The 57,671-nt window shown below is 38.8% G+C and carries 30 protein-coding genes (2 of these 30 running past the window's edge); all 30 read right to left on the reverse strand.

The features are described 5' to 3' along the window. Positions 1–808, reverse strand: the beginning of a protein-coding gene (locus BM201_RS11435; RefSeq protein WP_092542877.1) for a malectin domain-containing carbohydrate-binding protein. 2,702 nt of this gene lie to the left of the window's left edge; the window shows 808 of its 3,510 coding nt (coding positions 1–808); it begins with the start codon at positions 806–808; its stop codon lies off the left edge, out of view. 74 nt (positions 809–882) lie between these two features. Further along, entirely contained in the window at positions 883–2,832 is a 1,950-nt protein-coding gene (locus BM201_RS18240; protein ID WP_245758625.1) for an exo-alpha-sialidase, read from the reverse strand. A gap of 21 nt (positions 2,833–2,853) precedes the next feature. Continuing rightward, a complete protein-coding gene (locus BM201_RS11445) occupies positions 2,854–5,598 on the reverse strand; it encodes a glycoside hydrolase family 78 protein (RefSeq protein WP_092542879.1) in 2,745 nt (914 codons plus the stop codon). A gap of 12 nt (positions 5,599–5,610) precedes the next feature. Beyond that, entirely contained in the window at positions 5,611–7,185 is a 1,575-nt protein-coding gene (locus BM201_RS11450) for an MGH1-like glycoside hydrolase domain-containing protein (protein ID WP_092542741.1), read from the reverse strand. Between the two features lie 6 nt (positions 7,186–7,191). Next, the gene (locus tag BM201_RS11455; protein ID WP_092542743.1) at positions 7,192–9,648 is read right to left on the reverse strand and encodes a glycoside hydrolase family 95 protein; all 2,457 of its coding nucleotides are present in this window, start codon (positions 9,646–9,648) and stop codon (positions 7,192–7,194) included. After that, positions 9,641–11,080, reverse strand: a complete 1,440-nt coding sequence (locus BM201_RS11460; protein ID WP_092542745.1) for an alpha/beta hydrolase family protein — start codon at positions 11,078–11,080, stop codon at positions 9,641–9,643. Before BM201_RS11460 ends, BM201_RS11455 begins: the two co-directional genes overlap by 8 nt. Beyond that, the gene (locus BM201_RS11465) at positions 11,080–13,872 is read right to left on the reverse strand and encodes an alpha-L-rhamnosidase (RefSeq protein ID WP_092542747.1); all 2,793 of its coding nucleotides are present in this window, start codon (positions 13,870–13,872) and stop codon (positions 11,080–11,082) included. The genes BM201_RS11460 and BM201_RS11465 overlap by 1 nt, the downstream gene beginning before the upstream one ends. Then, a complete protein-coding gene (locus tag BM201_RS11470; RefSeq protein WP_092542749.1) occupies positions 13,873–15,741 on the reverse strand; it encodes an exo-alpha-sialidase in 1,869 nt (622 codons plus the stop codon). It abuts the gene before it with no gap. Between the two features lie 32 nt (positions 15,742–15,773). After that, complete coding sequence (locus BM201_RS11475) at positions 15,774–16,766, reverse strand: glycoside hydrolase family 43 protein (protein ID WP_092542751.1); 993 nt, start codon at positions 16,764–16,766, stop codon at positions 15,774–15,776. Further along, entirely contained in the window at positions 16,766–18,343 is a 1,578-nt protein-coding gene (locus BM201_RS11480; RefSeq protein ID WP_092542753.1) for a glycoside hydrolase family 28 protein, read from the reverse strand. Before BM201_RS11480 ends, BM201_RS11475 begins: the two co-directional genes overlap by 1 nt. Positions 18,344–18,346: 3 nt before the next feature. After that, complete coding sequence (locus BM201_RS11485) at positions 18,347–19,780, reverse strand: glycoside hydrolase family 140 protein (protein ID WP_092542755.1); 1,434 nt, start codon at positions 19,778–19,780, stop codon at positions 18,347–18,349. Between the two features lie 3 nt (positions 19,781–19,783). Beyond that, positions 19,784–22,897 carry a DUF6298 domain-containing protein gene (locus BM201_RS11490; RefSeq protein WP_092542757.1) on the reverse strand — a complete coding sequence of 1,038 codons (3,114 nt, stop codon included), beginning with the start codon at positions 22,895–22,897 and terminating at the stop codon, positions 19,784–19,786. 70 nt (positions 22,898–22,967) lie between these two features. Then, positions 22,968–24,674: a pectate lyase family protein gene (locus BM201_RS11495; RefSeq protein WP_092542759.1), complete on the reverse strand. Its 1,707-nt coding sequence runs from the start codon at positions 24,672–24,674 to the stop codon at positions 22,968–22,970. Between the two features lie 139 nt (positions 24,675–24,813). Then, positions 24,814–26,922, reverse strand: coding sequence for a DUF3826 domain-containing protein (locus BM201_RS11500; protein WP_092542761.1), 2,109 nt, complete (start codon positions 26,920–26,922; stop codon positions 24,814–24,816). A 5-nt stretch (positions 26,923–26,927) separates the two neighbouring features. Beyond that, positions 26,928–28,646, reverse strand: coding sequence for a pectate lyase family protein (locus tag BM201_RS18120; protein WP_092542763.1), 1,719 nt, complete (start codon positions 28,644–28,646; stop codon positions 26,928–26,930). Between the two features lie 92 nt (positions 28,647–28,738). After that, the gene (locus BM201_RS11510) at positions 28,739–30,706 is read right to left on the reverse strand and encodes a RagB/SusD family nutrient uptake outer membrane protein (protein WP_217643056.1); all 1,968 of its coding nucleotides are present in this window, start codon (positions 30,704–30,706) and stop codon (positions 28,739–28,741) included. Positions 30,707–30,724: 18 nt separating this feature from the next. Next, a complete protein-coding gene (locus BM201_RS11515) occupies positions 30,725–33,931 on the reverse strand; it encodes a SusC/RagA family TonB-linked outer membrane protein (protein WP_092542767.1) in 3,207 nt (1,068 codons plus the stop codon). 306 nt (positions 33,932–34,237) lie between these two features. Then, positions 34,238–36,259: an aceric acid hydrolase gene (locus BM201_RS11520; protein ID WP_092542769.1), complete on the reverse strand. Its 2,022-nt coding sequence runs from the start codon at positions 36,257–36,259 to the stop codon at positions 34,238–34,240. Positions 36,260–36,268: 9 nt separating this feature from the next. Continuing rightward, a complete protein-coding gene (locus BM201_RS11525) occupies positions 36,269–38,731 on the reverse strand; it encodes a pectate lyase family protein (RefSeq protein ID WP_092542771.1) in 2,463 nt (820 codons plus the stop codon). 10 nt (positions 38,732–38,741) lie between these two features. Further along, entirely contained in the window at positions 38,742–41,072 is a 2,331-nt protein-coding gene (locus BM201_RS11530; RefSeq protein WP_092542773.1) for a DUF5703 domain-containing protein, read from the reverse strand. 9 nt (positions 41,073–41,081) lie between these two features. After that, the gene (locus BM201_RS11535; protein WP_092542881.1) at positions 41,082–42,500 is read right to left on the reverse strand and encodes a sialate O-acetylesterase; all 1,419 of its coding nucleotides are present in this window, start codon (positions 42,498–42,500) and stop codon (positions 41,082–41,084) included. Positions 42,501–42,568: 68 nt separating this feature from the next. After that, the gene (locus BM201_RS11540; RefSeq protein ID WP_092542775.1) at positions 42,569–43,864 is read right to left on the reverse strand and encodes a bile acid:sodium symporter family protein; all 1,296 of its coding nucleotides are present in this window, start codon (positions 43,862–43,864) and stop codon (positions 42,569–42,571) included. A 1-nt stretch (position 43,865) separates the two neighbouring features. Beyond that, entirely contained in the window at positions 43,866–44,528 is a 663-nt protein-coding gene (locus BM201_RS11545) for an aspartate/glutamate racemase family protein (RefSeq protein WP_092542777.1), read from the reverse strand. Positions 44,529–44,542: 14 nt separating this feature from the next. Then, entirely contained in the window at positions 44,543–45,931 is a 1,389-nt protein-coding gene (locus tag BM201_RS11550) for a four-carbon acid sugar kinase family protein (RefSeq protein ID WP_092542779.1), read from the reverse strand. Continuing rightward, complete coding sequence (locus BM201_RS11555; protein ID WP_092542781.1) at positions 45,931–47,175, reverse strand: ribulose-bisphosphate carboxylase large subunit family protein; 1,245 nt, start codon at positions 47,173–47,175, stop codon at positions 45,931–45,933. The genes BM201_RS11550 and BM201_RS11555 overlap by 1 nt, the downstream gene beginning before the upstream one ends. Before the next feature lie 72 nt (positions 47,176–47,247). Next, positions 47,248–50,649 carry a glycosyl hydrolase gene (locus BM201_RS11560; protein ID WP_092542783.1) on the reverse strand — a complete coding sequence of 1,134 codons (3,402 nt, stop codon included), beginning with the start codon at positions 50,647–50,649 and terminating at the stop codon, positions 47,248–47,250. Next, positions 50,649–53,909 carry a glycoside hydrolase family 2 TIM barrel-domain containing protein gene (locus tag BM201_RS11565; protein ID WP_245758626.1) on the reverse strand — a complete coding sequence of 1,087 codons (3,261 nt, stop codon included), beginning with the start codon at positions 53,907–53,909 and terminating at the stop codon, positions 50,649–50,651. The genes BM201_RS11560 and BM201_RS11565 overlap by 1 nt, the downstream gene beginning before the upstream one ends. Positions 53,910–53,922: 13 nt before the next feature. Continuing rightward, positions 53,923–55,056: a glycoside hydrolase family protein gene (locus tag BM201_RS11570; RefSeq protein WP_092542787.1), complete on the reverse strand. Its 1,134-nt coding sequence runs from the start codon at positions 55,054–55,056 to the stop codon at positions 53,923–53,925. A gap of 87 nt (positions 55,057–55,143) precedes the next feature. Continuing rightward, positions 55,144–56,412 (reverse strand): glucuronyl esterase domain-containing protein, encoded by a 1,269-nt coding sequence (locus BM201_RS11575; RefSeq protein WP_092542789.1) that lies wholly within the window; start codon positions 56,410–56,412, stop codon positions 55,144–55,146. Further along, positions 56,399–57,671 carry the 3' portion of an alpha-L-rhamnosidase-related protein gene (locus tag BM201_RS11580; protein WP_092542791.1) on the reverse strand. 926 nt of this gene lie beyond the right edge of the window, so only the last 1,273 of its 2,199 coding nucleotides appear in the window; its start codon lies beyond the right edge, outside the window — the gene reads right to left on this strand; its stop codon occupies positions 56,399–56,401. Before BM201_RS11580 ends, BM201_RS11575 begins: the two co-directional genes overlap by 14 nt.

The following is a 57,671-nucleotide window of genomic DNA, read 5'->3' on the forward strand; positions in this document are numbered from 1 at the left end:
AACTTTCAGGATTTGCTCCGTTTAAATCGACATTTTCAGCAACTGTAGCGACAATTGCACCATTTTCATCCTGAAGCTGATTTTCAATGGTAATGCTGGCAACATCAGTATTGCTGTAATTTTTTACTTCGGTTTCAATATAGAGCTGAGCGCTTGATTCAGAAATATTCTTATCATTCCAGATATGAACACCGAAAGGTTCAATTTTAATATCGTTGGTAACAATTAATGAAACCGGCCTAAAAATTCCCATAGGCTGTGATCCTTCAGAAAAACCCCATTCCCCTGAACATCCACCGCAAACCCAGGGTAAATCCGCAATAAAAGGGGGGTGTTCAGCTTTAACCGTGATACTATTTTCCCCTTTAAAGTTTAAGGCATCTGTAATATCTAAGGTGAAGGTTGTTCGGCCACCCTTATGGCTACCCACTTTTTTACCGTTGACCCACACCGTCGCATAAGAACCAACCCCTTCAAAAAATAAAAAATGACGTTTACCTTCAAGCTTAGGATCTAATTGTAATTCTTTACGATACCAGGCATTGCCATGCAGGTTCCCGTGTTTCATTCGGCGATACCCATAATACTGATCCCAGTTATGAGGCACATCTACTTTCTCCCAGGAAGTATCATCAAACTTTACATTTTGAATATTAGTTGTATCTTTTAATATTTCAGAGTCTTCTCGAATAGTTCTCCAGTTCTCCTTTAAAGAAATTACCCATCTCGGATGATCAACTATTTCCTGCTGATCTTCATCGATAGTGTTATTTGTGCTTCGGTCTTCCCCAGATTTACAGGAAAGCATCAAAAACGAAATAAAAAATACTATGAAGCGATTTTTAATCATAAATTATTAATATTCAACAAATTGAAATGGCTTTATTCCTGCTCCTTCTCCTGGAAAATCCCCTTTAAGTATTTCACGTTAGCGCCATAATTGGCTTTAACGTCATGAACCATGGATGTATCCCGTGAACGTTCCACAATAAGCCAACCTTTCCAGTAAATATTATCAAGCGTTTCCTTGATCTTCGGAATATCAATTTTGTCATTATTTTCCAGCCATTCCCCATCGGTAGTCGAAGCATGGATCTGCGCGATATTATCGCGCCCCAGCGTTCTTAGTTCCTCGGAAATATCCCAGCCGTTTTCCACCGCTTTCGAAAAGTTGAAGGAGATCTTAATATTCTGGTTTCCTATCTCTTCCAACAATTCTCTTTCTTCTGAAGCTCGTAGGCTAGTCTCAATAGCGATCACACCATCAATTTCGTTTACCTGCTCTGCTGCCCAGCGTAAGCGTTTAATAATCTCAGGTCGCAATTCCGGGTACTTGTTCAGGTCATTGGTTACTCCAAGGGGCAGGTAGGCAACTGGAACATTCATGTTTTTCATGGTTTCCACGCAATCTCCTACCATTTGCTTCACGGTAGGTCTTTCAGCAAAGGACTGGGCATAAAATCCAGACATAGCAATTGCGGCAATTTCTACCCCGGTAGAATCAGATTTATTCAAGAATTTTTCTCGCTCTTCAGGATTTCCCAATTTGCTCTCAAACGTATCCCGATCACCCAGGCTACCCATATCCAGCTCAATTCCATCAGCACCAATTTCCTGTGCCAGTTCAAAAGCGCTTAATTTTTGTCTTTTCATGATCATCCAGTCTGAAACTCCAATTTTGTAACGTTCCTTAACAGGACCTGGCCATTCCCCGTTTTCAATAGGAAAAGTTACCAGCTTTTCAGGATCAATTTTCACATATTTGATACGTTGCCTTCTCCAGGTATACACCGCATGAAGCATTCCATCTGACCCCTGAATGATCGCCGGATAGGAATACTGACTTATTTTAGAATCTTCCAATACCAAAGCCGCTTCCCAATTGATACCATCTTCAGAAATAGCAAGATTTAATGGTGACCGTTTGTCCTTGTAATTATCACCCGCAGGAAGTACGTGATTGTAGATTAAAGCGTGCTTTCCATTATCCATAGTTACCGCATCGGTCCCGGAATTGTTATTTGGAATAGAAAGTAATTCCATTTCAGACCAGGTTTCTCCATTATCTTCAGACCACGTAGAAAATAGCGCCCTGTTTTTTGTACGACCAACGGCCTGTAATCTTCCATCTTCGTGAACCAGAACGCTGGGCTGTATCGCCTGAATCTCTTCTGGACCATTCGGAATCGTATCTGTAGTATTCCAGGTTTTACCGAAGTCTGAAGTAGATTCCATTTTCAGATTCCAGCCGTTTCCTTCCACACTAGATGGAAGTATTAATTTGTCATTTTTCGCTAAAACCGGCTTGTTTTTGATCGGCCCTAAATATCCTTCCGGAAGTTCTTCAGCTTCAGACCATGTTTCTCCACCATCTGATGACCTCTTTATCATTCCCCACCAGGAAGATGGGTGTGGTCCTACTTTATAAAACAACAATAGATCACCATCTGGTACCTGATATAAAACAGGATTCCAACTTGGATACCTCAGCGTATCATTAATCACTCCATTAGCAACCTCAACACCTTCTGTCCAGCCATTTTCGGTACGCTTGCTTACCCATATTCCAACGTCTGGATTACGCTCGTGAGTACCACCAAACCAGGCAGCGATAAGATCCCCCGATGTAGTTTCTTCAATAGTTGCAGCGTGTGCTGATGGATAAGGCGCTGTTTTATAGATGTATTCTTCGGAAACTATTCCTTCTTTCCAGGTTTTATCTTCCAAAGCTATTTCTTCATTCTTAGCCATATCGTTCTTCCTATCCTGATCCTGGCAGGAGCCTGAAAGAATTGCTACTATTAAGACCATCAATAATTGGTAAGTTCTCATATCTTTTTTACTGAAATTCTTTTAGTTAATATTGATCGTATATTCGCCTGATAGTAATTCGAAAATGACGTGTTCTTCTTGTACCGAAACATTTTCAGCCAAACTTTCAAGTTGGTTGTTATTGAGCTTTACATTGGAAATTTTTGAAACCGGAACTTTAATTTTTGCGGAAGTATTCGGTGGAATGGTAATTTCCCAATTCAGTTTCTTTCCATTCTTTTCCCAGTGACTTTTTATTTCACCGTAACTGGAATCATAAGATGCATTTACGTAATCCAACCCTGCATCAAAATGAGGTTCCATTAAAATCTTTTTAAAACCAGGGTTTTCGGGATCAGATTTTATTCCCGCCATATCTTCATAATACCAGATCATGAGATCCCCTAAGAGCATCACATGGTTTTGAGAATTCATTTCTGGATCGGCCGTGTTACCATTCCATAGTTCCCAGATGGTGGTTGCACCATTTTCTGCCATATATCCCCAACTTGGATAGGTGTTATTACTCGCTAATGTAAATGCGAGGTCTGGTCTACCAAATTCGGTTAGCGTGCGCATTAAAAACTGTGTTCCCACTACTCCAGTACTTATATGACTGTCTTTATTCACTTCGATTTCACGAGTCATATTTTCGAAAACCTGCTGCTCATGTTCTTCAGGAACCATCCCAAAAGCTAATGGAAGCACATTTGCGGTTACCGTATTATTTGCATACACCAGTTTTGATTGATCAAGGTACTTTTCATTGAAAGCGGTTTTCACTCTTTCTGATAGATCCTGGTAATAAGCAATATCCTGTTCTTCAGCATCAATTAGTCCAGCAAATTTTTCCATTAGATTCAGCAGATAATAGTAAAATGCACTGGAGAGAACATCCCCATCGGTAAGTAATTCTGGATCCTGCGCGCGAATGATCTCCAGTGATTCCGGTGGTACGCACCAGTCACCATATTTATCTTTGGTCATCAAATCATCCTTCAGATAATTAGCCTCCATATACTTAACCCATCTTTTTATGTACGGATAATGCTTTCGGATTCCGGAAACATCTCCATACTGCCGGTAAAGCATATCAGCAACAGTGATGTAGGTTCCCTGCCAGGTCACACCATCACCGTAATATCTCCAAAATGCCGGAGCAACATCTGGAATTCCGCCATCTAAGGTTTGTGAATACTTAATATCATCCAGCCATTTTGAATAAAGCGTCTGGTGGTCAAAAAGGAAACTTTCCCCGTATGCTCCAGTAGTACGATCACCTAACCAGGGCTGACGTTCATTTCGTTGCGGACAGTCGATGGGCATTCCCTTATAATTTCCACGGATTCCCCAAAAGGCATTTTCATAAACCTGATTCATGATTGGGTCAGAAGACTCAAATTCTCCCACCGTTTTCATATCATCATAAACTACCTTCCCTATAAAATCCTTAATTTCAGGCTTGGAATTCAATCCGGTAATTTTCACAAAACGGAAACCGTGATAGACAAATTTCGGTTCCCAGGTTTCAGTTCCATCTCCTTTCAGAATATAATGATCGGTTACCCTGGCATCCCGAAGGTTTGCTGTATACAATGTTCCGTCTTCTTTAAGAGATTCAGCAAATTTCATCTTTATCGTATCGCCTCTCTTGCCATTTACTTTAATTTGAAGCCAGCCTACCATATTTTGCCCCATATCCAGGATATAACCATCATCCTTTTTATTTACAGAAGTAGGCATAACGGTATCCTTAACCTTCATATTCGGTGTCATCTGGCCTTCGTAAAATCCGCCAGGTTCCTGAACCCACATTAGATTCATCCAGTCTGAATCATCAAACTCAACCGTGTTCCAACCAGGAATTTCCATACGCGCGTCATAAGTTTCCCCATCATACTCGTTATTGGCTCTGATAGGACCGTTCGCGGTAAACTTCCAGCTTTCGTCGGTTTTAATGGTTTCAGAAGAACCATCTTCATACTCTACGACCAGTTGCATAGCCATCTTCGGAAAACCGAAATTCTTGATTTTATAAGGCTTATATTCCTGCCGCATCGCAAAGTACCGACCGTTACCCAGAATAGTTCCTATGACATTTTTCCCCTCAGAGAGCTCTTCGGTCACATCAAAAACATTGTATTTCACATTTTTGGTATAATCAGTAGGAACTGGAGCCAATACCTGGTCTCCAATTTGATTGCCGTTGATGTATAGCTCATAAAGCCCCATTCCCATCAGGTATATTTTGGCCTCTTTGATCGGTTTTTCAAGCTCAAGATTCTTCCTCACATATCTTGCGGATAGTCTTGAAAACTGACTTACGCTTTCGCCAGGAAAAAGCTGATTGTAACCAATCCATCGAGTAGATTTCCATTCAGCATAGGTAAGGATTCCCATGCTCCAGAAGTTCGTTTCGCTCCAGTCTGACTCTCCTTTATTTGTCCAGATTTTCACTTTCCAGAAGGCTTTGTCCTTGCTGTCCAGCTCTTTGCCATTATATGTGATATTGATGGATTGATCACTTTTAACCTTTCCAGAATCCCAGAGATCAGCTTCATTATTTTGCAGTTTTTCCCTGCTGGAAGCCACCATGATGTGATAAGCTTCCTGTATTACCTGTGATTTATCGGTCTCAATTTTCCAGCTCAGTCGTGGTTGCACCACATCTATCCCTAAAGGGTTTTCGAGCATTTCACATTCCAGTTCCTGAAGATTTATTCCGCTTTGCGGAAAAACAAATCCTGAACTTAAAATGATTGCCATTAGTGTAAAAATACTTTTCATCCTCTCTTTCATTTATTCTGAAACTATTCGTTTTAGACTGTCCGCAGAAGCAATTTCATTTCCATTTCTGAAAATCTTAAATCCTTTTCCTTTGTTGTATCGCTCGCCGTTCTTATCCCATAAAATGGTAAGAATATCACCGTGATACAGCACATTATCTAGGCAGAAATACTCCCACTGGTCTTGTGGAATCAGCGGATTCACCTCAATTTTATCATCTGCACGGGGACGCAAACCAACCAACCCGGTAATGAGTAAGTCGTTAAAGGTGGAATGATTATAGTACCGACTTCTTTCCCGGTCTCCCATGAGCCAGTAACCCGTAGATTCATCGAGGTATTCACCAATATAAGGCCTACCGCGATAATATTGAGATTCCACATACAGATCCATTAATTGGTAATAATCCTCTTTCTGAACGATATCCTGATTGTAATTATTCATGAAATTTGCCAGCGCGGTCATCGTCTGAGAAGTGGCGAAGGGCCAGACCGCTCCATCCCATTCGCAGGTGCCGGTACCATGCGTTCTAAATCGCGGACTTCTTTGCTCTGCCGTGGTCAATCCAAAAGGCGCTAAAAATCCTTCTTCATTCTTGACCTGTTTCCAGGCTTCGTTGTATTCTGCATTCTCATCAGGAAGATTAAAATACCATGGTATATACCCAATGGCTTCCCGAACATTCGCGCAGGTATCATTTTCAGTAAAAGTTTCAAAAAATTGATCTTTTGGATTCCACAATTTTTCCTCTACCAGCTGTTTCAACGTATCTGCTTTTTTCTCGAAGCGTTGTGCGAGTTCTTCATCTCCTTTCATACGAGCCATTTCCGCAAGTGCCTTTGCATTTCCGTACATATAACTGTTAATGGTTGGACGAGTGTTCTTAACGTGTCGGCCACCACTTAAGGACTCCTCCATGCCATCTTTAACATCATATTGCCAGAAAAGCCCGTCATCCCTTCTCCGATCTCCTTCCCAGGCTTCATATTCTTCTACCAGATCTGGAAACATATCCAACAAATAATCCTCATTCTGGTCTACCAGAAATTTATCGTAAAGACTCGCTGCAGTCCAACTGCTGAAGGACCGCAATTTTTCCATGTTTTCACCATCATTTCCACGAAACCATACATGCACGTTCTCGTCAATATAATCCCGGTTATGCAACCATCTGAATTCATGAATGTGATGACTCAACGCACAGCTAATCAAATTCCATTTATCAGCATAAGACCTTTCCACCAGGAATTCTGTAATTGCGTAACCTTCAGGGGTTTCTTTAATATGCTTCCTGGCCGTCCACCAGCGGTAATAGAACATTTCCTCAAAGCTCTTCTGAGAAGTTTCAAAAAGCGGAATATTTTCCTGCATCCAATTCAAGGAACTGTCGTTTGGTATGGCCTGGACGATATTCTCGCCTTCCATAGTGTTGAACTTATCAACATAATCCTTGAAATTTTCAGGTTTTAGAATAAATGCTTTTGAAGCTTTTGTTTTTACATCATCATTTTCATCTTGAGAATCGCAGGAAACCTGTGAAGTTAAAATGATAGTTAGTAGAAATATTTTCAGATAATTCAAATTCATAAAATTTTATTTTGCTGAAAATGTATAAGTCTTACCTTTTTCAGTTTTAATATCGTATTCGTAATATTTTGGCAAATCAGGCTGCGTTGTTTTGGATTTATCTTTTACGATTGGCTTCTGAATTGGATTAATTCTGAAAAAAGGATTTGGATTTTCTCCTTTTGCCGTTTTCAGATTTTTAAAATCCAGTTTTGAAGCCGTACGAAGCCGAAGATTTCCGCCAAGATTAGATTTTACCGTTAATTGCTGAATTTCGTTGTTTTCCCATTCCAGGAGGTTTATGGTGAAGCCTCCTCTTGCGCGAATTCCCTGAATGGATCCCTGTTCCCAGGCGTCTGGTAAAGCCGGTAAAATATGGATTGCTCCTTCATGACTTTGCATTAGCATTTCAGCAATTCCTGCGGTTACACCAAAATTTCCGTCAATTTGAAAAGGCGGATGTGCATCCAGCATATTTGGATAACTTCCACCACCATCGCTTCCCACCAGGCTAAGCTGATCATTCAGTAATTTATAAGCATGATTTCCATCGAGTAATCGCGCCCACAAATTCACTTTCCAGCCCATAGACCAACCGGTAGATTTGTCTCCGCGATGCTCCAGCACCACTTTGGTAGATTCAAATAATTCAGGATTTCTGAACGGTGAAATCTGGTTACTGGGAAATAAACCGTATAAATGTGAAATATGACGGTGGTCATCTTCAGGATCGTCCCAATCTTTTAACCATTCCTGTAATTGTCCGTAGCGGCCAATCTGCATTGGTGCTAGTTTCTCCTTTGCACCATTCAATTTCTGAACAAATTCTACATCTTGATTTAGGATTTCAGCAGCTTCTGCAGTATGCGTAAAAAGATCGAACATTAATTGCTGATCCATGGTAGCCCCGGCGGTAATAGAGGCATTTCCTTCACCGCCTCCATGTGAATTTTCAGGAGAATTGGAAGGTATCACTACCATATATCCAAATTCGGGATGCGGAATCATAAAATCTAAAAAGAATTCCGCAGAACCTTTCATGATGGGATAGATCTCCCGCAGGTAATCCTTATCGCCGGAATAATTGTATCGTTCCCAAAGATCCTGCATTAACCAGGCACCGCCGCTCGGCCACATGCCTGAGTGGGCATTATCGATTGGCCCGGTAATTCGCCAGATATCGGTATTATGATGCAACACCCATCCATCAGCGTCATACATAATCCTGGCAGTTTTTTTACCGGTCTCGCTTACCTCTTTAGCCAGCTGAATGAATGGCTCGTGCATTTCCGGTAAGTTGGTCAGCTCGGCTGGCCAGTAATTCATTTCAGCATTGATATTCATGGTATACTTGCTTTCCCATGGTGGGAAAAGCATATCATTCCAGATTCCCTGAAGATTTGCAGGCTGACCACCCGGTTGAGAACTGGAAATAAGCAAATACCTTCCAAACTGGAAATACAATTCTACCAATTGCGGATCATCCTGCTCTGAAAAATTCTTGATTCGCTGATTTGTAGGCTGATCAAGCGCATCTGTTTTTCCCAAATCCAGGGAAACCCTATTAAAAAATTTCTGATAATAGTCAGCATGATCTTTTTTGATCGTTTCAAAATCTCTTTTTCGCGCTGCGTCTAATAAGCTGATCGTTTTACTCCGAACATCTTCAGAAAGATCCTTATAATTCTTAAAATTGGTCGCGATAGAAATATAAATAGTTACTTCGTCTGCTTCTTTAATCGAGATACTTCCATTTTCAGAAACAGCAGAACCACTGTTAGTGGACACTGCTACACGACCTTCAAAATCCACCCCGCCACGCAATCCTTCATGGTTACTGGAAGTTCCGTCAAGCATTATAATATCATCCCTGCTCACCGGATCGGTTTTGTCATACGGGCTATTCATTAAAATATTGGCAGTGATCTTCCCGGGTTGATCTGCGGAAAGTTTTACCGCAACCACATCATCTTTAAATGCGGATATAATTTCTCTTTTGTAAGTTACATCATCAACCTTGTAAGAAACCGAAGCTAACGCACTTTGAATATCTAAATCGCGGTAATAGTTGGTGTAATCCTGGTGACCGGGAAATGAAATGTAGACATTACCAAAAGTTTGATACGGCATCCCATTATTGGTTTGAGATCGAATATCACTCGTTGCCAGGTCCTGAGCTGCTTTATACTTGCCATCAAAAATGAGTTTTCGAACTTTTGGCAAAGCCATAAGGGCTTTATCATGAGCAATACTATTAGGTTGTCCTGCCCAGATGGTTTCCTCATTCAATTGCAAACGTTCTAAAGAAGGGTTTCCAAAAATCATAGCCCCTATGCGTCCATTCCCAATAGGTAAGGCTTCATTCCAATTTTCAGCTGGTTCATCGTACCAGAGTTTTAAATCATTTTCAGTCTGTCCCTGAATAGATATTCCTGAAGACGTCAAAATCATCAAAAAACTGATTGTTTTTAAAACTTTATTCATGTTTCCTTTTTTCGAAATTTTGCCCAAACAGCGCATATAACTCAGTGATATCTTTAATCGCATTCTTCGGAAAATTTTCTGCATTTGAACCGTAAGCTTTCATTTGATTTTCAGTTTCCACGCTGATTTCTTCAAAAATTTTTCCATTCTTCATGATTTTGGATAGATCCAAATCTAAATGTTCAGCCATAAATTGATACATCGCTTTTCGCTTGGATTCCTTGTAATCATGACCTTCCTCCGGGAAATGAACATTCTTAACCTTCTCTTTAGCTTGATAAAAGGAGTATATATTCTTGATAAAGGGAAATTCCAGTTCCGGAACATTTTGCGTCCAATCCAGCCCATCTGAAATAATAAGTTGAGGTCTTGGAACTGCCATTGCTGAAATTTCTGCGTTATTAGTTCCGTTGCCGCAAAGATGAATAGGCTGACCGCTTTCACAGGAGCAACCTCCAGAAAAATAGGACGATATCATTACTACCGGCACCGAAACCTTAATGCGATCGTCAATAGCCGTAAGAAACAACGTATGTGAACCTCCACCGGAACCACCGGTAATTCCAACGCGACTAGAATCAGTTTGCGGAAGCTTCAGAAGATAGTCCAGTAATTTTTTACCATTTAAAACCTGAACGGTTTGCGCTATACTCGTTTTATGATATTCCGAAGGAAACTGTAGTGCAGATTCACCCCAGGAAAAAAGATCATAACTTACCACGATTGCGCCCATTTTAGCGAGATTTGCGCATCGTATTTGTTCACTTTCCCGATAGCGTCCATCTCCAAAATGGCCATTTGGTGTTAGAATTACAGCATTTTTTTTACCAGGTCTTAAAGGCTTATAAATTGAACCTGTAGTATAAACGCCAGGAACAACCTCTAATGCAATATTTTCAACAGTGTAACTTTTATACTTTCTTTTCTTTGTCAGAATAATTTTTGGATTGCTCAAATCTGATGCTTTCTCTATTTGTAAAGCATCTATGATACAAGATTTAAGGATAGACTTTCTATCTTCCCATTCCATTTTATTGGAGTAAAGACTGTTCAAATAGTTCAATCGATTTTTACCTACGTGTAATGTCCGCCTAGTATAATCGAATTTTCGAATACTATAAACCGAATCTGACTCCTTCCAATATACTAAATCAAACGGAGCAAGAATCGCAGTTAGTGAAGCTTCAAGATTACCTTGCTGAATACGCCAACTCGCATAGTCCAACATTTTGTCATCTAAAAGATTTCGATCATCTTTTATCCGTATTTTATACAATTCTTCTATTTTTTCAATCGTTTTCGATATTGGTTCATTAAAATTATTATCAGAATTTTGAGACCATGAAAAGGAACCTACAAGAAGTACTAATGAAAGGATAAGTATCTTCCAGATCAAAACAATAATATTCTTATTTTTGGTGTAATAACTCATTAATTTTTAATTACGATTTGATAATCTCCTGAACCTAATCTAAATTCGATTTTATCGTTTCTGAACATATAATCTTTCAAATTTTCGCCATTCACCAAGACTTCAGATTTTATGGATGCTGGTAGTTTTAATGTGGCTGAAGCATTCGCAGGAATCGTATAGTTATAGCTGGTCATATTTTCACCCTTTTTCCATTCAGCAACAATTTCTCCATAAAGCGATTGGTAAGTGGCATTTACAAATTCCATATTTCCCACCAATTGCGGCTCTAAATAAAAATGTTTAAAACCTGGGTTTTCTGGATCGGGAACCATACCTGCCAAGCTTTTATAAAACCATTCTTCGATTTGTCCCATCATAAAATGATTGAGGGAATTCCCGTTTCGTGGATCCCATTGCTCGGTAAGCGTAGTTAATCCAAATTTTATCTGAAATCCATAGCCGGGAGTGTCGTAATGATTTTGCAATTTAAACATGGTCTCATTTTCATGATTTTCAGCCAAGGTTTGATATAAATATCGATTACCCACATCTCCCGTAGTAAGTCTATAGTTATTCGACTGAATGGTATCCATCAGGCTCTTCAAAACTTTTTCTTTATTCTCAGGCTGGACAATTCCCATATAAACAGGCACCGCATTGCTAAACTGACTTCCAGTTGCGTAGCTACCCTTATCAGCATTATAAAATTCGGCATTAAAAGCTGTTCTGATCTCCCGGGTAAGCGCTGTATATTTTTCAGCATCTGCCGATTTACCAAGCATATTGGCGGCTTTAGCCAATAATTTTGATCCGTAGAAATAATGACTGGTTGCTGAAAGTGCAATGGGGCTGTTCTTGGAATATCCTGCCGCATGTTCCCCATAATCATACCAGTCGCCAAGGCCATGATCTACTAGATGATTTTCTGCAGTTGAAGAAAGATAATCTACATATCTCTTCATCACCGGGTAATATTTTTCGATTAGCGAAGCATCGCCGTAATATTCGTAATACATCCAGGGAAGCATTACACCGGCAAGCCCCCATTCCGGGGAATCGGTGAAATCACCACCGAATACGATATATTCTGGAGCGATATTCGGAATTAACCCGTTTTCCCTTTGCGCGTCGGCAATATCGTGCATCACCTTCGGAATAAATCCTTCCAGCTGATAATTGTAAAATAAACCAGGTCCATTTAAATGAGTTTCTTCGAGCCAGCCTAATTTTTCACGATGTGGACAATCTGTAAACACGCTATGAAAATTACTTTTTATGGCGGCATCGATAAGTTGATGCGTCTGGTTGAAAATTTCATTTGAACTTTCGAAAGTCCCGGCAGGTTTGGAAGAATTTGTTAGAAAAAGTGACTTTACTTCCAGGACCGTAGGTACATTCTGAATTTCTTGAGACTTATAATTCGTTCCTTCAATTTGAATATACTGGTAACCGTAATAACTAAAATAGGGACGCCAGGATTCCACTCCTTCCCCTTTGAAGGTATATTCGTAATAGTAGGGTTTACCGGAACCTCCCTGGGAAACAGTGCCGTTTTCTTTCAACTTTTCACCAACCCAGATCCTTATTTTCTGCCCTTTTTTACCCCGAGCTTTGATGCTTGGAAACCCGGAAAGATTCTGTCCCATATCCAACACAAAAGTGGTATCTGCTATCTTGTATGAAGACTCTACATCGAAGCTATTAGAAACCTTAACAGCAGGTGCTTGTTGTGGTGTGAGTTTACCTTTCGGTGCATTCTGAATAACTACATCCTGCCAGCCAGATTGATCAAAACCAGACTCATTCCATCCTTCCTGTTCCAGCCTTGCGTCGTAATCTTCACCACCGAAAATGGTATTAAAAGTGATCGGGCTTTTAGCATATTTCCAGCTTTTATCGGTAACGATCGTTTCTTCTGAACCGTCCTCGTAAGTGAGCTTCATTTGGAGAAACAAAGTTGGGGGACCAAAACTGACAAAAAACTTGGAATACCGCTCTCCAATAACATTATACATCCCGTTACCAAGCATAACGCCAATGGCATTTCCTTCATCAGAAATTTGTTTGGTAACATCGTAAATATTGTAATAAACCGTCTTATCATAATCAGTCCAAAGTGGAGCAAATTCACTATTGCCAATAGTTTCCCCATTTAGAGAGAGTTTATAATGTCCCAATCCCGACACATATATCTTGGCAGATTTGATATTTTTCTTTGATTCGAATTCCTTCCGAAGCATGATACTTCGATAGGCCAGAGAATCTACAGCGCCTACAATAGAATCACGTTTTGACTTCTTAAATGTAGGCGTATGCATATTACGACCTTCCGGAAGATGGCTGTTTGCCCTTGTAATGGCGCCAATCCATTGTGCTTGAAGATCCTTTTCTTCCGGAGAGGTATAGAAATAGGCAATATCGCTTTCAGCGGAAGTTGAATTACTGCTCCATACTTCAACTTTCCAATAATAATCCTTAGCATTTTTTAATGGCGTACCAGCATAATCAATATGCTGACTCTCTTCGGAACTAATCTTTCCACTATCCCAAACCTGATCATCAAAATTCCTGTTTTCAAAAACCTGAATTCGACAGGCTGTTTGTTTTACATCGAAATCTGAAGATTTCAATTGCCAGCCAAAACGAATATCTTCAGGAGAAACCCCAACTGGATGAGATTGCATTGCAACTTCAGGATTGACTACGCTTAGGGAAGCTGTGGGTTTTTGTTCATTATTTTCCGGCTTACTTCCACAAGCGGTAAGTAATGCTACAAAAACTAGTACTATATAGGAAAATTTCCCTTTCATCTATTCCGAAAATTCTTTGGTTTGGAGCCCATTAATGTAAAACACAGCTTCTGGAATTTGTTTTCCAGCATTTTTAAGGTCTATATAATTATCTGCCGGAGTATCTGGCGTTGGAAAATGCCTTTGTTCTCCAGTTCTGAACATTACGCGTTCAAAAGATTGCACTGGTGCATAAAAAACATTCTGCGTTCTTTGCTCACCGTTCACCTTTACGATATACCATCTTTTCGAAGGTTCCAGTTTAACCTCAATTTCATATTCCTCATCGGGTTCGTAATCGAGTATATGCCTGAATCTTGCTCCCGCTTTCGCGATGAATTCTCCGTTTTCATCAAAAATTAACCGAACTGCAGGCAAACCTTTTGAATTCTGAAATTCGATCTGTAGCATTCCGTGATCATTCTGGCCAGGTTTTACAGTGAAATTAGCTATAAGGTTCTCCGTTTCAGGAATGATCCGTTCTGCTTTTGCATAATCAAAAGCATCTTTATCATTTAATGCCAGCCATTTTTTACCGTCTTTGCTTTCAATACCTACAGAAGCCCATTGCAAATCATAATAATTCCACATTTTCAGCTCTTCACCGTCTGGCATATCATTGAAATTATCAGAGGCATGTGCTTCAGCCGTTGCGGTCACGGGAACCGGAACTTTAGCTACCCAAATATCCTCTTTGTTCACACTATATGTTAACCAAAGATTTCCATTAGGTGGAGTTCCATTCCCTTCAAGAATTCCTCGAACATATTGTGGTCCATAAGATTTGTAATTTCCTCCATATCTCATGGAACTTATTTCTCCATGAACTAGAAAAAGATCATCAAAATTCAACCCATCGCTGCTGGTCGAAATGCCCAAAGGCCATCTATATTCTGAAGGATTATATACTGTTGCGTATTTCCCGTCTGAAGTTTTCTGACCCCAGATCTTTGCATTACTATTCACAAAACCCGGTGCTCGCATTGGGTGATATTCCCAACTTTTACCGCCGTCCAAGCTCATCGAAGTAAGCGCGTGCTTCCACCAGCCAACTACCCTACCATCATCCAAATGATAATAACTGAATGCCTTAAATTGATCTTTAAGCGGAATAAGTGGATCGTCACGATCCTGTTCTTCCACCCATTGCTGCATCATTAAAGGTTTGGACAACAATTCTTCACAGGCTTTAACAAAGGCCTTGTCCTTACTTTCCTTAAAAAATGGATATTCAGATAAGGATTGATCCCAGGTTTTGTTATACCTGATAAAATAAATGGGCCCGTAACTTCCATCCTTTTTTATTTCACGAACCACGCGGCCAATTCCCTTTCCATCATTAGGATCATCTCTTTCATGGAGCGCAATCCCATAATAGGCCAGCGTGAGAAATTTTTCATTCGATGCAGTATAAAACCCCATACGCTGGTGCATTACGGCGCTAACGTCTTTTGCTTCCCCCTCAACACCTTCTTTGGTCCAGCCATCAGGTATCTTATATTCCGGAAAAATAACTTCAGGTTTGCTCCAGTTCTTACCATCTTCAGAAGTGATGAGCAAAGTGGTGCTTGGTGGCACATGCTCGCTAATCGAATCATTTAAATACTGAACGAAGAACGTTTTATTCCAGTAAGCCATATTTGGCGCATGATTATAGGTCCATCCCTTACCATCTGCAGTTTCAGGATGTTCCCTGGAAGCTCTCATAATTTGCGTGGCATGGGTTCCCACCGCAGGTCTTAACTGCCCGTGATGATAATCTATATTAGATAAGGTTGTTCCAACATATTTTGCGGTATCCACATCCTGAGAAGAAACGATAAAGGAGGTAGATAAACTGAAGATCAGGACTGCAGTTATCTTATAGATGTTCACTGGATTGATGCGCATGTAAAAGAAAATATTAAAAGCTAATTGAAAATTTAATTTAGATTTTCGCTTTTAGTGATAAGACCTTCAAGAACCTCTTTTGAAATTCTTGTTATGGTACCGTGTTTATGACCTTCCGGCAACTCGATTTTTTCACTTATATCTGTGAAATTTTGAAAATTTTCGGTTTCCACAGCACTAAAAGTTTTCTCACCATAATTATCGTAATAAATTATGTACTTGCCATCCTGTTGTATCACGGTGGGACCTTCGGTAAGAAAACCAGTAAAAGGTTTGGAAATATCCAAGTAAGGTCCAAGCGGATCTGATCCAAACGCTACCTTCAAATTCCTGTTTGGCCTGGTATTATCTTTCAGCACCAAAACATAATCACCTTCTCCTCTCTTTACGATCACACAGTCTATCATGCTAAAACCGGCATTCATCAATAATTGGGTATCTGTAAATTCCTGAAAATCTTTGGTTGTAGTAAAATACATCCTATGGTTGTTCTTCTCCTCTTCCTGCTCTTTTTCGTACCGAAAAGGTATGGTTGAAGCCCAAAGAATGATAAACCTGTTCTGGTTTTCATCATAAAATAATTCGGGCGCCCAAACATTTACCACTTCTGGTTCATGTTCCATGGCCGGTATCATTTTCGGTTGGCTCCAGTTAATAAAATCAGTCGTACTGGAGTAACCAAACCCGTTACCGCCTCGCCAATCTGTAGTCCAAACCATATGATAAGTGCTGTCCCTTCCATTTACTACAGAAGGGTCTCGCATGATCTTACTTTCTCCCACCACAGGCTTCAAATATGGCCCGCCGAGATCTTTCCATTTATAACCGTCTTCACTGTATGCCAAATACAAACCTTCATCTGCCGGTTCTCGAAAAGTGGTGAAAAGATATACTGAATCTGATTTATTTTTCTGAATGACTTCAGAATTACCCTGAGTTTCTGCATTTGTATTATCAGTCTTTTTATCGTGATTTTTACAGGAAAAGGCAAAGATCAACAACAATATTAAAAATCCTCTGTTCATCAGTTCTTCTTTTGAATGATCGAATTTTCAGCAACTCCCTTTTGTAAATTCAGCCCCTTTTTAACATTGGGCATGGTATTATTCTGAAGATAGATGTTTTCGGTTTTTTCTCCTGAAATAGATAAGAAAAGATCAAAAGACATGAACATGGCCGTGTTATTCAGAACAAAGTTCTTGATGTTTTCTAGTTTAACTACAGCCATATTTTCCAGCGGACTTTCAGTTTCCACATTATCAAGGATGATATCTTCAGAATTAAGAATTTCAAAAGAAGGACCCATCTTGGTCGTTACCGAAACATCATGAAATTCCACGTTTTTAGCTACAGAAATATAAAAGCCTTCTTCCGCCTGAAAATCGATATCGGAAAAAGTAATATTTTCTACTGGCATTTCTTCGATTCCGGCAATTCGCCCAGCATTTTTAATATTCTTACCTGTAATTCCTGAAAAATGAATATTTCTGAATGTAGGGGTGCGTTCGCTAACTGGTTCGATGGTTTCGTTATGATCATAGAACATGTTCATCATGATGGCCTGTTCCTGAATATTATTCATCACAATATTAGAAACCCGAATATCTTCAACAACTCCACCACGACCACGCGCAGTTTTTAGCCTGATTCCACGATCGGTACCGTCGAAAACACAATTAGAGATCGTGATCTTTTTAATACCACCGCTCATTTCACTTCCAATCACCACTCCTCCATGACCACTTAACATCGTACAGTTGGTAATAGTTACATTTTCGGTTGGGGTAGCCCATTTTCTACCATCTGCATCCCTACCAGACTTTATGGTAATACAGTCATCTCCCACACTGATGTGGCTATCTGAAATATGCACGTTCTTACAGGAGGTTGGGTTGATCCCATCGGTATTCGGTGATTCTGGGTTGAAAATGGTCACACCGGTTATTCTAATATTATTACAGAAAGCAGGATTTACAGTCCAAAAAGGACTATTTTGAATCGTAACGCCTTCAATTAGGATATTTTCTGAACGATAGGCCTGGAACAATGGAGGTCTGAAGAATTCCCAGCTCATGGTTCTCTGGTAATAATCGGAAGTTTCCAGTCCTTTGTTCTGCTCCACCCACATTTTCTGAAATTTTGTTCTTGGTGGTTTTTCTTCCGCAGTTTCAATTCGGTACAGTTCTAGCCACCATTTTCTACCCTGGCCATCGATCGTTCCCCTTCCGGTAATAGCAATGTTCTCAACTTCATAAGCATAAATGAGTGGTGAGAAATTTTTCATGACAGTACCTTCCCAGCGCATTTCCACGAAAGGCAAATAATCATTAAAATCATCTGAAAAACGCAGTATGGCTCCGGCATCAAGATGCAAGGTTATGTTACTTTTCAAACGAATCGCACCGGTAAGATATTCCCCGGCAGGGAAATAAACCGTTCCACCGCCTTTTGCCGAGGCTTCATCTATAGCCGACTGAATTACATCTGTAATGACAGAATCCTGTACGCTTTTCCGCTTTTCAGCAATATTGATCCAATCTGCCTGCGCAAACGTGACAAATGGCAGAAATACTAAAACCAGAAATTGATATTTTTTACTCATCTTTTAAGCTTTCTCTTCTAAGACTAATACCCAGTCGTTTCCATTTTCCTTTTCACCTTCAGGATCAAAAATATAAACTCCTTCCTTCGCTTCAGGAAGGCTTTGAATCACCGTTTTTTCACCATTTCTAGGATCAAACCAATAGGCTTCAAATTCCTTGAAAGGTAATTTTTCAGAATTTATTTCAATATTTTGACCATTATAGGTGTAAACCATGGCATATCCATTACCGCTTGTGGCCGATAAAAAATCGTATCGCTCGCCGCTATTTATAACCAGTGTAGAATCTGGTTTTCTGTCGAAATAGGAATAATCGAGCATTAGTTCTTTAAGGTGCGTCATTTGTTTCGCACCAGGATCATTCAAAGCTTCAGTCCATAATTTCTTATTTCCATAAGCCCCCGTTTTATCCTGAGGACGATGCATCTGCATCACAGCGCTATGGCCATATGTAAACCCGGCTGCACCAGCAAAAACTGACCAATACGCATAGCGTCTGATCTCGTGGGCCTTCCAAAAAGGTTGAAGCGTATCGTGAAGTCCGTAAGGAATTCCCTCGTAAGAAGGCTCACCATCTAAAGTTGGCTTAACAGGTTTTAAACTATAATCTGTTTTTACATAGCGCCAGTTATCTTCTCCGTAATTTCTTTCGGTGTCATCCTGATCGTAAGTTCGGTGACCAGACTGGAACATATTAAAATCTAACCAGCTGGCATTATGAAACCAATCTGAAGAGTCATGTCTTCCTCGCGGATGAAATGTAATAAGTTTATCTGGATTATATTGATCCAGACTTTCCCCAAGGGCATTCCAAACATTGTTGTATTCATTTCCAAAAGTATCTCCACCGTTCAACCAGATCACATTTTTGCTATCCTTATATCTTTCAGCCAGAAACTTTCCATAAGCTCTTGCCTGTTCTTCCGTCACATTTTTGATATTCCCTCCCCAAACCGGAACCAACGCCATATAGATATCATGTTCTTCCGCAGTTTTTACAGCATAATCTATATGATCCCAAAAATCATACTGCAAGGAATCGGAGACCTCAATACCTTCGGTTACTAAAGGCTCAGCAACGTTCAAATTCACCAATGCACTATCCTGATGAACGTTTACCGCTTCAAGTGTGTGAAGTACCATGGCCTGAATTACATTGAATTTCTTTTTCTTTCTATCTTCTATATACTGTTTGATATCATCACGGTCTAACTTATTGAACATTAGCCATCCCGTATCACCCAGCCAAAAAAATGGATCTCCATTTTCTTTCTGAAAATAATGCTGATTTTCTGAAAGAGATAAGCCCATTAGCGCAGTATCCATCTCAACTTCTGAAGTTTCCTGTTCTTTGTTCTCCTGCTCATTCTTGCAGGCAGAAAATGCAATCAACAAAAATGCGATTGTTAGATATTTAAAGAATATTAGTTTGATCATAAATTAAATCTTGACTATAAAAAATAAACGTTCGTTATTACCAGGCTCAATCTCTATTTTTGAACCAGCTTTTATTATTTCTTTTTTTGCGGATTTTCCAGTTTCCGGATCGATTGTATACACCTGAAATCTTCCTTTAAAATTTTTAAGATCTACGGAAAACATTCTGTTCTCATTTAAATAAATTAAATACGCTCGATCATTATTCTGAAGAGTCCAGAAATCACTTTTATAATTTTCATTATTCGAAAAAGTCATTTCGGGAATTTCGTCATAAAATTTTTCCAGATCAACCTTTGGTATAGCGGGAAGCGAAGCAGTTGCCATTAATTGCGCCCATCCAAATCTTGGAGCACTATTAGTATTATAAAGGACTGCTTTTTCCGGAAACCTTTCTCGATATTCGCGTATCGCTCTGTAAACTGATCTATCGGACTCCTTGCCATTTTCCATTTTTCTGGAATGCTGCCTGGGCGCAAGATTTTTGCCACCTTTTGGAGCATAAGCCTCTCCGTTTTGCCTATAATACCAATATTTAATATCGATAACATCAATTACTGATGCCCTCTCTTCATTATTAAGAATAGCATCCTGTACATCTTTAGTTGCGCTAAGCCCAATAAAAGCTTTATTATCATTTTTACTTTCCCAATCTTTTATAACATCTACCCAAAACTCAGTAAAATGAACAGGACCGGTATATTCGGCACTGGTAAATTGAATGGTGCTACTCTTTTCTTTGAAGTTTTCTAATGATTTTTCAATATAAGATTTATGCAAGGATTTTCTGTTTTCGTTGGTCACATCATAAAACTGCCGAGCCATAAAAATTCTTTTGTCTCCTGCATAAGGAGGTGGTTCGGGAAAACCTGTTTCATTAATATTATTCGCAGATCGCCATGGTGAGCTAGACCAATGTGCTCCAGCTTCCAGAATATTATGCTGAAAGTATTGCTGGTGAAATAACATCTGTCCTTGCTTCTCTGCAAGTTGAGCATAGCGCTTTAATCTTGACCAATACCATTTATTATATTTTGTAAGGTCATATTTGCTAAGGTGGTCCCAGGCAGTACCTTTTCCGCTCCGGGCAAAAGGTTGTTCGTAAAATGGTGGCCAAGTATCTGTATCATATCTACGGACCCGCTGATGATCGTCCATTCGTCTTTCATACCATAAACCATAATTGTGATCTATGGCGACAATATTATTATTTTTTAACCAAGAAACGGTCTCCTCTAAATTATCGGTTAGACCAACTCCTCTTCTTCCGGGTACAAATCTGGTGACATGCGGAGTAGATTTACGAATGTCATCGTCTCTTAAGCTTCCCCGCCACCACATAACAGACATGTGCTTTCCTGCAAGCAGTTTCCCATCAAATGTGATAATCCCATTTTCTATAACAATTTTTTTATCGTCTTTTTCAACAGTTTCTGCCTTAGATAATTTTATATTTTGAAACTTCTTCGCATTATCATTATTGTAGCGGAACGGTTTTCTTTTATCTACATTTTCAATCCACTGCTTTAAGCCTGTTAGTTCACTTTCAGCTTCCTGAGTAAGCTGTTCAGCAGCTTCTATGGTTGGACTTGATGAAGGTTCTGTTCCTATTTCAAGAATATCTGCATTAATCTCTGAAGATTCCAATCTTTGATTGAGCTGTGCATAAAAAAGACTTCTGGGTTTAATGTGACTATTAACTTCTTTCCAATACCCATTCCCATCAAATTGCCCCCATACACCAAATGCCCAATTTTGGGCGATTGGAGGATTTGGAACTTGCATCATAGATGCTGAACTTTCCCAAATAACTGAATTTGCAGAAGTCCAACCAGAACCTCTAGCTAACTGTCCTTGATTGCCTAAACTCAATGCTTCACCATCTATATTTACTACATCGAAAAGTACACCGGTGGCCCAGCTACCAATCGTTCCAGAGAAACTATAAGGTAAATATGCTTCACATTGGACGAAAGCATTAGGACCAGTAGTACCATAACCGCCAACTGCAAAATCATGATATCCGAATTCTGAATAACACCTTTGAAAAAGTGTAAGCTGCCCTTCAGTATAAAATGTATGCCTTCTAAACGCGGCTATTTCAGAAACCGGATGTTTAGATATACAATCTTCTACTGTAACTAAACTAGCTGTTTTTAGGACATGAACCGCACCTCCAGCCATATTTTCAAAATTTAATCTTCTAATCCAAACATTTCTGGCATTTTCTATAGAAACACCGAGCCATCGATGCTGTTCATCTCTTGCATTACCTTCTTCAAATTGAGATTGAATCTTCAAGTTTTCAATACCTACATTTTCTATTCTGCCTGGCCACTCATATTTTAGAATTTGAATACTGTCTTTCTTAGGATTCATTCTCATGGTAAGAGGGGCACTTAAGTGATATTTATCAGAATTAATACCTGTAATTTCTCGATCCCAACTAATCTTCCAATCTTCAGGCTTCCATCCTATCCAACCTGTCTCAGCTCCAAAATTTTTCATTCCCAGAGTATCAATAAAATCCTGACTCATGTTTAGTTGAACAAAAATTTGATCACCAGAATTTAAATTATTAGGAACAATTTTTATTTCATCAGTTCCTAATGGAATAACATCTGAAGATAATTTAATTGTATCAGTTACTTTAAAATCCTTTTCACCAAAAATCCGGATCATTGCTTCCCTTTTCACACCTGTTCCTAGCAGAACGGTACCATTTTTTGAATTTCCTGATCCACGAAGTACTATTCCAGATGATCTTAAATACACTGTTCCATTTATATGAAATGTACCTTCTTTAAGGACCACTGCTCCTCGAAATCCATTTTTATCTGGCTTCAGGTTAGAGACATAATCTACAGCTTGTTGAATAGTTTGGGTTGCATCACTATCCATAGAAGAAATAATGACCTTCGCCGGTACATTAGGAATGCTTTCAGAAGACATTTGATAACCAGAATAAGAAAAATCAGGAATATTATTACCAGATTTATCAGCTAAATAGGTGATCTGGCCATTTTCATCCTTACTTAAATCTGGATAATCCTGCTGTCCTTGGACTTCAAGGATACCAATGAGTAATAAAAATAGGACAACTAAGCTTTTATGCATTATCATCAATATTCTATTTTAAAATTTTTAATAGATATCACTAGAAGTATAATATTAATTAAGTTGATGGCTATTTCTTGTATTTATTCAATCCACCTTTTAATTCTGAAAGTGTATCTACATTATTCTCAAACTTAGTCCAATCTACTTTTTTAGTCGGATCAATACCATTGATATATTTTTCAATATTAGTATATCCATCACCATTCATATCATTAATAGCATCTGATGAATCCTTTGGATCCAATCCATATTTTTCTTCCCATGTATCTGGCATACCATCACTATCAGAATCTAAATAAGGATTTCCTTTATAATCTGGATATCCGCCTACTTGTTCTGGACGGGTAATAATTCCTTTTTTGTAGGAATCTGCGGGAAGTCTTCTATTGATAAACTCTGTGCCTATTTTCGTTTCTAATCCATCTGGAACATTAATTTCACCAGTTCTAACCATTTTAATTACTCGTTTATCTACAGCATCTCTTCTTGGAAGTGTAGCACCTGCATTATTAAGTACAAAATCATAAGCCTCTTTAGCTGCCATCTTTTGCACATTATTCATAGCAAACATTTTATCTTGTTTTATATATTCAAAACGATCTTTTTTCTCAGCTTCTGAGATATCTTCCAGTTGTACGCCACCATTCCAATTATCTTTAGTAACTTCTGTATTTCCCTCGATTATATTCCCAGAAACAAATGCTCTTCCATAGGTTTTGGGATCTAGATACCCAGACTCTGGCTTTAATATTCGATAACTAATCGGTTCATTTTTCGGGGTTATTGGTCCAGGTTTGAAATAATTATTAATGATATTGAATCGAGAGCGATAATCCCCCCCATCAATTGATCTATTCCACCAATTAAAGAGTACATTGTTTATAAAATTAAAACTACCGTACATTCCAACTGAAGGATTCCTTGAAATGTTGTTCGCCCAAAGGTTACGAATAAAAGTACTATTTAAACCGCCAATTGTACTACCAAAGGCATGATTATAGGTATCTAGCCCTTCTGAAGAAATACTGTTCTGAATCGTTAAATTTGAAGTTGGTAATTTCTCCCGATCGGAATTTTTATTTGCTTTGAACATATTACGATAAAGAGACATATTTTCATCGAGTCCCCAGCTAGCAGAAACATGATCTATTATAATATTACCCATTGGTGAACCACCAAGCGCATCATCTCTACGAGTTACATCTGTTGCTCCTCTACGGAATCTCATATGTCTAATAATCACATCATGGGTATCTATTTTGAAACTTTCTCCAGCAACACAAACACCATCACCTGGTGCAGTTTGTCCTGCAATAGTTACGTAAGGAGCACGAATACTTATTGGCTTCTCTAATTTGATGATTCCGGCTACGTTAAATACAATAGTTCTGGCACCACCTGCTTCACAAGCTTCCCTTAACGAACCAGGACCGCTATCGTTTAAATTTTTCACCACAAATACTTTACCTCCTCTACCTCCAGGAGTATACATACCTCCTCCCTGAGCACCTGGAAATGCCGGAATATCAGCCTTGATGAAATCATCGGGATGAGATCCCGAAGGAATATAAGGCCGTCCTTCCTTTGCCTCAGCTCTAACGATATCGTAAATTTCGCTATCCCACAATTCCTGCAAACGTTCCTCTTCAATCGACATCCAGGCATCAGTCTTAGCCTGCATTTCCTCTGGAATTTCTGGATATTGAGCCAACGAAACGAATGATGAAAGACAAAACCAAAAAATTATTGTTAAGTAGATAGATTTAGAAAGCATGCATTTTATTTAAATTCTTAATGCAATATAGTTTTCACATGTAAGTAATGTATCCTGCACTTACTCGTATAATAAAAAAATCCCAAAAACATTTTATAAATATCTTTGGGACCGAATTAATGAGAATGCTTCGATAGCATCAACTAATAGTATCAACATTATTACCCAAATTGCGGTAATCAATTTTTTCATTCGGGTCAGTTCCGTTTAGAAATTCTTCCAGATTAGTATACCCATCTTCATCGGTATCTTCTGCACCATCTTTCGGATCTTTAGGATCTAATCCATTCTCAATTTCCCAATCATCTGGCATTCCATCGCCATCAGAATCTATTGGAACCTCATCTGGATTGAAAGATAAATTAGGATAGCCCCCTACTTCAGAAATATTCTTGATAATTCCAGTGGACGTAGTTGGTTTCCCTGTACGTACCATATCAATAACCCTTGCATCTACAGGATCCCTTTTAGGCAAAGTGGCTCCAGATTTCTTTAATACTACTTCATAAGCATTTTCTGCAGAATGATGTGGAGCAACAGGCCATCCAACGAAAGGTGTGTTTACGCGAGCCATATCCTTAAGATGTTCAACGTTTTCCATATCAAGATTTTGACCACGAACACCCCTCCAATTATTTTCGGTCAAGATATTATTATCATGCATTACATTACCATCAATAAACCATTTTCCAGGCCGGTCTGGAGATTCTGGATACCAACCACCATCTGCCCAGGCACTACCCGGTGAATACATATGTCTCTCCTCAATACGTGCAAAAGTTGACTTAATGTCTTCGTTAGTAGCAGGTCCTGGCTTAAAATAATTATTGATTAGGTTAATCATAGAAGTTTCATCACCTCCATCAATAGATCGATGCCCCCAATTAAAAATTACATTATATCTGAAATCAAAATTACCTGACATTCCTATAGATGGATTCCTTGCTGTATTACTAGCAAACAGATTATGATGAAATGTAGAAGGATTTCCTCCCCAGGTTCCTCCAAATGCGTGGCCTTTAGCATCTAAAGCTTCACTAGAAATTGTCCATTGAATGGTTATATTTTCTGAAGGGTCTTTTATTCGGGATTCACCATCTAAAGATGATCTCATGTGTCTGTATATGGAGATATTCTCATCCATCCCCCAGCTGGTAGAACAATGATCTATAATAATATGATGATCTGGATTACCGCCTATATTATCATCTCCTTGACCTCCAGAGGAAACACCACGTCGTACCCTAAGGTGCCGAAGTATAACATTATGCGTATTTATATTCACTGTCCCTGCTATACATATACCGTCACCAGGTGCTGTTTGTCCAGCCACCGTTAAATTTGGGTGATCTATATTTAAATCTTCATCTATTTTTATAGTTCCTGCTACTCGAAAAACAACTGTGCGCGGTTCATCATCTTCAAGTGCTTCTCTAAGACTACCAGGCCCACTATCATTAAGATTAGTTACAGCGATAACTTTACCTCCTCTACCTCCAGAGGTAAACATACCACCTCCCCATGCCCCAGGGAATGCCGGTATAACTTCTTCAGGTAGACGTGGAGGGTGCGGTGGTTCTCTTAATGCTAGTTTTTTCTTTTCTTCTTCTATTCTCTTTTGCCATTCTTCCCCTGCTTTTGCCAGATCATATCCTCTAGAAGATAAATAATTATTTATTTTACCTTTGTACTTCCCAAACCACCAGTGCTTTTTATGAGAAGAACCAGCATCCATCGCTTTTTCCCTGGCTTCCTTTAAATTTGTAAGAATAAAATCTTTTTCTTCTTTTTTAAGATTAGGTAACATTTCCTGAAATGCCAGGTAAGTTTTCGGAACGACTCCATAAGTCATTCCATCTTTTACGGCTTCTATTTGTTCAGTACTTAATTCTCTAGATAATCTTTTTAGAAAAGTATTGTGTAGCTTTAAAATCTCTTTATCAGCATCACTCCGGATTTCCTCAACCTTCTTTTCGTATTTTTCTGGAAACTCTTTCTTAGGAAATTCAGCCCTTACTTCCTCTACTTTTTCATCTCTTTTCTCATGAATTCGGCTTAAAGATCGATATTGTTCAGCTATCATATTTCTAACTAATACACTTTTCTCATCGTTCCCGATTTCTATACCATCAACAATTTTCTGTGCACGTTCGTTAGTAACTTTAACGTACTCTGGATCAAAATTTTCCTGACAAAATCCAATCGAAGAACTAAATATGACCAATATTATTAAAAATACATTTTTCATCTTAATTATTTTTTAAACTTATTAAGGCCATTTTCTAACTTTGCAAGCGTATCATAATTATTCCCTAGTTGAGTCCAATCTATAGATCGGTTGGGATCAATTCCATTGATATACATTTCAATATTAGTATATCCATCACCATTAAGATCTTTCTTAGCATCAGAATAATCCTTTGGATCTAATCCAACTGCAACCTCATAAGCATCTGGCATGCCATCTTTATCTGAATCTAAATACTTTTTACCCTCGTATTCTGGAAAACCTCCAACCTGAGAAATATCAGTTATAATACCATTTTTGTATGAATCGGCTGGTAATCTTCGATGCTCAAATTGATAAAAAGAATCTGGATCTAAACCTTTTTCATAAATGGCCTCTCCGGTTCTTACTGTTTTAATTACCCGTTCGTCTACAGGGTCACGTTTGGGAAGAGTTGCCCCCACATTTTTAAGGACATATCCATAAGCATCTAAAGTGTTCATAATTGTCAAATAAGGCATGGGCATTGGCTCATCTACCTTTATTGCAGGAAACAAGGTTTTGGCTTGTTCATAATCTAAAAGTTGACCATCTTTACCTTCCATTTGAACACCTCCATTCCAGTTATCTTTAGTTACTTTAGGAAACCCCTCAACTATGTTCCCATTTACATAAGCTCGCCCAAACAAAAGTGTATCTAAATCACTCAATCCTCCTTCTGGTTTCAGGATACGGTGAGCTACCGGTTGATCTTTCGGGGTTACTGGACCAGGTTGATAATAATTATTTATAATATTGTACTTGGCCTTATAGTCGCCACCATCAGTAGTTCTATGGCTCCAGTTAAAAACGATATTATTTACGAAATTAAAAATACCGTTCCATCCAATTGAAGGATTTCTTCCTGCATTGCTGGCCCATAAATTTCTCATAAAAGAACAGTTTTCACCACCTAATGTGCTACCTAAAGAATGATTATAGGTATCTAGATCCTCAGAAAAAATACTATTTTGTATAGTAACATTTACAGTACCTAATTTTTCCTGATCATAGTCGCCACCTGGGCTATACATGTGCCGGTAAATAGACATATTCTCATCTAAGCCCCAGCTGGCAGAAACATGATCTATCATTATATTTCCTACAGGATTACCTCCAATAGCATCATCTCTTCTACCAACAAATGTTTCTCCTCTACGAAAACGCATATGTCTTATGATTACATCGTGAGTATCGATCCAAACGGTTTCTCCAGCTATTACTACTCCATCGCCAGGTGCGGTTTGCCCAGCTATTGTAATATAAGGTGCACGTACTATCAATGGAGTTTCTAATTTTATGATCCCTGCTACATTAAATACTATTGTACGAGCTCCTCCTTTTTCACACGCCCAACGAAAGGAACCAGGTCCGCTATCTTTTAGATTTGTTACCGTATAAATTTCGCCTCCTCGACCTCCATACGTAAACATTCCTCCACCTTCAGCTCCCGGGAAAGATGGAATTTTTGCTTGAGGTATATCGCTAGGCCTAAAAGCCCAGGGAACATAAGGTTTTCCCTCCATAACTTCCTTCTGAACAATTTTAAAAGCTTCCTTCCAAACTTCGTCAGAGTGATTATATGCTTCAGTTTTAATTTCTTTTTCTTTTGCTCTATCTTCTTCAGTTAGACTTGGGTATTGCGCATTTACAGTACTAATGATTCCAAATAAAAATAGGGCTTTGAGCAAATTTTTTCTAATCATCAAATAATAATTTTAAATTCAAAATTTTCGGAAATAGAAAAGAAACTTATCCCTACTAGAGATAAGTTTCTTTATTTAATTAATATTAAAGGCTATTCAAGTGGATCAAAGGTTCCGCCCCATCCAATAGTTTGTTCTAAATATGGATTTGTTTCAATCAAATCCTGATAAATTCCTAAGAAATAGTACTCATTATACCAGGAAAAAGTCCAGTTATTATCTGTTGGGTCTAAATTATCCCTAACCTGAATTCGGAAATAATTATCTCTCCACCATTCAACGTATTCTTCCTCTGAGCTAATACCTTCTGGAAACGTTTCTGGCATCCGGTCTACTACTGGTGCAACTCCTTCTTCATTTGGCTCAAAAGGATCTTCTGTGCCAATGTAATCATCACCATCCTCGCTTTGAGCTATAAAATAAAAACCGGTTCTTCTTGTACCATCTATTGGTTCTATTCCTAACCTGGTACAAGTTCCAAAATCGTCATTAAATAACATCCAACGTTTTAAGGTATAGTATCTTTTTTGTCTTTCGTAAGCTAATTCAACTTGTCTTTCTTTTACAACAGCACCAAATAACTCATCTCTAGAATTAACGTCTGCTAAACCAAAACTACCATCAAGGTTTTCTAAACCAGCACGCTCTCGAATTTCAATTATCCCTTGCTTGCCTTCATCCAAATTATTTGCACCAATCGCAGCTTCAGCCAGATTCAACACAACTTCTGCAAACCTAATCTCTATATAATCATTGCCTGCCTCCCTGAAAAAATCAGTATTCGAAGCGTTAGGATCCGTCATTTTTTTCACATAGAAACCACTAGCATTTGCAGCATCATCAGTATCTTCATTTGGAGTTTCAATATTTTCTTCACTAAACCAAGTATAATTCCATGACCTATAATCTTGTCTTTCTTCATATGGAAATCTATCTCCTGGAATCACAAAAGTGGCATAAAAACGAGGATCTCGATTTTTATAAAAGCTCTGTAGGTCATAATCATAGGTATCTGATTCACCAATAGGCCTTCCATCTCTCATAGGGAAAGCGTCCACAGTCTGTTTAGTAGGTTTTGCTTGATAAAAAGACTCCTGATCACTCGGGCGACTTATAGTTTCCCAACCACTATTTAACTGTCGATCATTTGTTAGTGTATTAAAGCTCCATACCCAAACAGCTTCTGGATTTCCAACTTCCTGACTCCAAATATCGCCCCATTCACCCTGATACAGACCGAATCCATTTTCTTCTAAAATATTACGAGCTTCTAAGTTGGCATCATAAGCAGCCTGCCATCTTTGTTGATCGTCATCTCTATTAAATTGAGGACTTGCCCACAACAAGGCAGCTCTACCTTTTAAAGCTGCTGCTGTTCCGCTAGTTACGCGTCCCCAATCTGCAGCATCACTCCATCTTCCCGGTAATAAATCTTTTGCCATATCTAGATCTGCCATAGCCTGAGCCAATGTTTCCTGGGCTGATGATCTAGGCGTTTGTCCCGCGGGATCAACAATTGGATTTTGTGCTTCTAACTCGATAGGAACACCGCCATACCAGCTTGCCAAATCAAAATACTGATATCCACGCCAAAAATACATCTGACCTTTAAGGTAATTCTTCATTTCTTCCTCTATACCATCATATTGATCAACATTATTAATAAATAGATTAATTTGACGAATTCTTGTGTAAGTAGAGTTATTTATATTAGTTTGCATTCTTCGACCAATATAATCCCAGGCATGGCTTTCATTTGGCGAAATACTCGCCCATTCCTGATTCCATCTTGTTTGGCCATAATATTCATCACTAGTTTGTAGTAAATCATCATTATGCGAATGATACCACCACTGTGGAACATTGCCATCCCCTGGAAGGAATAGTCCATACACATAATCTATATATGCTGTAGCTCTCATCTCATCCTGAAATACCTGCTCATTAACTCCTGTCCAGTCTTGTTTCTCTTCAAGGAACTCATCGCTACAGGAAACCGAAAGGAATACCAACGCGAGTAAAACTAACTTGTTTGTGTTTTTTATATTTATCGTCATCATTGCTTTCTTTTTTAATTATTACGGTCTAATATTAAGTCCTAAAGAAAAAGTTCGTAAAACTGGATAACCATACCACGAACCATTAGCGCCTTTGTAGGAATATGGGTTGTAGAAATTGATAGGATTAAGGGCAGTAAGTCTAACACTTAATGCTGATAAATTTAAACTCTGTGCAGCATCTTTAGACAATGAATAACCAATATTTAGGTTAGGCATTGTAAATCGAAAACTACTCACTCTCCAAAACTCTGATGCCACTGCATTTATCTGGGAATAATAAGGGTTAGGCATTCTTCCATTTGGATTAGTTTCTGGATTATAGATGTCGTTCCAAATCTTTGGTACATTTTGAAAGCTCTGATCTATTTGTGAATTAATATCTATATCTCTTGCGTCTATAGCATCAAAACCTCCCCAAGACATTCCTAATGTTGCCTGAAGACTAAAATTCTTATATTTTAATCGAATCGTAGATCCCAATCCAAAACTTGAATTTGGTCTTTCTAGTTCTACACGGTCATTTTCGTTTATTATACCATCTGGATCAGCAAATTCACCATCTCCCAAATGCTCCCCTCTTACATCACGATAATAAAGCATCCCGGGACGTAAATTTTCTGCAGGGATTCCAAATACCTGTTGAATATTATATTGATCTACATAAGCATCGATATCGGCCTGGTCTTTAAACATTCCTAAATAGTCATATCCCCATGTTCCAACCTCAGACATTTCACCCTGACTTGCATTCCAAGGTAGTACCGAAGTTTCATCGAAGTTACCTACTAATACTTTATTTGTACTCCAACCGCTGTTAACATCAATACCGTAACTAAAATCCTGGCCTATATTATCCTGCCAACCAACAGAAAATTCACCTCCCCAAAAATTAACTTCGCCATAGTTTTCTGCAGCTACTGTTCCCCCGATAGAGAAGGGTACCGCACCAGTTCTTTCAATTAACATATTTCTTCCCTGGTTATAAAAAGCATCAACAGTAACATTCAATCTTCTATCAAAGAATTGCATATCAATTCCTAAGTTATTTTTGTAATCGTCACTCCATACTGCGTCCCTATTAGGTGATAATTCCATCTTGAAACCATCAGATCTAGGTGCATCTCCACCAAAAACAGCTCCTCGAGCTAATTGAAAAGTATATCGTTGTCTCCATGCCCACATTTTAGTGTCATCTTTCCCTAGCTTACCATGTGAGAATCTAATCTTAAGAAAATCGAATACGTCTGAATTAAAAAAGTTTTCCTTAGAAATGATCCATCCTCCTGAGATCGAATAAAAATGACCCCAGTAATTCTCAGGTGCAAATTTTGTTGAAGCATCAGATCTATATAAAAGTTCTAGTAAGTATTTATCATCGTATCTATAATTTAATCTTCCCACATATGATAAAGAACCAGATTCATATTTCCATGTATAACCATCTACATTTCCGAAGGCAGAATTAAACTGGCCATTAGAATTTGCAGCAACTTCTTCTCTCAAAACTTGTTGTTGTGTACCTTCAGTTTCTCCTCGCTCAATAGTGGCCAATCCTCCTATCGCGTGCTTCCCAAAAGTATTATTGTATGTTGCAACAAAGTTATATTGTTCTGAAAAGTTGTCAGAATTTCGATAGAAAATACGATCGCCATTTTCAACTTCTATAGGGTCTCCAACCACTTGTGCATCTGGCAAATAAATATGGCCATTTTCTCCGGTGGTTTCAAAATTGTAAAGTTGATAAACAGATCCTAGTTGGCTATATTTTCCTGCTCCCATGTTTCTACCATAGGTAGCTCTAAAAGCTAAACCATCAACAAAAGGCACTTCGTACTCCAAATTCATATTGAATGTTAAAGTTTGATCCTGATCTCGTTTATAGTTATCTAAATTTTGAATAGCAAAATAGTGATATCCATCACCACCTACTCCTCCTCCCGGAATATTTACAGGTAAACCATTTATATAAGGAGGAACGTATCCAGGCGCACGAAGCAGATTATTATAATCATCTTCTTCATTTTCTCCACTTACTTTATTAAAAGTGGAAGATCGATTAGAAAAATTTCCAGAAACCTGTAAATTGGCATTTAGGCCTCTTGTTATATCCACACTTGTTCCCGCTCGAAACGTCCACTTATCATAATCTACTTCTGCTAAATTTCCAGTTTGTTTGTAATATGAAGCACCTCCAAAATAGGTTGCTCCTTCTGCTCCTCCATTTACATTTACAGAATGTCTTTGTGTACTGGCGGAAGACCACGCTCTGTCCAGCCAATCATATTCGTTATCCTCGAAATAGGCTATCTCATCATCAGAGAAAAAATAATTATCACTATTACTATCCTCTCTACTTACGTTAGGGTTACCATAAGGACCATTTAATTCGTTTATAAATCTTGCAAATTCGGCACCACTAAGCATTTTTGTTCTTTGTTGTTCATCAGTTATACCGTAAGAACCATTGTAACTAAATTGTGGAGGTCCGGCTTGCCCCCTTTTAGTTTTGATTACAACTGCTCCATTAGCACCTCTAGAACCATATACAGCTGCCGCTGCATCTTTCAAAATACTTATACTTTGTATTTCTGATGGATCTAATTGATTAAATAAAGTATTGTCATTAAGTCCTTGAGCGTCAATTTGTAAAACGCCATCTATAATATAAAGCGGTTGATTATTTCCACCGTCTTTAGAAAGCGTGATAGGATTTCTAATAGTTAACGTAGGTTTTCGACCTGGTCGAACAGATCCCCCTGAAATATTTACACCTGGCAATTTCCCTCTTAAAGCAGTAGCAAGATTTCCCACAGGAAGATCTTCTATTTCTTCCATATCAACCGTTTCAACAGCACCTGTTAAATGTTCCCTCTTTTGCTCTCCATAACCTACAACTACTACGTCGTCAAGCTGTTCATTATCATTTTCTAAAACAACATCGATATTACTTTCTCCGCCAATATAGCGTTCGACACTCTTCATTCCGATAAAAGAAAAGACTAGAGTATCTCTTCCAAAAGCTCTAATTGTATAGTGTCCTTCCATATCTGTTACCACTCCATTTTGAGTGCCTTTAACGAACACATTTACTCCCGGTAATATTTCCCCATTCGAATCGGTTACATCACCAGATATTGTTCTCTGATCTCCTAGATCCTGAGCATATAAAAGACCGCCCAAAAGACAAAGAAAAATAGTAAATACCTTTGTAATTATTTGTTTCATAGGTATTAGTTTTTTGTTATTAATACTTGTTAGAAATTAGTTAGTTAATAAATTCAATCGTTTTCGTATAAATTAGAAATTCTTCGTTCGTTAACGTTTTTTAAGCTTTTTACGAAAAACTTCAGATTTCTTTAACTCAAAGATATTTATAAGGATTCCGAAACCTATCCTGCACTATACTGCTTAAATTACTTTAAACAGTATTTTTTTTTAATAATTTATCAATTTAACTGGTAATATAGAATGTTAAATTCATAGTACTACATAATAGAATTTTTAGTATTCAGAACAAACTAAAATGTATGATCATTCATAATTCAACCAAACACTCATTTCTTCATGGTTTCGATTACCCCATGCGAAATAAGGTATAAGAGTAATATCTTGGGTAGTAAAATTTTCGACTTCCAAAGTTCTATATAGATCATTCCCCCATTGTCTCTCATAGCATTTGGTCGTTGCTTTTATTGCGACAATATTTCGTCCGTTTATAGATATTTGTTCCTTCAAAAAATTTGAATTTAACTCTAAATTTATTGAATTAACGCTATGGCATAAATTTTCCCCGTTTGATTCTAAGCAATAAACCAATGGCCCTCTTTTAATAGCTATTTGCCCCTTTACTGATTCTACTAATGGATTTGCAATCATTTTTTTAACAGGCATGGGTAAATTCAATAAAATTTCATCTCCTTTATTCCATTTTCTATTGATCTCCAGGTAAGCCTTGGGAGTAATCACTCCCTCGTAATCTTTACCATTGATTGTTAATGATGCACTATCACTCCACCCTGGAATTCGAAGGTTTAGAGTAAAGTTTTCTTCAGGCATCTCGTTCAATGTAATTTGAATTCTCCCGTCCCATGGATAATTTGATACCTGATTTATTATTATGCTATCGCCATTGCTATTTTTGGTGTCAAGATGATTGCTTCCGTATAAATTGATATATAAACCGCTATCTGATAAACTATAAGCATAGTTGTTTACTTCTGCAAGGGTTCTTGTTACATTTGGAGGGCAACAATTAGATAAAGAAATATAACCTTTTCTTTCACTACCCCATCTTTGCTCGAACGGCAAATCTTTAGAAACATTTAGGGGATTATTATAACAAAACTCCTCTCCTTCCAAACTTATTCCAGATAAAACACTATTATACAGTGCTAATTCTAAAATATCGGTATACTTAGCGTCGCCGGTAATTTGAAGCATTCTCCAATTCCATAAGACATTGCCTATATTTGCACATGTTTCATTATGCGCAGTAGCATTAGGTAATTGGTAGGGTCTCCCGTAAGCCTGATGAATTTTCTGTACTTGTTGAGGATCGTAAACGGTACCATCTGGGGAAACGCCATCATATAAAGCTCCGCAGGCACCAGTAATATACATTTTCCTATTAGTAACATCGTCCCAGATCAATTCTAAATTTTCTAATAATTTTTTTTCACCTGTTTCGGCATATAGATCCGCCACCCCTGCATAAAGATAGTTTGCTCTAACCGCATGCCCCATCGCTACAGTTTGCTCTCGAAAAGGTATTCTATCTTGATTATCGTCTGTTCCATCCTTAGTTTTTCCCCTAATATCAATAAGATTATTAGCCAGTTCAAGATAGCGCGGATCTTTAGTGGTTCTATACATTTCTACCACTCCCATATAATGAGATGGACAAATTGCGTTTCTAGCTAATTCTGGCGAAGCTTTTTTATAGAAATCGTATAAATAATTAGCTACATCTTTAGCTATATCGAGAAAATTTTCCTTTCCAGTAGCACGGTAATGAATACAAGCTGCAGTCATTAAGTGTCCCATATTATATTTCTCAAATCCCAACTGTTGTTGAAGATATTCTTCTCCTAAAGTTCCCCATTTCTCTTCAATAACCACAGGGGTATGAATATAACCATCTTCACGTTGTGCTTTATCTATCATGTCGATCGCTTCATCCATTTGCCTATTCAAATCTTCATTTTTAGTAATCGCATAGGTTGCTGCCATACCTTCAAAAACCTTATAAAAATCTCCATCATGGAAAGAAGGTCCATCATGCTTTCCTTTCATAATTCCGGCTGCAATTTCAAAATTTCGATACGCATGTGTAATCTCTTCATTATGATACAATTTCCACATATAAGGCAGGGTATGCTCGGTTTCTACATCGAACTGCTCTTTCCAGAAACCATCCGTCCATTTTACATCAGCCAGTCCTACACTTTTTAGTTTCGCATAAGGACTGTTTTCATTACCAGTTAATCCCTGTCCCTGGCCATAAGAAATGCCTAAAATAACTAAACCTATTGCTGCAACTAATCCCCTCTTCATTTCTCTATATTATTTAATGAATACATTTATTTTTCTAGTCATCGAATCGCCATCTGCGTCTACTACTTTTACCTCAACTTCATGAAATCCTTTTTCTTCGGAAGTAATAATAATTCGGTCATTTTTCAATTTAGCTGAATTACCTTTTACTGAATATTTCGGCGCATTAGTAAAGCCTCTAAAAAGCTCTTCTGCTGAAAGTTCTACTTGTTCGTCTGGGCTCAAGAAATAATGTGGTGCTGCCAGCCAATTCATATAATTTTCTAATTCTGTAAAACCATCCAAATTTTTATCTGCATTCGCATCAGAAAAATCTCCGGGTTCAGAATTTACATTAAAGCTTTTTGCCGTTTCCCACCAATTTGGTAAACCATCATGATCAGTATCCCAATCTGAAGGTCTGCTTTCTTCAGGATAGTTTTCCCATCCACCAGCATCCTCTTCTGTATCAATCATACCGGCAAGTCCACTAATGCTACCTTTATATTTATACGTGCTATCAATAGTTTCCTGAATAATTCTTTGATCATGATCATCTAAAGGTAAATTCGAACCAACATCAGATAGTACGCTTTTATATGCCATCGTCGCTGAATGCGTTTCTACATAGGAAGGAAAAAATGGTTCATCAACAAATGTTTTGTAATCTACAATTTCATTATTGGAAATTTTCGAACGTCTTCCTTTTTCCTGATCCTCTAGTCCAAATGTCCCAGGCATCAAATTACCATTAAAATATGCCTTTTGAGAACCAAGACCTACTCCTTCATGATCCATTGTTAAAGCGAAAAATAAATCTGTTGAAGGTCCTGGTTTATAATAATTATTTACAAAATTTACTTCATGCGCTCCACCATCTGTAGTTCTATGTCCCCAGTTATAAACCACATTGTTTCGAATGTCCAATCGACCTGCATAATAACCATTGCCAGTTAATCCACCACCTAGACTCCAATTTCGCCCATAATTGTGAGCCAAAAGATTATGGTGAAAGCTACCAATATCCCCACCAATGGTTGCTGCATAACCATGCATTTTACCTTTTTCATATTTCCCATGATCGGCAACATTTAAAGCTTCAGCAATCAACGTACGCTGTAAAGTAATATTATGCGCCCCTCTAGAACTAAAAGATTCATCTATTGTCCAGCTAATAGAGCTATGATCAATGATACTATGATTAGCTCCGGTTAAACCCATACCATCATAAGTCCTTCCCGCTCCAATTCTAACTCGCAAAAATCGTAGAATACCATCATCCCCTGTCAAGCCTATTGGAGCTCTGGAAATCGTAATTCCTTTTCCAGGCGCTGTTTGTCCTGCAATGGTTACATACCTATCGCTTACTACAAGCCGGGATTTTAATTCTATATTCCCAGAAACATGAAAAACAATCGTTCTTGGACCATTAACTTTTTCAACCGCATATCGTAAACTTCCTTTCCCATCATCATTTAAATTAGTAACTTCAACTACTTTTCCTCCTCGACCACCTATTGCAAACCTTCCATATCCCTGTGCTCCAGGAAAGGCTAATTGTGCAGGCTTGAATGACCAAACTTCACCCTTAGTTAAATCTCCGTTCTCATCAATTTCATCTACTCTCCAATAATAAGTTTGCATCGAATATAAATCAGATATTTCATAGCTGTTATCATCAAAATTCCCTTTAAACTCCAAAGAATTTTCAGTAGCGCTTAGAACTTTATCTTTTTTTGTTCCAAAAAATAAATTATGAGATTTAATTCCTCTAGGGGATTCCCAATTCAATACTAAATTATCATTGATTACTACATGCTCATCAGTATTTTCAGGAAAGGGGCTTCGTGCCTGGCTCATCATATTTTCGCCATCTAATTCAAATCCGTTTAAAACAGTAACATCATTTTTAATTCCTGTATTGCTATTAGCTTCAAATCTAATTTGCACTTCATTTTCATTCTCAACATTGAACTTTATATAAGCCATTGCAGCGTTAACGGTTGCATCAACTCGGTTAGAAGGTTCTACACTTCGCACTTTTTTATCATTTACATAAATATCGACAGGTGCAAAACTATTTGCTTCCGGACTGTCAAAAGTATTATGAAAAGTAAGTAATGAATGTACGCCGTTCTCTAAACCAGAAATAGTCATTGTTAATTTGCCTTCAGCGACAAGTCCATCACTTACCAACTGTGCGTAATTAGGAGCTTGAATCCCAGATTTGTACCAACTAGAACTGAGATCACCTTCGAATTCAATATTAACTTCACCAAAAGATTTATTTACTTTTCTTTGTTCTTCAATAACCCAAGATTCATATAAAGGATCATTAATCTCCTTAATTCTCCTTCCGTTAAAATCTAAATCAACTTTTAAGGTTTTAAAATTTCTTTTTTCAAAATCTTCCTGTGATTTACATTGAAAATTCATTCCAATTAAAAGGAAAAATGAAGCTAGTCCAATGAGTCTATATTCTTTAAAATTCATTTTATTTTATTTATAATTTGATTTTTTCTTTTGGGGATAAACCAAAAAGATTTATTATATCTTTTTTCCTATTCTGCGGCATTATCTCAATTATTTCAGGAACGCCATCTATTACTTTGGCTTCTATAATAACACCGTCTAAAGCATGTAATTTAAAATGAACATTCCAGTTTTCAGGCCAGGCTGGGAAAAGTAAAAGTTTTCCATCAACAGTTTGCAATAACATTTCTTGAAGACCTATCATACCTGAACCTCCCCAATTGTGGTCTGGAACCCAATCAAACCCAGGGCCCCAAAAAGCCGGAAATCTTCGGCCGGAATTTGCTAATTTCAACTTAGTATATTTTTTTGCTTCATTAGTTAATGCTAAACGAGCGGCAAATATATTATCCTGCTTCCATCCTACATGGCTTCTAAATTTTCTAGCATCAGGATCAAGATTAAAGGTATTTAGAGCGATTTCCAACCCCGGTTTTCCCAACCCATAAATTCCCCAAGGAAAAACGGGATAGAGCTGCGGGACTTCTGTATTATTGATACGTTCCCAGCTTTTGGCAGGAGCTATTACTTTTTCCCCATCGATTTCCCTGAAATTAATTGGCGGAATTCTATCCTGAAATTCCGTTAAATAAACTCGCCATTCTTCTTTTAGGTATTTTGGTGGTAGCTCCAGTAGTTTTTCGGAAACCACCTGTAAACCGGCGATTGTCGAATTCGCATTATAGGCCATTTTGTAAGTTTCTGCTGCGGAACCCGGATACAACACAAGATTCCCTTCAGTATCCAGTTTTTTGCTACCTCTCTTTCCAGCGAGATATTGATAATGTTCATCAAAGAATTTTAAGCTGCTAATCACAAGCGGCAGGTATTCTGAAATATCTTTTTCCGCATAATAATGCTGGTCCAGCATCATCATGCAAAACTCGAGAATGGTATCCCACTGATGCTCCAGCCAGGCGTTATACTGCATTCCCGGATCGTAATTTTCAGGCCTCTTCCAGCTATATTCCGATGGATTTGGTAATCCGTAATTTTCGATTTGTTCAGTAAAGGAAGCACCTTCATGATCCCAGTAGACTTCAGAACGTAATTCGGCATTCTTCAGTATTCGCTGGTAAAATTTGAATTGCGCAGGCATCATATCAAAATCCCCACTTTTCAGCATGGGAAAATAAACCAGACGCTGATTTTGCGCCGTCATGGTGCCACCACCCCAATTCCTAAAATCTGGTGTAAAGGTGTAAGCTGAATCAACAAAAACCGGATCGTAAGTGAATAGTCCGCCATTGAATTTGGTGGGGTATTCTCCATAAGCATTACATCCCAACATATACCGAAATAACTGATAATTCTGACCTATTTGATAAACCGAATCTTTTTCTTTTGAATTATTCTTCTGAACATAAATAAAGCTACGATTCCAGAAATCATTCCACCAATTCTTCGATTTTTTCTCGGCCTTGGAATGCTCTCCTTTATAATCCTCAACCGAATGGAATAAAGAATTTTTCCAGTTTTCGATATTTTCGGTTTGAGCAGTATACAACTGAATTTTAAGCTGGTGTTTTTTCGCCTGTTCGTTACTTTTTAACCGATAGGCCTTAAAATCTGTATCCTGGTAAATTCCGTTATACGTGCCCGCAGGTTCAAAGTTTTCACCAAGCATTAATCCACCAAAGGTTAGATTCTTCAAAGGATTGATCATTTCATCCTTGACCGCTTCCATCTTCTGCTGCTTCACGGAAACATCAAAAACCGTGGTATCACGGTTTCGATGGTAAAAAATCACACCTTCGTCCTTAAATTGTATGGAATCGGCATAAGTGATAATGTTTCCCTGCGGAGCCCATTTATAGGAATTGGCGTTATTTGCTCGTCCCTTTACCTCGCGATCTTGATACCGCCAGTTTTCATAAGAAGCCGTAGCCGTAATTTTCTCTGAACTTTCAATATTTACATGAATTACTGGGTTGAAAACGTCTACCCACACCTTGACTTTCGTTTCATTCTGGCTAATGAGGATATAACCATCATTCAGTTTTAATTCCTGTTTAAAACCTTCAGAATTCGCAAAGGGATTAGGGTCTAGTTCCAGTTTCAACCTGCCCAGTTTTAAAAAAGTATTATGCTCATCAAAAGTGCCGCTTCGAGAGAAATAAGCATAAATATTGCCGTTTTCAACCCACACATTCATCCCAATGTCACCCCCTCCAACAGGCATGGATTCAGAACTATTTTTACTCTGTGAGGCCCAAACAGGATGGTAATCCTCTAATTTTGGGATTTGCGCCTGCCCTAAGATACAGGCTAAAAGAAATATGACAACAATGTTATTTTTCAAATCTCTATTTTACCAGTCATCGGTTCTGAAGGAGGAAATCGGTAGTCCGCCTGTACTCCATAATTGTGCTTCAACATAATCATCAAAAAGATATCTTACCGCCACCGGATCTTTAACTTCTGAAGAGGATAATACCACCGATTTTCTTCTTACCTCAGCTTCAGCTTTATGAAACACCTTGTTTTTACCGGCAATTTCGAACCCCGTCACCTTTTTGCCTCGAGATGTAATTCCATTAGGTACATTATTAAAGGATACGATTACCGTATTGTCTTTAATTTCCAGCGCATTGAATTCCGGACTTTCATACTCAAATCCTTTTAGTCCGTAGGTTTTTGCCAACGCCAGATAAGCCAGTCTTTCCCCGCCTTTTTTCTTTTGTGCCGGGTGAATATTATCTCTCTCCCCAACATCGGTAAGAATGGTGATTCCCGAATTTGGAATTTCTTTGGAAGCCTGTAATTGTGCTTCTCTTACGTAGGCCGAGTTATATTTCTCCACCATGGTATCTGGTGTAAAAACACTGTAATCGAAGGGTGCAATTTGCGCGAAATAGAAAGGGAATTCTCCCTGCTTCCATTCTCTTCTCCATTCAGAAACCATTTTTTTAAATAAATGTTTGTACTGAAAAGGCCGGTCATAATTCGATTCTCCCTGGTACCAGATCGTGCCTTTGATTCCGTATCCAATCACAGGAGAAAGCATTCCATTATATAAGGCGGTTGCGGTCCTGTTTGGCTCACCGATATCTTCCTTTTTTTGCGGAACAGAAATACTATCAAAATCCTTGAGCATTTCCTCGCTCATCCAGGCCTCCACATTCGACCCTCCATAGGATACATGAATAAGGCCTACAGGAACGTCTAGCGCGTCATTCAGCAATGATCCAAAATACCATGCTGTCGCACTAAAATCTGAAACATATTCCGGCGATGCCTCCTGCCAGCCGCCATCAAAATCATTCTTCGGCGTCACTTTTGAATCCCTTGGAATGGTAATAAGCCTGATGTTCTTATTCCTGGAACGAACAATTTCTTCATTTCCGCCTGCTACAGGTTGCCCGGGAAAGCCTTTTAAGGGCATCTCCATATTGGATTGCCCGGAACACAACCACACCTCACCGATCATTATATTTTCTAAGGTTGTTTGATCATTATCGTTTGAAACGGTCATCGTAAAAGGGCCTCCGGTTTCAGGAGTTTCGATTCGGGTTTTCCATTTTCCTTGTTGATCACTTTTTACCCGAAAAGATTTCTTATTCCAGGAAGTTTCAATCGTATATTCTGAATTTTTCTGCCCCCATCCCCAAACCGGTACTACCGTTTGTTGCTGAAGGATCATATTATCTGAAAATAAGGCTGGCAATTCAATTTGTGCAGTTACCTGGAAACCAAGAAACAGGAAGACGCAAATAAGTATTGTTTTCAAAAATCTCATTAGACTGAAGGATAAGATGACCTAAATTTAAGAATAAACAACGCCAAACCATCCTGCACCTACTTGCCAGTGGTGTCTTTCTTCATCCTATTAACTGGCCTTTTTCGCCAGTAATTGGCCAAAAGAGACCCGGAAATATTCATCCACGGACTAAACACCGCAGCGGCTAAACCGAGGGTAGCCAGTTTGCCCATGACCCCCGCCAACCCGGAAGCCATTCCTCCATTTTGCATACCTACCTCCAATGCTATGGTGCGAGAAGAATCCTTATCTAGTTCTAATAGGCGACTGAGCCAGTAACCCAAAGTATACCCCAACGTATTATGGATAATGGAGGCCAGTAATAAAAACAAGCCAATCGCCAGTAAATTGTCTCGGCTGGCGGCCGTTGTCACCGTGGTAAAATAAATGATCCCGAACATAGAGATCAACGGCATAACATTCTGAATATTCGGAATGATCTTAAAAATTCGGTAATAAACGTTTCCGAATAACATCGCTCCAAAAAGAAAGTTTATCAGAGCGATCACTTCCATGGTTTGTTCTGAAAACGTAGAAGAAAAATAACTCCATAAACCAAAAAGCATTCCCAGCAACCAGATTATCGAAAGAACAGAAATAGAATTGATCACTTTTCTAAAACTTCCGAAATCCTTTCGCATTCCGTCAAATATAAGGGCAGCGCCAATGGGTACCAGAACAATTTTTATGATCTGGAAACACATATCCAGAAAATTGATCTCTACATAGGTGCCGGCCAGCATTTTCATCAGAAAAGTTGTCATTAACGGAGCAACCAGCGTTGCCATTGCAGTGAGGGTAATCGATAAGGTTAGATTGGCCTTGGCCAGGTAAACCATGACGTTAGAAGCCAAACCGCTGGAACAGGAACCAATAAGGATCACTCCGGCAGCGATTTCGGGTTCAAAGTCAAAAACTTTGGTGAGTAAAAAACCAATTATGGGCATAATGGTAAACTGGCAAATCAGTCCAATTAAAACCCCTTTTCCCATGGTTCGCAAACCCGAAAAATCTTTCAGGCTCATTTGCGTTCCCATTCCAAACATAACCATTTGCACAATGATCAGAATAAGCCAGGGGTTGCGTAAATCAAGATCACCCCAGCTTAAAAAAGCAGAAGGATACAGCATTCCGCAGAGAATCGCGACCAGTATCCACGCGGTATACTGGTATGTCCTCAGTGTTTTTAAAGCACCAAAACCTAAAGCGATACTTACTGCAGCCAGTACGGCCAATGGCGGAATAAAGTTCAAAATACCCATGGCCCAGATTATTAAAATCAAGGCCAAGGCTGTAATTCCTATCCATAACGCATACCGGTACAATTGCTTCATCTTATAAGATGCTTGCCAGATATTCCATCGCTACCGGCGGGCTGGCCAGGATAGGAACTTTCTTATCAGCTTCGTCCAGCTGGTCTACAACTCTCGCCATGGAAGCCTGCGCCAGAAGAATGACATCCACTTTTTCAGCAAGCTCTTTTAATGCTGCCGCTACTTTTTGATCATGTTCTTCAGGGTTCCCTCCCATTAAGGCTTCAAACGCGCCTTCACAGAGTTTCGAGGTTAATTCAATTTCTTTTCCGGCTGCCAGGGCGCGTCTTCTAACAAGATCGCTGGTAGGTTCAAGGGTTGTAGGCAGCGTCGCTACTACCCCAATTTTAGTCCCTTCTGCGACGGCTTTATCAGCCATAGGTCGATCTACTCGTAAAACCGGGACAGACGTTAGCGATTCCGAAGATTCTACCGCGGCACCAATGGAGGAACATGTAACCATGATATAATCGGCACCGGCTTCTTCCGCAGAACCAACATAATTCACCACGCGTCGCGAAGTATCTGGAGTGAGTTCATTGCGTTCAATGGTATTTTTGATCAGGCTATCATCTACGATATTGAAAACCTTGATATCCTTATTCTTTAAATATTTATCAACGAGATCCTGGAAAATCGGCACCAGCGTAGCCGAAGTATGGATCAATGCTAATTTCTTACTCATATTGTTCACTTTAATTATTCTAATTTTCCTTTCTGTAAATTGACAAAATAAGCGCTGCTGCCTACCTGCCCGCCTTTCAGATTAATTTCCATTTGGTGTATGGAAGCGTTTTCAGAATGAACCCTGCAAAGCGGTGCGCCTTTGTATAGAGGCACGATCATTTCCACAGCCGAAATACCCAGTTCTCTTGCCGTATAACTAGAGGTGTCTCCTCCAGCGATGATAAGCCTTTTCAACTGCTTTTCTGAAAATACCTTTTTTGCTGTTTGCCCCAGGATCGCTCCAAAACGTTTTGGTAGTTCCTTTCGCGCCTGGACAGAATTCCAGCCTATTTCTTCTGTAATCATTTTTGTCTTCTGAAGCCTTGGATCATCAGGACCAATTGAAGTATGAAAAATGACACTTTTACCTTCATTCAAAAGCTGAATGGCGTGATCTGCATATTTTTGGATAAATTCTTCCGTTTTTCCGAAGAGAGACTCCGGCTCAATTTCCACTTCAGAAAAACCATTTTCGAGAGCGTATTCGATCTGTTCTGCTGTTACCGGGCTTACGCTTCCGGAAAGCACCAAAACCGGTTTGCTTTCCGCCAGTTCTTCCCAGTTCTTCTTTTCTGAAAGCTGGCCTGTTTCCTGCCAGTGGTCCCCTAGAGATTTGCCAACTCCGGAGGAGCCTACGGTAAAAAATGGCTTTTTAGCTTCAATAGAGTTCTCCAGTAGATCGCCCAGTATTTTCATCTGGCTATCGTAAATGCCATCAAAAAACACCACCTCATTTTCTGCTGAAAGTTTCGCTAATTTCTGCTGAAGTTCGTTCACAGGCAGCTGCAGGTCCAGCACATTTATCAATCCAGATTTATAATCGCATTGTAAGGACAGGTGATCACGAAGATCTCCTTCTTTAGCCGGAGTCACGGGATGTTTAGACATGGAGGGATGCTGATCTATTCGATAAACTGCCCCCTTACTTCCGATGCCCATTTGAGCGAACAGGTTTCCAAAAGCCATATACCTGCCCAAATGTGGCGCAGCAACGAGTATAGGTACAAAACGGTTACCGAATTGCTCAAAACCTGCTTTAATCGCAACTCCAATATTTCCGATTTCCGGGGAACTATCAAAAGTAGAACATACTTTATAATGAACATGGCGCGGATTCAACTCTGTAATTTTCTGAAAATCGCGCCGGAGTGTTTCAGACATTTCTTCAGGATCCATCGAGCGAGTCATTCCTGCAATTCCAATGGCATCCAGATCTTTAAAATTTGCCAATAGTTCCTTTGAAGGCGGTTCCATAAAAAGCATGGTTTTGGCGCCTGCCCTGGTCATAAACTCAAGTGCATCAGTAGAACCGGTAAAATCATCACCGTAAAAAACTAATAAAAGTTCTTTATTTCTGGCCATTATTTACCTCCAAACTTTTCTACAGATTCTCGAAATTCCTTATGCTCTTTTGCTGTTTCTTCAAGAGTTTTTCCATTCACCGCCCCTTCCCAGGCTTGTTTTAAAGCTTTAACGCCTCCGGTTGGCCCTGATGGATGGGCCATAATCCCGCCACCGGCCATATATAGCAAATCTGTGGTATTGGTAAATTTGTAGGTATCAAAAGCCTGTCCTCCCCATTGTCCCGAAGAAACCACGGGAAGCAGCTTTTTATGATCTAGAAATGTCGTACTACACGATTTTATGGATCGTATGACCGATTCATCTGACTCCCAGAATTTATTGCGAATACCATTCACGTGAAGCTGATCGACTCCGGCAAGCCTCCAAAGCTTTGCATAAGCGGGAAAATTGATCCCCAGCAAAGGATGCCGATTGAGCATGCCCCAACCATTTCTATGTCCGTGAATGGAAAGCTGACCGCGATCGGCAATTTCTTTTACTCCGCTCCAGCCCACACTGTTTATACTTAGAATTGCACAGGTACCTTTGTGTTTGAGTATCGTATCGTAATTTTTTTTCAGCGTATCCAAGTCTCCGGAAATATTGAATGCATACATCACTTTCTTGCCGGTCTTCTGCTGAAAATGATTGACTTCCCTCATGATCAGCTCTACCCGCTTTTTAAATGGAGAATTAGAAGAAGAGGTCATTAATTCATCATCTTTTATGAAATCGATCCCAGCTTCTATTAAATCTTTTACCAGTTTTGCGGTTTCTTCCGGAGACATTCCTATGCTAGGCTTTATGATCGTACCTATCATAGGCCTCCCTGGTTTCACATCAGCCAAAACTTTCGTGTCCTCTGCGCCAAAAGCCGGCCCTTTGAATTTACCCTCGTACCATGTGGGCAATTCAAAGTCGTCCAGTTTTAGACCTGTAAATTGTCGTAATTCGTATAGATTTCCCTGTAATGTGGAAATTAACGTAGGAATGTTGTCCTGAAAATTACCAATAGACCAAGATACGCTCACCTTAGCCCGTTTGAATTCTGAATTATAAACATCACCAGGAATACTGGGGTTTTCAACAGTTTCTAACACTTCAATATTTTCAACCCTGGCAGCAAAGCGTTTTTTCAGTTCCTCGGTTTCCCCAGGGACCGAAACAAAGGTACCACTGGATTGTTCTCCTGCAAGCACCGCCGCCGCATCAGCAAGATCATAAGGTGTTTCAATTAAATAATGCGCGGTAATTCTATCCATTTATTAAGAAAATTTAGGCTAAGACTAAATTTCCTTTAAATCAAATGAATTCGCATCCTGTTCTTTCAGGTACTAGCGTCTTTTTTTGAGAATTACTGGCCCCAATAATCCAGATGAATTTAACTCTTCTTCACTAAGTCGGAAATCTGCCATTCTCCAGGTAAGCCTTTCTTTCTCCGGTAACAAATGATCTCCTATTAACCGATTCGCCCAGGTATTGCTAATTTTTACTTCCAACGTATTTTTTCCATTTTTAAGTGCTTCGGAAATATCAATGCGATGCGGAAACGTCCAAATCACACCGACATTTTTCCCATTTAGGACGACTTCAGCAATATCTGAAAACTCACCAAGGTCAAGCCAAATATTTTCAGTTTCTCCTTTAAATTTAAAGGTCTTGGTGTACGTTGATGTTCCCGAGTAATACTTAATTTTCTTGTTTTCTGAATTTGACCAGTCAAAAAGTTGATTAATTTCCTGTACCTCTGAAGGTCCGTGATAGGCTTCATAAAATTTTAGTTCCCAGTCTTCACTCAAAGTTTTAATTGATTCAAAACTGCTCCAGTTGTCACCTTTGGCAATAGTACGATTCGCAGTTTTTTCCCTGAAAATAATAAACAGTGCGCCATCTTTACTGAAATTTAAAGGGATTAGCGTACGATCATTTTCAACCTTCCAACTTTGAATCGCTGTGGTTTCATCAATTAACGGATCATATAGATAAGGAACGCGACCCGTGGTTCTGAAGGAAACAATGGTTTGAAATTCTTCACCAGACTGATTTGATAAAAAGTAAATCTCTTCAATTTCGGAACTTCTATGATTCCAGGCTAATTTTCCCGCCTCTGAAAGCTCCAGATCGGGTAGCAAGACATCTGGTTCAACCCCAACTTCAGAAAAATCCTTGCCCATATAGGGCAACTGGATGACCTTACCATTTCCGATCTTCCAGAAATTGGTCTCTTCTGCAGTTAAGCCTGGATTAAATCCAGACCATATTTTATCGGTTATTTCCTGCCATTCCTGCTTATCTGCATTCGTCGAAAATCCTGTAATTCGCACAGGTTTTCCAGCAACGAATACTGTGGCTCCATTTTCAATAAGCTGAAGTATTTTTTTAGCTACTTCCGTAGAAATCATCGAGTTTGGAGACATATTTCTGGTTCCCGGAAATAACAATGCTTTATAATCAATCTCACCCTTGAACCGGACTTTTCCATCAACTACCCGGGCATCATTCAGCAATACATCTGGATTAAAAGAGTCATATTTATAACCATTCATCGAGTTAACCCATTGGGTCATGTCCGTAATATTTTTTGAATAGGTCACCTCCTTTGGCATTTTTGAGGTAGGCTGACCTTCGTTCTCAAGCCTGAGTTGTTCAGAGGCTAACCTTTCATCTCCAAAAATGTTAGGAATAAAGGGTAATAATCGGTCTGGCAATACTGAACGAGAAGGCAATTCTTCCCCGGTAAATACAGCTAGATCTACCACCGGTTTTCCTTTCTGAAGTTGAAATTGCACTCTTCGGCAATATTCCATCCATGCTGCTCCGGGCTCCCACCAGGTCTGATCACGCTGAATATATGTACCAATATTATCCAGGGTCATTCCTGGTTTCCTGTCTAACCAGGGATTATGTACGAATACATGGTAAAAAAACCGATTGATCCCCAAAGCATAATTTAAATCCCCAAGTCTTTTGAGCATCTGGGGATCCTCATTCCAATCCATTCTTAACTGGGTAAAAGCTTCAGCCTGGATGATATTTTTCCCATAGATGTGTCCACCAGAAATAGCATCGAGCATATCGTTCGGTTTGTCATGCGTTGGGCTATTCAGCCAGAATTCACCTCCCGGATAGTCCACATTCTTGAAATGCATTAGGGCATCGCTCACCATCGTTGGAGCAACGTTTTCTGAACTAAATTTCACTCCAAGCTTATCAGCTTCAGCCTTCATAGTGCCGAAGAAATGATCTACAATCAAATCTGAAATGGTTTTGCGCACATCATAAAGAACCTGCTCTGAAGTTTCTTCGTTTTCGATGGGAATTCCAGCCATGAGCGGTAAAAATTGAACAATATCGTATCCTCTTCTTTTTTTAAATTCTTCACGAAAAACACGACTCCAATTCTGGCTACCAGCCTCCCAACTGTCGATATGCAGAATACTCAAGACTTCCGGAACCAGGTCTTCACCAGCAATTTCAGTAGATTTTCCAAACCATTTCTGAAACTGAAATTTAATGGCTTCTGTATCGAATTTATCGACTTCCAGTCCTTTTCCTACTCCCCCGGTTTCATTTTCCTGTCCCGTGGTCGTATGCCCAAAGCGCATGATCTTCCAATTTCCGGCAGGAGCCTTCCATTCCAGAATTCCATTTTCAGCTACATATTCAGAAATATTAATGATGTCCTTTTGTGAAATATAATCCTCTTTCTGAATATTCATTGTTTCCGGGCTTATTCTCCAGACCAACCCAGATTTCCCTTCATAATTGCCAATTTTCGGCTGATTGGAGAGGATGATCTTGCTCACCTTTAAGGATTGTTTCCATTTCCCTGCATCCAGATCTTCAGAACCCGGTTCTGAACCTTCAGGATCATATACAAATCGGAAATATTTTGCTTTTACCGGCTCAATACTATGCGTATAGGGAATTCCCCAATCCTGCCAGCCGTGACGGGGAGCGGTAAGCCTTCCCAATTCTTTGAATTTCTCACCATCGTCACTTACTAGAATCTTTAACCTGTGCGCCTGGTAATTCACGCCATTCGTCTCGATTCTAATAGATTTACATAAAAAAGGCTCATCAAACTCATACTGAACCCATCCCTTTTCCGAAAGTTTGAATTCATCGTTTTTTGTTTGACTGGTGAGAAAATTGAGCTCTACATCCTCTTTTGTAGACGTTACTTTTGGAGATTTACCGGCAGATGATGTTTCATCAGATCGCTGCGGAATCGCGAAAGTGGCGATATCCATATAATAATGTTCAATGGATTCCGGCTGTTCGAGTTTCAGTTTAAGATATTTACCACCGCTCAAAATGGTATCAGTATAAACCACCTTTTGCATGGATTGTTCAGGCTCGATCCAGGGTCCTCCAGCAACAGCAAATCCATCTGCTGCATGCATGGCGATTTGAAGGTCTAATCTATTGGCTTCTTTTAAGGCAAATCCAACCATTTCCCAGAATTCAGGACTTAATTGTAAAACCGGGGGGTCGATCAACGGAGGATCGGTAGGTCCTTTAATGGTCATTAAATAAGCGCCGGCTATTCCGGCGTCTTTCATCGCTTCGAGATCTGCTGTAATACCTTCTTTGGAATAGGCACTATGCATCCAGTACCAGTACACCCAAGGCTTAGAATTTTCATAGGCCAAATCATCTTGCTGAGCATATGAATCTGAAACATTAAAAATTCCTAATAAAAATAATATGAACAGGATGCCTTTTTTGATCATCAATAACCTATTTTTTCTAATGTTTTTTCAAGGTTGTCCTTCTTTCCAAAAGGAATAATATAAAAACTGTAATTATAGTCTTTTGATGGAACTTGGTATTTTTCCAGTGGTTGTCCAACCGAAGACCAGGAGTCGTTACCACCAACTCCCATCTGGATAAGATCAATATTCAGGGTAATGAAACCAGGGTTTTTCAAATCTGTTGTATGTTGGGCCTCATCCAGATTTTTTTGGGTGTAAGGCCAGGCACTCATACTTAGAGGTTTTTCCTGGGATACTACCAGAAATCCGTTTTCTTTATTTGGATTGGTTAGGGCCATCCAGCGCACCTGGGTTCGGTTTCCGTTTTCCTGCGGCATTACATAAGGTTCAATAAAGTTTTCCAGCTTTTCTGAATACTTACCTATAGTAAAACCATGATTTCTATCAATATAATTTTCCAAAGGCCCTTTACCATACCAGTTTACCTGATCAAATTTCTCCTGAACACCCATTTGCATGCCCACCTTCGGAATATTTGGCAAATCTTCAGAAGCTTTTAATTGGTAATCTATCTTGATCATTCCCTGCGGTAAAACTGAATAATTAACCACAACCGAAGCACTGTCCTTTATAAGTTCATAGCTGCTCTTTATGGTAATTTTATTGTTTGAATCATCAACCTTGAAATTGGTAAGTTTCGGCTCATTTTCATACCATTGTTTTAGAACCTTATTGGGTTTCCAGCCTTTACGATCATTATCGGTTAAGGGTCTAACAAAATTCGGCAAAAGTGGTGCAAAAACCTGCTCCTCGCCATTTACAACATAAGAAGATAAGGCTCCGTTATTTTTTTCAAATTCAACCTTGAAAACTGGAGATCTTACGATGACTTTATCAGAATCTTCGGAAATATCCACATCAGAATTCCCTTTTGAATCTATAACCACTTCCGGTTTTTTCTGGATCACAAACTGATCTGCAGCGATAACATATCCCTTTTCAGTCCATGGTTTGCTTTCCTTTAACCTGAATTCCAAATTCAGCAAATATTCGGCGTCTTTTTCCAGTTTCGGCAAAAATGAACGAATGTTCACTTTAGTACTATCTCCGGCAGCGACATTCAGCTTATCCAGGGTTTTTTGCTTTTCTAGCTTTCCGTCTTTCAGCAAAATCAAAACCAAATCGTAAACCGATAGATTCTGCACCGAATTTCGATTCTTAATTTGTAAGGTATTTTCGTTGATTAACTTACTAGCTGCTGGTTGATATACCCATTTATTTTCAAACATGGCCGATTTTGGCCGTCCATCTGAGGCTACTATTCCGTTAACATTGAAGTTTCCATCATGAAGTTTTTCTCCAAAATCTCCACCATAAGCATAAAATTCTTTACCAGTTTCTTCATCGGTTTTTACGAGTCCCTGATCTTTATAATCCCAGATGCAACCACCAATAACTCTGGGCAGGGATCGAAACTCTTCCCATAATTCCTTTAAATTACCGGTCGAATTTCCCATGGAATGAGAATATTCTACGAAAATTATTGGTCTGTCATCGGCCTGTTTATCTACAAGAAATTTCGGGGTGAATACACCGGGATAAAAGCGACTAACAATATCTACATAAGGTTTGTCTTTAGGATTTTCAAATCGATGTGAGTGATCTCCTGTTGAAGGATAACCTTCATCAAGAGGATCTAAATAACCTTCTAGCCGTGGATCACCCTGTGCCGGCTCATAATGTACCGGCCTGGTAATATCGAAATCATGAGTCCACGCCGCCATCGTTGCATGATTGGGCCCTGTACCGGCTTCATTTCCTAAGCTCCAGAATATGATACTAGGATGATTTTTATCACGTTCAATCATTCTTGTCATTCTTTCCATATATGCATGGTTCCACTCAGGATCATTGCTCAATTTACCACCAATACCATGTGTCTCGAGATTGGCTTCATCCATCACCATCAAACCATATTTATCACATAAATCATAGATATATGGATCATTGGGATAATGACTTGTTCTAATTAAATTAAAATTGAACTTTTTAATCGTTCGAATATCAGCTTCCATATCTGCTCGACTCATAGCCTTGCCTTTTGTAGGATGATGATCATGACGATTCACACCATAAACATATGTTTCTCTTCCATTGATTAACAACTTACTATTCTTTTCGGAAAATTCGATGGAACGAAAGCCAATTTTCGAGGATTTTACTTCAGTAACATTTCCTTCGCCATCTTTCAAAATAAGCAGCATGGTGTACAAATTTGGAACCTCAGCACTCCATTTTTTGGGATCCTGAATCATCTTCTCAAAGAAGCCAAATCTTACATTGTCCAACCGCGGATAGCTTTCATTGATAACTTCTGAAACGGCTGTATCCAAAACCTTTTCAAAAACCGGTTTATTTTCAGCATCATATAACTGAACTTCCAAACGGTGATCTTTAATCGTATCCCCGGTCAAATTTTCAACTTCCGGTCTTAACTGAAACAGCGCGTTTTCATAATTTTTATCCAGTTTTCCCTGAAAAAAGAAATCCTCGATATGCAATTTGGGTTCGGCCATAAGAAATACTTCCCGTTGTATTCCGCTTAGTCTCCAATGGTCCTGATCTTCCAGATAAGAACCATCGCTCCAGCGTAAAACCTGCACAGAAAGTACATTTTCACCATTCTTCAAATATGGCGTGATATTAAATTCTGAAGGCAGAAAACTATCCTGCCCATATCCTAGAAAATCACCATTTAACCAGACTTTGAATGCTGAACTCACAGCTCCAAAATGAAGTGTTACATTTTGGTCTTTCCAACCAATAGGAAGTATGAATTTTTTTTGATAAGATCCCACCCCATTAGTATCCTTTGGAACAACAGGTGGATTTATGGGTCTGAATGGGTATACTGCACTTTTATAAATAGGTATATCATATCCCTTTAGTTCCCAATTAGAAGGTACTTCAATTTTATCCCAAGCTTCTACTTCAGATTCATAAAAATCTTTAGGTGCTTGCTGTAGATTAAGAGAATATTTAAAGTCCCATAATCCATTTAGCGATTTAAATCTACTTTTTTCACGGTTCCCATCCAAGGCATCTGCAATTGAAGTATAGGAATATGCTGTAGCACGTGCAGGTTCCCTATTTATACTCGTAATTAATGGATTTTCCCAAGGATTATACTGATGAATTTCAGGTGACTTTGGAATTCCTGCTTTTTCGCCTGTAACGGTTTGCCCAAAAATTGGCAAACACGTACAGACTAAAAGCAAACAGTAAAAATTTTTAATCTTTTTTCTTTTCATTTGGGGCTACAAAATGAATATCACTTTTACCTAAATCTTTTGAGGTTGCTACAGCAATACCTCGCTGAAATGGCTTATTAACTGCACAATAGAAATGATAAACAACACCATCATGTTTTACTACAAAAGATTTATGTGCAAAAGATTCATCATATGGCTCAGAGGGAGCAATTAGATCTTCTCCATCCCAGTCTTTCCAGTTAATTAGATCATTTGATACCGCAAATCTATTAAAGGCTCCTTCTTTCCAAAATGCTCCAAAATAGAACATAACCCAGGTATCATTAATTCTCTGAATATAAGGATCTCCAGAAATTCCAGTATGGTGGTTTATAAGTGGTTTATCACCGTATCGCTTCCAATTTTTCATATCATTTGATACCGCCATAGCTATTCGCTCTGCTCCTCGTCCAGGATTGATGCTGTCTCCACGAGCATTGTAATACATAATAAAATCATGATTGGTCTCTCCCTGAAAATCGCGAATAATAGTTTCCTTATACATAGTACTGTTGTCATACCATCTTACATCTTCATCATTTGGAGTTAATATTGGATCAGGAAGTCTTTGAAATTCGATGGGCCCATCTGGAACTTTTTCTGTATAGGCCATTCCGAGAGATAAAGTTCCTGCTTCATAGCCTTCACTATCTCCCCCAAAATAACTCATCCAATATTTGTTATCGTAGGTCTCCCATTTATAGCTTCCTCCCCATGTTGGATCCTGAAGTGCTATATAGCCAGCTTTTTGATTTCTATCCCATTGAGTTGTATCGTTAGAGAAAGACATGACTTTCCCTAAATGCTCCCAATCCAACAAGTTTTTACTTTTAGCCATCCAAGTTTCGTATCCCCTTCCATCATATATAAGATAAGTCATGTACCAAACATCTTTTATTTGATAAACACTTGGACAATCCATTTTGTAAGAATTATCTTCAGGAACCATTACCAAACCGTATTTAAAAGGAGTTTTAATTTCATTATATATTTCTTCCATTACAGCATCGGTAATTTCTCTTTTCTTATACTTTTTATCCTCAGATTTTGAAGCGCAGGCTACAATTGAAGCTATCACTGTTATAAATAAAAATTTTAAGTAGTAATTTTTCATTTACATATAAATTAAACTATAATTAAGAAGTAATTGCAATATAGGAGGATTGAAACTTCCTGCTATCCTGTACTTACTTGATACCATTTACTGCCAAGTTCTATCAGCAAATTTCAAAAACTGTATCCAATCGTACCTGGTAATATCATGAGATCCTGATCTTATATGATATCCCATACCTTCTTCGAATACCGGTTGATCTATATTAGGAAAATCAATACTTTTTAAGGCCTTTTTCCCGTATAAATTGTAAACTGAAGAAGCATATTTCGCAGAAAGAAATTCTCCCTCAGGATCAGATCCAGGGTCGCCTTCTGCACTAGCGATGTAAACAGGTCTAGGGGCAATAAGTGAAATAACCATATGTTGATCAAAAGGCAAATTCTCTTCCTTCCCATTAAACTTACTATAGTTTTTACTAAACCAATGTCGGTTACCTTTATTAAGCTTTGTAAGGTCTTCTCCCATTTTACGCTTAGAAAGTGCTGCTCCACCACCGCCAGATTCATTGCTAATTACCATTCCAAACCTCTTGTCGTTCGCACCGGCCCATATCGCGGCCTTTCCCATCCTCGAAAATCCAACTACAGCAACTTTATCTTGATCTATATCACTGTCAGTTTCAAAATAATCCATGCACCTACTCAAACCCCATGCCCAGGCACTCATAGTGCTAAAATTATCATCGCGATCTTGTAATTTGGGGTATAAAGCATGTATTCCATTTTCAAAATCATCAAAATAATCAGGATCTAAATCACCAGCATATATAGTTGCTAATCCAAAACCGTTTTTAAGGATCAAATCAATAGGCCATCTCGAAGATACTGCTCCTCTAGATTGATTGGTTGGGTGATTTCTTTTAGAACCACCTGCTCCTATCCAAACCCACTTATCAGATAAACGAATAGCAGAATCTAAATTAACTGAATGGTTTCCTTCAAAATTTAAACCTAAAAAAACAGGTACTGGAGTTTTAATATTTTTTGGAAGATAAACTAATAAATCTAGTAAATGATAATCAGTTTTTCCTGGCAAATAAATAGCAATTTGTTTACGTATTGCCGTATTTTTTAAAGCTGTACTATCTTCATCAAATTTTATAAATTTTAGCTTACCAGGAGCCTCAGGCGAGGTGCCATACATCAAATTCTTAACCATGTTAAGAATTTCTGGACGACGTTCTTCCTCCCACTCCAAACTTGTGAGAATATTATCTCCGTTTTCTGCGATTAGGAGATTTGGAACTTCTATTGAATCTAAGTTTTGAGCACTTAATTCAGAATTTATCAGAGAAATTAGTATTAGTAGAAACTTCAACCTAACAAAAATAGGATTCGCTTTATATTGCTTCATAGCTTATAGTTAGTTCTTCAGAAGGAATTATTTGAACTTGATATTCACTATCTCCAATCTCTAAAATTTCCTCTGAACTCTTCGGTTTTGATTTACTTTTGAAAATCAAATTCCCTTTCCCTTCAACTCCGGTTACCCGAATTTCTTTCTCACTGGCATAAACCTCGATATCACCATTTGGAGTAGGTACTTTCCCTTCCATCCATTCGAGTCCGCCAAGGTTGGGCCTGATCTCGTATTCCGAATAACCCGGAGCGGTAGGCTGAACGCCCAGATAATATTTTCCGAAGAGATAAATAGGGCTGGCACCCCATGCATGACATAGGCTTTTACCATATGGACGGCCATACATCGATAAATGCTCGTCCCCTTTATCTGAAGGATCGTATTTTTCCCAGAATGATGTGGCTCCTAATTCCAACATTCCACCCCAATAATCCCTGATTTCATCCAGAACATATTCCTGCTCTCCAATAGCGCAAAGTGCTTCCAATTCATAAAAACGCATATATGGCGTGGTAATCTGGAGAATATCATCATTCAGCAACACCTTCTCTTTTACACTTTGCTGTTGCTCTTCATTAAAATAATTGAAGAAAATCCCGAACATATTTGCATAGCGGGTTACGATATCCTGCATTTCACCATCAATACGCTGATGTTTCATGACCTGATTTTGTTCATCCCAGAAAACCTCAAACAATTTCTTTTGCATATCTGCAGCAAGATTTTCGTATTTGGTTTGATCACTTTTTTCTCCCGCGATCTCAGCGCTTTTTGCCATGGCCTCCAGACTTCTGGCCAGTAGCATTTGTTCAAAACTTACTTCTCCTGTCTTTGGTAAACCATCTGCCCAGTCTATAAAGACCCAGTCACCCTCCAACGGTTCTAAAAAGCCTGCTTCATTTCTTCTTCCCAGCACAAACTCCATAAGACTCTTCATACGTGGATAAAATTGTTTAATGAATTTGGTGTCTCCGGTATAGATATAATAGTCATAAATCCCCACAAACCAGTACAGCGAATAATCCATAATAGTATTAATATGAGCAGTGACCGGTTCTTTTCCGCGAAGCGACAAAAGTGTTCTTTCTACGGAATTGTTATCGAAGAACAGGTAGTAATTCATCAAATAGCTCTGGTAAGCATCACCAGACCAGATCCAGCGATCCCTTTTTATTCCATCTATAAAAAATTCTCGGGAGGTAAGGTGCATAGTGTAGGCGGAAACATCCCAGATTTCATTCAGCAATTCATCT

Origin of the sequence: Zunongwangia mangrovi, from assembly GCF_900112105.1 — a bacterium.
In the GTDB taxonomy this organism is placed as follows: domain Bacteria; phylum Bacteroidota; class Bacteroidia; order Flavobacteriales; family Flavobacteriaceae; genus Zunongwangia; species Zunongwangia mangrovi.

Coding starts and splice junctions, on each gene's coding strand:
- BM201_RS18240 (WP_245758625.1), bottom strand. CDS start 2,832: ATGAGAACTTACCAATTATTGATGGTCTTAATAGTAGCAATTCTTTCA.
- BM201_RS11445 (WP_092542879.1), bottom strand. CDS start 5,598: ATGAAAAGTATTTTTACACTAATGGCAATCATTTTAAGTTCAGGATTT.
- BM201_RS11450 (WP_092542741.1), bottom strand. CDS start 7,185: ATGAATTTGAATTATCTGAAAATATTTCTACTAACTATCATTTTAACT.
- BM201_RS11455 (WP_092542743.1), bottom strand. CDS start 9,648: ATGAATAAAGTTTTAAAAACAATCAGTTTTTTGATGATTTTGACGTCT.
- BM201_RS11460 (WP_092542745.1), bottom strand. CDS start 11,080: ATGAGTTATTACACCAAAAATAAGAATATTATTGTTTTGATCTGGAAG.
- BM201_RS11465 (WP_092542747.1), bottom strand. CDS start 13,872: ATGAAAGGGAAATTTTCCTATATAGTACTAGTTTTTGTAGCATTACTT.
- BM201_RS11470 (WP_092542749.1), bottom strand. CDS start 15,741: ATGCGCATCAATCCAGTGAACATCTATAAGATAACTGCAGTCCTGATC.
- BM201_RS11475 (WP_092542751.1), bottom strand. CDS start 16,766: ATGAACAGAGGATTTTTAATATTGTTGTTGATCTTTGCCTTTTCCTGT.
- BM201_RS11480 (WP_092542753.1), bottom strand. CDS start 18,343: ATGAGTAAAAAATATCAATTTCTGGTTTTAGTATTTCTGCCATTTGTC.
- BM201_RS11485 (WP_092542755.1), bottom strand. CDS start 19,780: ATGATCAAACTAATATTCTTTAAATATCTAACAATCGCATTTTTGTTG.
- BM201_RS11490 (WP_092542757.1), bottom strand. CDS start 22,897: ATGCATAAAAGCTTAGTTGTCCTATTTTTATTACTCATTGGTATCCTT.
- BM201_RS11495 (WP_092542759.1), bottom strand. CDS start 24,674: ATGCTTTCTAAATCTATCTACTTAACAATAATTTTTTGGTTTTGTCTT.
- BM201_RS11500 (WP_092542761.1), bottom strand. CDS start 26,922: ATGAAAAATGTATTTTTAATAATATTGGTCATATTTAGTTCTTCGATT.
- BM201_RS18120 (WP_092542763.1), bottom strand. CDS start 28,646: ATGATTAGAAAAAATTTGCTCAAAGCCCTATTTTTATTTGGAATCATT.
- BM201_RS11510 (WP_217643056.1), bottom strand. CDS start 30,706: ATGATGACGATAAATATAAAAAACACAAACAAGTTAGTTTTACTCGCG.
- BM201_RS11515 (WP_092542767.1), bottom strand. CDS start 33,931: ATGAAACAAATAATTACAAAGGTATTTACTATTTTTCTTTGTCTTTTG.
- BM201_RS11520 (WP_092542769.1), bottom strand. CDS start 36,259: ATGAAGAGGGGATTAGTTGCAGCAATAGGTTTAGTTATTTTAGGCATT.
- BM201_RS11525 (WP_092542771.1), bottom strand. CDS start 38,731: ATGAATTTTAAAGAATATAGACTCATTGGACTAGCTTCATTTTTCCTT.
- BM201_RS11540 (WP_092542775.1), bottom strand. CDS start 43,864: ATGAAGCAATTGTACCGGTATGCGTTATGGATAGGAATTACAGCCTTG.
- BM201_RS11545 (WP_092542777.1), bottom strand. CDS start 44,528: ATGAGTAAGAAATTAGCATTGATCCATACTTCGGCTACGCTGGTGCCG.
- BM201_RS11550 (WP_092542779.1), bottom strand. CDS start 45,931: ATGGCCAGAAATAAAGAACTTTTATTAGTTTTTTACGGTGATGATTTT.
- BM201_RS11555 (WP_092542781.1), bottom strand. CDS start 47,175: ATGGATAGAATTACCGCGCATTATTTAATTGAAACACCTTATGATCTT.
- BM201_RS11560 (WP_092542783.1), bottom strand. CDS start 50,649: ATGATCAAAAAAGGCATCCTGTTCATATTATTTTTATTAGGAATTTTT.
- BM201_RS11570 (WP_092542787.1), bottom strand. CDS start 55,056: ATGAAAAATTACTACTTAAAATTTTTATTTATAACAGTGATAGCTTCA.
- BM201_RS11575 (WP_092542789.1), bottom strand. CDS start 56,412: ATGAAGCAATATAAAGCGAATCCTATTTTTGTTAGGTTGAAGTTTCTA.